A 56,706-nucleotide genomic window follows, 5' to 3' on the forward strand; every position below is an offset into this window, starting at 1 on the left:
GCAGAAACTTGCGCGTGTCCTCGTTGACGATCTTGCCTTCGTCGTCGATGCGCGTCGGATCGTGCTTGATAAACATCTCGGGCTGCCCGAGCAGCTTCACGTCGAGATACGAGAGCACGTTGCGCAGATGCTGCTGCGCCAGCGCGGTGCCGGTCGCGCCCGGCGACGTGCCGAGCACGGCGCCCGGCTTGCCGGCCCACGAATTCGAACCCCACGGGCGCGAGCCCCAGTCGAGCGCGTTTTTCAGCACGCCGGGAATCGAGCGGTTGTATTCGGGCGTGACGATCAACAGCGCATCGGCGGCTTCGATCGACTGCTTGAACCGCTTCGCGACCTCTGGAAAATCCGCGTCGTAATCCTGGCTGTACAGCGGCAGTTCGCCGATCTCGACGAATTCGAACGACAGGTCCGACGGGGCGAGCGAGATCACGGCATGCGCGAGCGCGCGGTTCCACGAACCGCGACGCAGACTGCCGACGACGACCGCAACACGATAGGCCATGGTGTTCTCCTTCCGGTAAGTGAGGAATCGAATCAATTGATTCCGGGCAGGCGGCAAAGGTCTGTTTATAGGCAGGCCAGCCCGCGAGCCGCCCGGCCGGGCCATCCGGCCGACTTTCCACAAGGTTTTCCACAGAAATTGTGGATAACTCTGGGTGGAGCGTTGGGCGAATGGCGGCTCGGTGCGTCGCGGGAAGCTGTGTGCGACGCAAGGCTTGGGGAAGCATAGCGCAGCGCGGGGGTTCGGGGCGGGAAAGCGAGACGGGGTGGGACGGGACGGTGCTGGGGTGCTGGGGTGCTGGGGTGCTGGCGCTGGTGCTGTGCCGGCGGTCGGACGCCGCAGAGCGTCGGACGAGAGACGTGGAAATCGCTGCGCCCCGCAAGTCGTCGGCCGGGGCGCGGTGACGGGTGCGGGCTTGGCGTCAGACGCGACGCCCGCTTGGCTCTGTGATGCTCGCCGCGAAGGCGCCGCACCCGTTCACGAACGGCGCTCGCCGCTTCGCGTTTTCCTCGTGGCACTTTTTCGCTCGCACCGATATCGAGGTTGACGTCGGGATTCGTCGACGTATCGCGCTTGTGCTTCAGCCCGAGCGCCGGGCACCCGAGCGACGCAGCGCGATCGCGGCGGCCGCGCCGATCTGCACGTGCGGCGGGAAGCGTGCGAGCCGCAGCAGTCCGCCGCCGGCGACAGAGCCGAGCGCACCGGGTCGTTATCGTGGACCGGCACGGCGTTCCTGCGCTGTGCCGCTGCCTGCGATTCTGGTGAAGGCAAACCGGCGCCGGCCAAAAAAGAAAAATAAATCGACGAAGAATTATTCGAAAAGCGCGCGCACGGCTTCCGGCGGACGGCCGATGGCGGCCTTGCCGCGGTAGACGACGATCGGACGCTGCAGCAGGATCGGATGCGCCGCAATGGCCGCATACGCTTCCGCGTCGGTCAGTTCGGCGCGGCCGAGATCCATTGTCTTGTACGGCTCCTCACCGTCGCGAAGCATGTCGCGCACCGGGCGGCCAAGTTGACGATGCAGCATCTCCAGTTCCTCAACCGTCGGCGGCGTCTTCAGATACTCGACGACGTTCACCGGCGCACCGGTCGTGTTCAACGTCTCGATCAACGCGAGCGTCTCGCGGGACTTCGAGCATCGGGGGTTGTGATAGATCGTGATCATCGTTTCAGCGTGGATGGTGGAGGCCAGTATTGTAGCGAGTCCGACGGTACGGGTTTTGATGGCAGAGGAAAGGGGCGATGTGGCGATGTTCGCTTTTGATGCGCGGCGGACCCGAAGCAGGGAGCGGCCAGTGGTGAAATCGGGAGGGCTTTATGCGCATAAAGGCATCGCAGAAAGATGAGAGCGCGGTGGACCGCCGTGCAGACGCGGCCGGCCTTGGGCAGATCCGTGGACTCATCCTTCACATAGCGGCTCGCCGGATTTATGCGCATATAAGCCACCGCAGGACCGAGGCGAAGGCAACTGGATGAGCCCACGCTCAAGACTTCGGAGGCACGCATCGTTTGAATAGCAGGGCAGGGACTTTATGCGCATAAAGAGCCCGCCGATGAGAGCGCGGTCACAACAACGGTCCCCGCCAGATCGACACTGGGTACCACGCGTTTCCACTGCGTACAGATTCGCGACAGTCGCAACCGGGACCGGCCGGCCGGCGGCGCAGTAGCTCTATCCGCCGGCAGACGATGCAACGGCCCGGCCCGCATTGGCTCCAGGAGCGACTCCGTCATCAATCGATGGCCTTTCCCTGGGGCATCCCGTCGACTTTATGCGCACAAACCGCCTCACGCCGACATGTCGACGGCTGCCCTGTAATGCTCCGGCCGCCGGGGCGAAGCAATCAGGACGGGGAACATGCGAGCGCGCGCAAAGCAACGGCCGCCCGCCTACAAGCGCAGGGACTTACCGACGCAGCGACCTACCGGAGCAGCGACCTACCGGAGCAGCGACCTACCGGAGCAGCGACCTACCGGAGCAGTGACCTACCGGAGCAGTGACCTACCAGAGCGCTGACCTACCAGAGCAGTCGCTTAGCAACACCGCGGCCTGCCGATGCAGTGCCCTACCATCGCGAGTCTGAGCAGCCGAGCTCACCGGTTTATGCGCACAAAGTCCGGCCCAGTTCGCTCAAGGAGCCTCTGATATGCAAGATCGAACCCTGCGCAACTGCGCTTGCATGCCTATCACTTGAGCCACGTGATCGACGCTCGAGCGACGCGCGTGAGCGACCTCGATCAGGCCATGCGGCTATCACGCTCGGCCGCAGCCTTTATGCGCATAAATCGCTTGTCCGAATGGCCAACGCGTCGTGCTTCGGCGACAAGTTCATTGAAATATAAATATCGTCCTGTAGAATTCCAACGATCAAAAACAGGAGTGAAAATTGGCCGCAGAAATCATTGCAGTCACTCAACAAAAAGGCGGTGTCGGCAAAAGCACGATCGCCATGCATCTCGGTGCCGCATTCCATGAAAAGGGAAAACGCGTCCTCGTCATCGATGCAGACGGCCAAAACACACTGGTTCATTGGTCCAGCGCATCGGGCGACGGCGACAACGGCATTCCTTTCCCCGTCGTCAATCTCGCGGAAGCGGGCGGCCAGATCCACCGCGAGATCAAGAAGTTCATCAACGACTACGACATCATCGTCGTCGACTGTCCGCCGTCGATCACCGAGAAGGTGTCCGGTGTCGTCCTGCTGGCGGCATCGATTGCCGTGATTCCGACGTCGTCGTCGCCGGCCGATTACTGGTCGAGCGTCGGCCTCGTGAAGCTGATCCAGCAGGCGCAGGTGATGAACGAAGACCTGCGTGCGGTATTCCTGCTGAACAAGACCGAGGAAAAGCGAATGCTGACGCGCGAACTGAAGCGCGCGCTCGAAGAACTCGGCTTCCCGCTGTTGAAGACGCAAATCCCGACCCGCGAAGCGTACAAGCAGGCCATGGCGCTCGGCCAGACCGTCCTGCAGATGAACGATCGCGGCGCCAAGCTCGCGGCCGCGGAAATTCGCGCATGTGCCGACGAAATCGTCGCGATGCTGCCCTGACTTTATGCGCATAAAGGAGTCGCATGAAACCCTCCCAGTTTGCAAAAGGATTCCAGGCGCGCCCGGATATCACGACGAGCGAGAAGCGCACGGCACTTGACCGGCTGAACGCGATCGACGGCATCGTCAAGTCCGACGCCCCCGCGCCGGCAACCGCGAAGTCGGCGAAGAAAGACAGCGCCGCGCCGCATGTGCCGGACCTCGCGATCGATCTGTCGACCGACGAATCGCCGCAGTATCGTGCGTGGCGTCTCGAGAACCGCTACGCGCCCGGCCAGGTGATCGAACTGCCGCTGAAGGCGATCAAGCATAGCCCGTTCAATCCTCGCCATTTCTATCTGAAGTCGTCGATTGCCGAGCTCGCGGTGAACCTCGCGAAGCAAGGGCAACAGCAGGCGATCCACGTGATTCCGGACTACGACAACCCGGGCACGTACTTCGTGAGCGACGGCGGCCGACGCGTGCGCGCGCTGAAGGAAGCGAACAAGGACTCGGTGAAGGCGATCGTGATCGACGTCCCGATCGGCATTCAGAGCTACAAGCTCGGCTACGATCTCAACGTTCAACGCGATTCGCAAACGGTCTTCGACAATGCAGTCGTGTGGCGTCGCTTCCTCGACGACAAGCACTTCCAGAGTCAGAAGGAGCTCGCCGAGCACCTCGGTCTCGACGAATCGACGGTCGCCGTTGCACTGTCGATCGGCAAGCTGCCGGAAGCAGTGATGCAGGAGATGGTTGCGCGGCCCGATCGCTTCGGTTCGAACATGGCATATCAGGTCGGCCGCTATCACGCTGCGCGCGGCACGGAAGCGACGCTGCGGCTGATCAACAAGATCGTGTCGGACGATCTCAGCACGCGTCAGGTATCGGACATCGTGAAGGGCCGCGTCGCGGCGCAGGACGCGCCGAAGCCGGCGAGCCGCCAGCGCTACGCTCAGCGGCTGGAAATCAAGCTCGGCGGGAAGTCGGTCGGCGATTTGAAGTCGTACGGCGACGATCGCATCGAACTGCGTCTGCGCGGCCTGCCGAAGGACAAGCGCGATGCGATCCTCGAGCAACTCGAGCGCATGCTGTTGGCGGACTGATCGAGAAAAACAGACGGCCCGGCGATGAAGCCGGGCCGCTTGCCCTTTCACGCAGCGCGCTCACGCGCTGCAAACGCATTACGCAGCCCTGGACTGGTTCAGCGTAAATGCGAGCAGATCGCCGTCGGTCGGCTCGCCCCAGGTCTTCTGGGCCAGCCAGTCGAAGAAGGCCGTCTCGGCCAGCTTGGATTCGAGCCCGCGCTTGCGCCAGTCGTCCCGCAGATGCGTGCCCAGCGTCGGCAGCGCTTCGGCCTCGAACGACTCGCGCGCCACTTCGCGTTCCAGCTCGCCCTGTTCCTCGTACAGCACCTTCGCTTCCTTCCGGCGGAACGCCGCGAATTCGCTGAGCAGTCGCGCCTTCAGATCGTCCGGCTGAGCCGCAGCACCCTTCGCCGACGGCGCCGCGGCCGGCAGTGCGTCGACCGCATCGACCGGCGGCGCATAGCCTTTCTTCAACGCATCCTTGAACAACGCGGCGGCGCTGCGCACCGGCGGCAGCGTCGTGCTGCGCATGCGCTGCTCGGTCATCTGCAACGCTGCGCGGATACGATTCTCTTCGCTGTCCGCATAGAGCGTCTGCGCCTCCTTCAGCGGGATGCCGAGCTTCACCATCCGGTCCACCAGCGTGCTGTCGAAGACGTTCGGATGCTCGTCGAGCGCCAGCATCGGTTGCTTGCGCTCGGTCACGCGGAACTGGATCTCGGCCACTCGCCGCCCTTCGCGATGCTCGATCAGCTCGACGAAGATATTGGTAACCGCGTTGACCTCCGCGATCGCCGGGCGCAGATAGTCGCGCTTGAAGTACTTGTACTCGCGCTTCGCTTCGTCGCCGGCTTCGGTGTCGGGCGTGCCCGACAGAATCGGCCGCCACCATTCCCACGGCTCGCGCATCGTCAGGTGGCTCGGGTTCGTCAGATAGCGCACGCAGATCTCGTAGAGCGCGAGGCCGGCGCTGCTGCGCAGCTGGCTCTGGAACTGCAGGCTCAGGCGCGCATACTGCACCGGATCGAGCAGTTTCTTCTTGATCTTCGGCGCGAACGAAAATTCGACCCACACGCGCCGTGTAGCCGGATCTTCGAGAATTTCGGCGTCGGCGATCAGCGTGGAGATCCCCCATTTGCGGCCGGGCTTCTGGCTCGACGTGCCCGTGCTCCATTCCACCTGCACCGACACCATCCGGCGCAGATGCTCCTTCACCAGCGCGGTGTCGTTCGAATCGAATGCGGAGTTGGCGACGATGTCCGACAACAGCGCGCGATACGTATCGCCCGAGTCGTCGGCCTGCTGCGCGACGGCGAGCAGGACATTGAACAGCTTGCGAGTCAGGAGCGTGATCTTGCCGCTCTTCGGCTGAATTGCGATTGCCTCGACGGCCTTCCGCAATTCGGCTGAACTGGCACTCACCACATCCACATCGGTTTTCTTGGCGCGCTTCGTGGCCATGCGTCGGGTCGGAGGAGAAGTTTCCCGGAAGGATAGCGCCTGTGGTGATGTGCGTCCAGAACGACATGCTCACCATAGCCGGTGAAGCACGCAGATGAAACGGCACTCACCCCAATCGCTCCCGTAAACCCTCACCGGTCCGCGGCAACTGCGTTTCAGCCGATTCCAGACATGTCGCGGGATGCACGGATTCACAGAATTTTGCCTGTGCAGAATACGTGCGCAATCGGCTCCCGTATCAGCTCACCTTTCGAATTGTCGTAATTTTGCGACTGTTCGACGGGGTGACCGCGGCGTCTTATCCGCGGTGCTCGCACTGCAGGTGCCAAGCCGCCAATACAAGGCTGTATGTCCATACAGCAGCGGTCCAACAGCGTGATTGCGCGAGTGCGCGACGTCGACGAACGGCCGTGCACGCCGCATCCCGGTGCCCAACCCGGCAGCGTTTCGACGGGCGGACGCGCATTGTACAGCGCTCACTGCGGCACGGGTCCCGAAAACGCTCACCTTAGCGACGCCGGATCACAGCGATCGAAGTCGGGTCGACGCCCGACATATGGGCGCTCGACTGTATGCCGTTCCCGAAAAGCCTCACCTTTGCGTCCGAAAGCGATGTCGCGCAGGCCATCCACACAGCTCCCGAAAAACCTCACCGTAACCTCGGCGGTTTCAAAAATCCCAATGGCGTCCAATACTTATGCGCTGCAGCGAATTCCACTGTGTCGCACGGTCGCTCCCCGAAAAACCTCACCTTTTCACGCGAACACAGAGCCGTCAAAGTCGAAATTCACTCCCGAAAAGGCTCACCTATGCGGGAAAAGGTCACAGTAAAACGGAGATTTTTCCCGCGCCAGGCGGGCTTTCCGGCGATATCGACCGGCCATCGCTCCCGAAAAGCCTCACCTGTGCGCAATATGTGTGCAGATTCTGCTCCCGAAAAAGCTCACCTCTAGCGCGCTTGCCCCACTGTGAAACCTATCCCGAAGACGCTCACCTTATGCCGATCGAGGTAGACAACCCGCCGCTTCGCTCCCGAAAACCCTCACCTTTGCGGCGCCACAGGCATCGAATAGCGCTTTTGGTCGACAAAACCGCCTTCGTTTCCCGGAAATCCTCACATCAAAACGCCGCGAAGTCCCGTGAAACCTCACCTTTCGGGAAAATTGCCTAAAAGTTGGGCAAAAACGGGGCGCAAAGGATCTCCTGCAAATTCTCACCTATGTCTGCACAGGCAGAAAACTGTGCACGCTGCTGCTGTGCGGGTCGCGCGGCTGTGCGCCCCCGAAAAGCCTCACCTTTGCGTATTTCCGGTTTTCACTGTGATCCCGAATCCGCTCACGACCTTTCCTGCAACGGCTCACGCTGCTCCCCGAACCCCATCACGTCGGCTCCCGCAGAAGGTCACCTTGTCTCCCGTAAAACTTCACCTTGCCGGCCGGAGAGCCTTGCTACGTAAGGCTGTGCCGTGGCGTTAACGTTTTTAACTAAGGGTTCAAGGGTGTTTACTTCTAATACTCTCAACACCCCTGCCTGCGGAGTTTTCCACAGAGACGTCGATCCCTGAACACCGCCCGTCCGGACATTCACGCGATGTGAAACAATGGCACTTTTTCCGTGTGAGGGGAAAAACCTTTTTACAACAAACCCTTACCGCACTTTCTTCGCTTTGTTTCACGAAATCGGAGGCCGGGCTTACGCAGCAAGCGCCACTGAAGGCACTTCGGGCACGAACGACGCGAATTCGCAACGCATCGCGAAAATTGGTATCAGGAGATACGTATTTCGTTATGATCGCAACATCTCAACGTCTGTGAGCTGATTCATGACCGTCGACGAAATGCGTCAGAGCATTCGGGAAGAACTGGAATCGATGCGCGCGGCAGGCGCGCGTCGCCAGGAATTGTCGCTGCACGCCTGCAAGCGGTTGTTTTTCGATCTCGGGATCCGGCCCTCGGCGGCCAATGTGCGGGACCTTACGCAAACCGGCAGCGCCAGCGATATTCCGAAAGACATCGACCATTTCTGGGAGCGTATCCGCTCCGCGTCGAAAGTGCGGCTCGAGGGGGCCGCGATTCCCAAAAGCGTCGAGGAAAAGGCCGGCGCGCTGATCGGCGCGCTCTATGAAGAAGCGCTGAAAGCCGCGCGCGACGGTCTCGACGTCGATCGGCAACAGGTGCGCGCCGAGATGGCCGCGGCCGAACAGCGGTTGCGCGATGCGACCGTTCGTCAGGAAACGCTCGAAGCCGCGCTCGCGCGTAGCGAAGCCCGCAATGAACAGTTGCAGGCGCGCGTGACCGAGCTCGAAGTTCAGCTCGCATCGCAAACGACGCACGGTTCGGCGAACGAGGCCACGTTGCGCGCGACGGTCGCGCGGCTGGAAACGGAACTGGCCGCCGCCCACGGCCGCGTCGATACCGAGCAGACGCTGAACGCGACGCTGCGCGATCGGATCGACGAACTGCAGGCCGAACTTCAGCATCGCACCGAACACTACGCGCAGCAGATCAAGGATGCGGTGGCCGAGGCCGAACGGCGCGTGAAGCCGATGCTCGTCGAACTGGACTCGTTGCGCAGCATGGCGTCGACCTACCAGAGCGGTTTGCGCGACGTGCAGCGCAAGGAATTCGATTTCCTTCAGCAGCTCAGTGCAGCAAAGGCGCGCGCCGACCGGCTCGAAGAGCAGTTGCGCACGCAGAGCGACGAACTCGAACGCGCGACGCGCGACGTGAACGCACTGCGCGCGAATCGCACGATGAGCCCCGAGATTGCGACGCTGATTCGACGGCTTGCGGATGCGGGACACCTGGACGCCGATGCGTTCGCCGCGATCGGCACGGCGCTCGATCACGATGTGCCGGTGCCGAGCCAGTGTCCGCACTGCGACGGCGAACCCGAGCTGTCGCACACCGACGACGGTTTCGAAGTGTCATGCCCGGAATGCGAGCACGCGTCGGGATCCTGGCCGTCGCGCCTCGAGGCCGTCACGCGTTTTGCGCGTCGGTAACGTCGGCTGCGGCGCGACTGCGCCGCACAGGTGAGAATTTTCGGGAAGCGTGAGGTGAGGATTTTCGGGACCCAAAAACAGGTGAGGCCGCGCCAGGCAACGCGCTCACGGTTCGCTTCCCCGTGAGCGGCCACCTGCGAATCAGTGAGTTTCGCCGCTGTCGACAGCGTCACCTTCGACCAACTCCGCTCGCCAGGTTTTCCACGCGCGGTGCAGACGGTTCGCCGAAATCGGCTGCACGAACCCCAGCCACTTGCCGACCCGCTCCGGCGGCACGTCATGCTCGAACAGCTCGGCAGCATAGGTGTTGCGCAAGGTCTGCGGGCTTGTGCGCGCCGTGCGCGACGACGTCAGCCCGGCCGATTCGACGATCGCATCGATCGCGCGCAGCATCGTCGCCTTGTGCATGGGTCGCCCGGTGTGCGACGCCGGGAACACGAGATCGCCCGGAATCTGCTGCCGGCTGCGCTCCGCGAGCCAGGCATCGAATAACGCGATCGCGAACGAGGCGAGATGCGCGTCGCGTGCGAAGTCCGGATGCGTGGATGGAATCCGCAGCGACGTGCCGCTCGTATCGACGCAACTAATCGTGAGCACGCGTGCTTCGCCCGTCTTGATGCCGGCGCCGAGAAAGGCGGCGACTAGCGCACGGTCGCGGCGCTCTTTCCAATAGGCTGCACCCGACACACCGATCGGCGAAAACAGATAGGCGAGCAGCGCCGCGCGCTCGGCCGGCGTCAGAAAGCTGGTCGGCTCGTTGTCGCGTGCCTTGCGCCAGTCCGCTTCGCCATCCTGAGCGATGAAGCGCGCCGGATTCGTCGACGCGAATTCGGTGCGGCGAATATGGTCGAGTACACGCTCGATGAGCCGCAGATAACGCAGCCGCTGCGTTTTGCGAATCGGCAGGTCGCCGACGAACTCGGCGATCGACGCGGTATCGACGGTCGCGAGATTTTTCTGACGTGCGCGCAGCCACGCGAGAAATGCGCCCCATTGCGCGCGATAGACGTCGGCCGACGAGCGGCGGTAGTCCTGCATTGCCAGCCATGCGTCGAACGCGGCTTCGGGCGAAACGATCCAGTCGGATGCGCCGCGGTCGAACAGATCCTTTTCTTCTGCGCGCGCCGGTGGCGCGGCCGGGGTGGGAAGGGACATATGATTTATTCCGTTAGTTGCGTATATGGTAGGGCGTTCGCAACATTTCGGGTAGCGGCGCGTCAGAGCGCGTCGCGCGCGCCGTCAATCGCCCCATGCCTGCTGACGCGCGCTCGGGGTGCGTTCGTGCCGCGTGCCGGCCTCCGACTCGGCGCGCGCGGCGGCCTCGTAGGCGAGCACCGCGAACGAGAAGACGGCGGGCAGCGCGTTCGACCGACCGAAATCGATCGGATCGTCGGTTTGGGGAAACGTCATGTCGGCCGGCCGTTCGAACAGCTGCCGCATGCCGGCGTCGTGGCGGCTCGCAAAGCCGAGATCGGCGAGCGCTTCGGCTTCGATGGCGTGCAGCAGGCGCCACGTGAGCGGCACGCGCTGGCGGATATAGCGCGCCGCGATATGGCGGACGATGTGCTCGAGATCGTGCGCGGCAGCCTTGAAGCTGAGCGCGGCCAGGTCTTGTTCTTCTGTCATCGCAGGCTCCTGTCGGGCCGGCGCGGCGTGCGGCGCCGCTCGGCCAGTGCATGGCGGAATGTCCGTATACTGTACAAATATACAGTTATTTCCGCAACTGGCCGCTCGGCCGACTATCGGCGCCGTCAGCGATGGATCACGATCAGCAGTGCGCGGGCTTCGGCCTTGCCCGGATTGCGAATCGCGTGGGGCGTGTCGGCGGCATAGCGGCCGGTGTCGCCGGCCTTCAGGCGCCGGCTCGCGGCGCCGGCCTCGATCTCCATCGTCCCTTGCAGCACGGTGAGGTGTTCGCGCGTGCCGGGTTCGTGCGCATTCGACACGAGCGCGCCGCCGCCCGGCAGCGTGAGTTCGTACCACTCGAATTTGCCGGCAAGATCGATCGGCCCCCACACGCGCAGCTGGTATTGACCGTCATGGCCGGCGAGCGTCGGGATGTCGTGCGGTCCGTCCACGCGAATCGTTTCGGGCACTTTCGGCTGCGAGAACAGCTCGTCGAGCGTGATGCCGAGCGCGTTCGTCAGCCGCCATGCGACCGCAATCGTCGGGTTCGCCTTGTCGCGCTCGATCTCGGAGAGCATCGATTTCGAGACACCGGCCGCCCGGGACAGATCGTCGAGCGTGAGCTTGCGTTCGTTGCGCAGCCGCTGGATCTGTTCGCCGACGCGCGGCGGCGTCGCGGCCGGCGGCTGCGGGGCGGCGCCGGCAGCCGTGCGCCGCGATCCGGATGAACTTGCCATTTGGATTCCGTTCGCTTAGAGTTGTTCGGTATTTCGAATTCGAGTTCGAAATATCGGATAAATGCGGTCAACCGAACGACCGACTATAACAGTAGCAGGCTGTTGCGCGGCGGCCACGAGCCGTTTCGCGCGCGCTGCATGCTGCGAACCCTGTCAGGAGCTTTGTGATGCGTGATGCCTTTCTCGCCCAGGTGCGCGGGACACTCGACCAGATCCGCGCGGACGGCTTTTACAAGACCGAGCGCGAGATCGCGAGTCCTCAAGCCGCTGCCGTGCGGCTCGCCGGCGGCGCCGGCGTGCTGAATTTCTGCGCCAACAACTATCTCGGTCTCGCGAACGATCCGCGGCTGATCGCGGCGGCGAAGGCGGGGCTCGACCAGGACGGGTTCGGCATGGCGTCGGTGCGCTTCATCTGCGGTACGCAAACCGTGCACAAGCAGCTCGAAAGTGCGCTCGCCGCGTTTCTCGGCACCGAGGACAGCATTCTCTATTCGAGCTGCTTCGACGCGAACGGCGGGCTGTTCGAGACGCTGCTCGACGAGAACGACGCGGTGATCAGCGACGAGCTCAACCACGCGAGCATCATCGACGGCATCCGTTTGTGCAAGGCGAAGCGCTACCGCTACCGGAACAACGATCTGGCCGATCTCGAGGCGAAGCTGAAGGAAGCCGATGCGGCCGGCGCGCGCCACAAGCTGATCGCGACCGACGGCGTATTCTCGATGGACGGCATCATCGCCGATCTGAAAGGCATCTGCGATCTCGCCGATCGCTACGGCGCACTCGTGATGGTCGACGATTCGCATGCGGTCGGCTTCATCGGCGCGCACGGCCGCGGCACGCCCGAGCATTGCGGCGTCGAAGGGCGCGTCGACATCATCACCGGTACGCTCGGCAAGGCGCTCGGCGGTGCATCGGGCGGCTACGTCGCGGCACGCCGCGAGATCGTCGATCTGCTGCGCCAGCGCTCGCGTCCGTACTTGTTCTCGAATACGCTGACGCCGAGCATTGCCGCTGCATCGCTGAAAGTGCTCGAACTGCTCGGCAGCGACGAAGGCGCGCAACTGCGCGAACGCGTCCGCGAGAACGGTGTGCGCTTCCGCGAGCAAATGACCGAGGCCGGCTTCACGCTCGTGCCGGGTGCGCATCCGATCATCCCGGTCATGCTCGGCGATGCGCAGCTTGCGTCGAACATGGCCGACAAGCTGCTCGGCGAAGGCGTCTACGTGATCGGCTTTTCGTTCCCCGTGGTGCCGCGCGGCCGCGCGCGCATCCGCACGCAGATGAGCGCCGCACACACGCCGGACCAGATCGACCAGGCCGTCGCCGCGTTCGTGCGCGTCGGCAAGTCGCTCGGCATCGTCTGACGGAGGCGCGGCGATGAAAGCACTGGCAAAGCTCGAACGTGCGCCCGGCCTCACGCTTACGCGCGTGAAGCGCCCGGAAGTCGGTCACAACGACGTGCTGATCAGGATCCGGCGCACCGCGATCTGCGGCACCGATATCCATATCTGGAAGTGGGACGACTGGGCGCAGAAGACGATTCCGGTGCCGATGCATGTCGGCCACGAATATGTCGGCGAGATCGTCGAAATGGGTCAGGAGGTGCGCGGCTTCGCGATCGGCGATCGCGTGTCCGGCGAAGGCCACATCACCTGCGGTTTCTGTCGCAACTGCCGCGCCGGGCGCCGTCACCTGTGCCGCAATACGGTCGGCGTCGGCGTGAACCGTGAAGGCGCGTTCGCCGAGTATCTGGCGATTCCGGCGTTCAATGCGTTCAAGATTCCGCCCGAGATCTCCGACGATCTCGCATCGATCTTCGATCCGTTCGGCAACGCGACGCATACCGCGCTGTCGTTCAATCTCGTCGGCGAGGATGTGCTGATTACCGGGGCGGGGCCGATCGGAATCATGGCCGTCGCGATCGCCAAGCATGTGGGCGCGCGCAACGTCGTGATCACCGATATCAACGACTATCGCCTCGAACTCGCGCGCAAGATGGGCGCGACGCGCGCCGTCAACGTCGCACGCGAGTCGCTGCGCGACGTGATGGCCGATCTGCGGATGACCGAAGGCTTCGACGTCGGCCTCGAGATGTCGGGCGTGCCGAGTGCCTTCACGAGTCTGCTCGAGGCGATGAACCACGGCGGGAAGGTCGCGCTGCTCGGCATTCCGCCCGCGCAGACGGCGATCGACTGGAACCAGGTGATCTTCAAGGGGCTCGAGATCAAGGGCATCTATGGCCGCGAGATGTTCGAGACCTGGTACAAGATGGTCGCAATGCTGCAAAGCGGCCTCGATTTGTCGCCGATCATCACGCATCGCTTCGCCGCCGACGATTACGAGAAAGGCTTCGCCGCGATGCTGTCCGGTGAAAGCGGCAAGGTGATTCTGGACTGGACCGCGTGATCGTCCGACGACACGGAGCGATATGCGCATCGCTCCGTGTCGCTCGCATCCATCGCCGTTCGGATAGGTGGGCCCGCGCTCGATTTCGCGCTTAAGGTGAGAAGATTCGGGAGTCCGGTGTGCGCGTTGGATCTTCGGCCGGTTGGTAGCTTCGACACGTTGAAGCCGCTACCTCGCGCCGTAGATTGCGGGCATCGACGTACTGTCACTCGCCGTCGTATTCGCCACGGAGAAACGCCGAAGCTCGCGATTCCGATCGTGCGACATCGTCGGTGATCGACCATCGCCATGCGGTTTCACCTTCAGCTCTTCCAGTGCGCACCGTGACGGTGATTCGTATGACGCGAATCGCCGCCGATGCCGCGTCGCACTTTTCCCTTTGGTTCTCCGGCTGCCGCGTACAGTTGCACACTGGACGGGCACACAGCAGCGTGAATCGATCGACGCTGCTCCGGCTCACCGAGCGTCATCCGCACCGCGTTTCCCTTTCGCTCACCGACTGCGGCGTACACATGCACACTTGCTGCCCACGCAACAGCGTGAACGAATCGACGTCACCCCAGCTCACCGAACGTCATCCACACGTATCCCTTACCCGCGCGCTCGCGTCCCACCCCGCCCGACTTTCCCCTCTCGCCGCCAAGGTCTCATCGCAAACCGCTTGACGACGGAGAACGATCGTTCTACCTTGGCGCAATGAACATACAGATCGATCCGTCCGCCGGACCCGCCGACTCCGGCGTGCGCGAGCGTCTGCTCGACGCAGCCGAGGCGCTGATCTATTCAGGCGGCATCCATGCAACCGGTGTCGATGCGATCGTGAAGCGCTCCGGCGCCGCACGAAAGAGCTTTTATTCGCATTTCGAATCGAAGGAAGCGCTGGTCGTGGCGGCGCTCGAACGCCGCGACGCGCGCTGGATGCGCTGGTTCGTCGACGCGACGCTCGCGCGCGGCAAGTCGCCACGTGCGCAGCTGCTCGGCATGTTCGACGTTCTGCGCGACTGGTTTGCGCAGCCCGGTTTCCACGGCTGCGCGTTTCTGAACACGTCCGGCGAGATCGCCGATGCCGACGATCCGGTGCGCGTCGTCGCACGCGAGCACAAGGCGCGCTTGCTCGCATTCGTGCGCGAGCGGCTCGACGCCTATGCGGACGTCGCCGGCATCGAGCGGCGCACGCTGGCGCGGCTCGCGCGTCAGTGGCTCGTGCTGATCGACGGCGCGATCGGCGTCGCGCTCGTAAGCGGCGACGCCGGCGCTGCCCGCGATGCGCGCGCCGCGGCGGAATTGTTGCTCGATGCCGCGCTGCGGTCGTCGACATCGTAAAGGCAAAACCCGGCCGCGCGCGACGCGGCCATCACGTTGAACAGGAGCGTCCGATGTCCGATTCCGTCGAAGTCCGTCCCCCCGTCCCGCCGTTTACGCTCGAAACCGCGCGTCAAAAGGTCCGTGCCGCCGAAGATGCGTGGAACACGCGCGATCCGCAGCGCGTCTCGCTCGCCTATACGCCGCAAAGCCGCTGGCGCAATCGTGCCGAGTTCGTGACCGGTCGCGAAGCGATCGTCGGCCTGCTGCAACGCAAGTGGACGCGCGAACTCGACTATCGGCTCATCAAGGAGCTGTGGGCATTCGGCGGCAACCGGATCGCGGTGCGCTTCGCGTACGAATGGCACGACGATGCCGGCAACTGGTTCCGCTCGTACGGAAACGAGAACTGGGAGTTCGACGAGAACGGTCTGATGGCGCACCGTCACGCGAGCATCAACGACTTGCCGATTCGCGAAGCGGATCGCCTGTTCCGCTGGCCGCTCGGCCGACGCCCGGACGATCATCCGGGGCTGTCGGACCTCGGGCTGTAACGCGGGCCGCATGTGCATCGGCTCCTCGGGCTGCAGGAATTCACGTACGCGTGCCTGACGGTGAGGAAATACGGGAGCCGATGCGTCGACGGTGAGATTTTTCGGGAGCAGGTGGAGCGACGCACGACGCGCATGCTTCGAACGGTACGATGCACGGTCGCATGATGCGCGAAGCGTCGATACCACTGCGAGCAACGATATCGACGTGGTATCGACCGGTGCGCACACGCAGCCTCTTCTTCTCACCGCGCGCATTCGTCATCGCGATTCGACGGAGAACCGTGCCTGCAAAGCGAAGGTGCGCCGCGATGTGAATCGCATCTCACCGATCGCATGGGACTTCGTATGCGATTACTCGGCGCGAATGGCCCCGCGTGCCGTAAGCGGTGCGATACATCACCGCACCGCACCGCACCGCACCGCACCGAAGCGTTCGCGCTTTCACCACGGCAACCATCGACGCCCACCTTCGCATGACCGCGCTCGCCCGCTCGCCGATCGAACCGACAAGCGCCGCAAAACCAGAACCCCGCGTTACGCACCGCCGCCGCATCACCGCGCGATTCGCGCCGCGATCGCGGCGCCTACTTCCTGCGTGGCAGCCTGGCCGCCAAGATCGCGCGTACGCGGCCCGTTGCGCAGCACGTCCTCGATCGCCGCGACGATCGCATCGTGCGCGTCGCGTTCGCGGCCTGCTCCGTTGCCGAGGAAGTCGAGCATCATCGCGGCCGACCAGATCATCGCGATCGGGTTTGCGATGAACTGCCCCGCGATGTCGGGCGCCGATCCGTGCACGGGCTCGAACAGCGACGGGAACGTGCGATCGGGGTTCAGGTTGCCCGACGGTGCGATGCCGATCGTGCCCGTGCACGCAGGGCCGAGATCGGACAGGATGTCGCCGAACAGGTTCGACGCGACGACGACGTCGAAGCGATCCGGCTGCAGCACAAAGCGCGCGCACAGAATGTCGATGTGCTGCTTGTCCCACGCGACGTCCGGATAGCGTTCGGCCATCTCGGCCGCGCGCGCGTCCCACCACGGCATGCTGATCGCGATGCCGTTGCTCTTGGTCGCGACGGTGAGCTGCTTCGCGCGCCGCTGCGCGAGTTCGAACGCGAACTTCAAAACGCGCTCGGTGCCGTGCCGCGTGAAAATCGCCTGCTGCATCACGACTTCGCGCTCGGTGCCTTCGAACATCGTGCCGCCGACCGACGAATATTCGCCTTCGGTGTTTTCGCGCACGATCATGAAGTCGATGTCGCCCGCGCGACGGCCGGCGAGCGGCGACGGCACGCCGTCGAACAGGCGCGCGGGCCGCAGATTGATGTACTGGTCGAATTCGCGACGGAATTTCAGCAGCGAGCCCCACAGCGATACGTGGTCGGGCACCGTGGCCGGCCAGCCGACCGCGCCGAACAGGATCGCGTCCATGCCGGACAACTGCGCCTTCCAGTCGTCCGGCATCATCTTGCCGTGCTGCGCGTAGTAGTCGCAGCTGGCCCAGTCGATATGCGTGAATTGAAAGCGGATGTCGAACCGCGCGCTGACCGCGTCGAGCGCGCGCAACCCTTCGGGCATCACTTCACGGCCGATGCCGTCGCCGGGAATGACGGCAATGTTGTAGATCCTGTCGCTCATCCAACGCTCCTTCGCCGATCGGACGACCGCCCGCACCATGCGTGGCGGCAACGTCTCGTCATTCTATTTATTTCCATCCGGATTAGAATCGTGCGAAACGTTAATCGACTTTCCACAGATCGTGAACAAATCGCCGAACCTCGAAGACCTGCGCGTGTTCAGCCTCGTCGTCCGACTGGCCAGCTTCAGCGCGGCCGCCGAGCAGCTCGCGGTGTCGGCTGCGTACGTGAGCAAGCGCATCGCGATGCTCGAGACGCAGCTCGGCACGCGCCTGCTGCATCGTTCGACGCGTCGCGTGACGGTGACCGAAGCGGGCGAGCGCGTGTTCGCGCATGCCGAGAAGATTCTCGACGACGTCGATCATCTCGTCGAAGACGTCTCGACGACGCGTACGGTACCGCGCGGCACGCTGCGCATTTCGAGCAGTTTCGGTTTCGGCCGGCACGTCGTCGCGCCCGCGCTGCTCGACTTCAGCGCACGCTATCCGCAGCTGAACGTGCGGCTCGATCTGTTCGACCGGCTCGTCGACGTGGCGGCCGAGGGATACGACCTCGACGTGCGGATCGGCGACGAGATCGCCGATCGTCTGATCGCGCGCCGCCTCGCCGCGAACTACCGCGTGTTATGCGCGTCGCCCGACTATCTCGCGCGGCGCGGCATGCCGCGCACGCTCGCGGATCTCGCGTCGCACGACTGCCTCGCGATCAAGGAGCGCGATCATCCGTTTGGCGTATGGCGATTGAACGTGCGCGGCGATACGGTGACCGTGAAGGTCGGCGGCGCGTTGTCGACGAATCACGGCGAAGTGGCCGTGCAATGGGCGCTGGCCGGACGCGGCATCGTGCTGCGCTCGATCTGGGAAGCCGGGCCGCTGATCGACAGCGGCGCGCTGTGCCGCGTGCTGCCCGATGCTGTGCAGCCGGCGAACATCTGGGCGGTCTATACGGAACGCGTGGCCGCGTCGGCGAAGGTGCGCGTGTGCGTCGATTTTCTCGCGCAGGCGCTGGCCGGACTCAACGCCGACTCGGTTGCCGGCGCGGCCTGACGCCGCGCGAGGCGGCCAAAGGTGAGCGTTTACGGGAGGCCGAATCGCGCGCCGCAAACCGGCCGAACATCGCGGCAACGTGGGCGGCATGGGGGCGTGCCGCTCACGCCGGTCATACAAGAGATCAATGTCGACAGCCCGGTTTGACCGATCACGAGCGAGCGGCGGCCCGCTCGTGCGAGCTTCGGTGAGGCCGCGGTATCCGGCATGGAGTCCACGCCGCGCATTGAGCCGGCGCTTTACAGCGGCCGCCGCCATTGCGACTCTCGATTCCCTGCCTCTTCACGTGACGCACCCGCGGCCGCCTCGCCGAATCATTTCGCGCGGTCGTGCTCCGCGAGACCGATCGCCTTGTAGTCGTAGGTCGGGTAGAACTCGGTGCGATATGCGCCCCACGCCGTATCCTCGAGCACGCGATTCACTTCGCGCAGCCGCGACGCCGGCAGCCGCAACACGATGATCTGCCCGATGCCCATCGTCACGGTCCAGCTGACCACGTCGATGCCGGGAGGCGGAAACGCTTTGTAGAAGCCCTGTTTCGCGAGCTGCGCGTTCAGCTCGGCGAGCGGGCGCGACTGGTCGTGCTTCAGAAAGACGGTCAGCAGTATCGCGTTGTCAGGCGTCGCGGCGACCGTGCTCGTCGGCACGTTCGACGTCTGGGCAAACGCGGGCGCACTGCACGCCACGGCGGCCGCGAACGACGCGGCAGTCGTGAGCGCGCGAATGGGGAAATGCGGAAACGTCGGCATGACATGACTCCGTGGCTGCGTGGACACGATCGCCATCATGCATGATGGCGCCGATTGCTGCCGGGAGCGGGCTGCCGTAATGCTGCATGCGGCGGGTCGGGCGTAACGTATCAGGTCTCGATCGAGCGAGGTCGGCTGGCCGAAGGCCGTTCATCGGTCGGCGGCCGCAGCGCTCCGCGCGCGACGGACGCCGGCATCGGCAACGGCTGGCGGCCGAGCCTGCCGATGTGCTGACGAATCGCGACAGCGGTAATTCGCGATCCTGTCGTCTCGCATCGCGCGACTGTCTCGCACCAAAGGAGCGTGAGAATCGATTCGACGGCATACGGCGATTCAAGCTGAGCATCGAAACGGTGATCGTGAAAGTTGCGCGGCGCCGCGTGCTGCTCGATACAGTGCCGCTGGGCACCATTGGGAACGACTGTTCAGAACACGTCGGCCGTACAGGCGAAGCCACGCGTGCGCGTCGATTCTCTTTCGCAGACGCAGGCGCGGCTGATTATCGACTCGGCGCACCGCGCGCCGTGCTGCCACACCACGCACTAAAGGTGAGCTTTTACGGGAAGTCCGAACCGCGCGTCGAGAAGCGGCCGACCCTCGCCCGTACGTGAGCTGCACGGCCACGTGCCGCTCACCATCGATTCAGCGCAGCGCAGCCGCGATGTCACGCGCATACCCCGCGCATCAAAGCCGGTTGTCTTTCGCGAGCGTCAGCACGCGCGCCCAGCGCTGCGCGTCGCGCTTGTCCATCATCGGCAGCTTCCACTCGCTGCGTGCGCCGTCGTGCACGCGCACGACCAGATGCCAGCGGCCGTCGACCGGCTCCGCTTCGCAGCCGTCGAGTTGCGACAGCGTATAGCGGCCGTCCGCGCCGTCGTGCGACAGCCACAGCAGGCCCTGCGTCGCGGACACGCGCAGTTCGCCCCACGCGCGATGCATCGTGTGCGTCCAGCCTTGCTCCTTCGTATTCGGCGCGACGTCGCGGCGCCGTTTGATCCACCACGCGACCAGCGCGAACAGCAACGCGGCGGCAAGCACGGCCGCCGCGATCGCGATCGGCCGGCCGAACTGCGCGGCGATCACGTGAAATGTATGAACCGCACCCCAGCCGACGGCAATGAGCGCGAACAGTGCAATGAAAATCGGCATGACAAAAACGGAAAGGAAAACGGGCCGGCACACCGATCGTGCCGGCCCGCATGCACGCATTACCGTCGACGGTGAATGTCGTGCGTGACGAAGCCCGCATCGTTGTTGGGAAGCGCGAGGCCGTCCTTCACCGCGAGCGTCTTGCGGATGTCGTCGAGCCCTGCGGACCAGTGGTCGCGCATCGTCGACAGACCGAACTGATAGTCCTTGTAATGATGCTCGTACGCCTTCTGCTGATAGATCAGATGCTGGATGTTGTACTTCTTGCCGTTCGACATCGCCTCGGCCTCGATGCACCACGGATCGGTCTTGCGCCGTTCCTCGGGCACCTGATCGAGCACGTGGCGCAGCACGTTGCGATAGCGCTGTTCGCGCTGCAACGTATCGGTCACGAAACGCGTGCGGCTCGAGTACTGCACGTCCTTCGTGCGCTCGGCGACGTCGGCCATCGTGCGCGGCAGCGGCCCGCGCGCGCTCCAGAGGTCGACCTGGAACGCGAGCGTGTCGCGTCGCGGGCGCGCGCGCAGCACTTCCATCAGCGGCGTATTCGAGACGACGCCGCCGTCCCAGTAGTACTCGCCGTCGATCTCGACCGGCGGGAACGCGGGCGGCAGTGCGCCGGACGCCATGAAGTGCTCGGGCAGGAGACGGATGCGCGAGTTGTCGAAGTAGACGAAGTTGCCGGTGCCGACATTGACCGCACCGACCGACACGCGCGTCTCGCCCGAATTGATCCGGTCGAAGTCGCAGAGCTTCAGCAGCGTCGCGCGCAGCGCCGAGGTGTCGTACCAGCTGATCTTCTGCGGATGATCGGACACGCCCGGCAGCGGCGGCGGAAAGCGCGGAACGAAGAAGCCCTGCTGTCCCTGCATCATCGCGCTCGCGGCCTGCGTCGCGGTGAAGAACGTGCGGATCTGGTCGATGCTGTTGAACAGCGCGAACTCGAATGCGGCGGGAATCGCCGGAAAGAACGCGGGCTGGCAGATCGTTTCCCAGAATTCGCGCAGCCGCTCCACGCGATGCTCGGGCGCGTTGCCGGCGATCAGCGCGGTGTTCAGCGCACCGATCGAGATGCCCGCGATCCAGTCGAGCGGAATGCCGGCCTCGTGCAGGCCTTCGAATACGCCGGCCTGATACGCGCCGAGCGCGCCGCCGCCTTGCAGCACGAGCGCGATCGTCTCGTACGGCAGCGAGCGCGCGGCAGCCGGCGCGCCGGCTTCGTGCTGCAGTTCGGCCGCGTCGACCGCCTGCTTTTCGGTGCGGGCGTGCGGCTTCATTGCATGAACCAGCCGTGGCTGACGACGAACGATTGACCGGTCAGCGCCGCGCTCGGGAACGCCGACAGGAACAGCACCGTCTGCGCGACGTCCTGCACGGTCGTGAACACGCCGTCGACCGTATTGCCGAGCATCACCTTCTTCACGACTTCCTCTTCGCTGATGCCGAGCTCCTTGGCCTGCTCGGGGATCTGCTTGTCGACGAGCGGCGTGCGCACGAAACCCGGACACACGACATGCGAACGCACGTTGTGCTTCGCACCTTCCTTCGCGAGCACGCGTGCGAGACCCAGCAGCCCGTGCTTGGCCGTCACGTACGCCGACTTCAGCGGCGACGCCTCGTGCGAGTGCACCGAGCCCATGTAGATCACGACGCCGCCGCGATCGTCCTTGTACATGTGCTTGAGCGCGGCCTTGGTCGTCAGGAACGCGCCGTCTACGTGGATCGCCTGCATCTTCTTCCAGTCGGCGAACGAATAGTTTTCGATCGGGTTCACGATCTGGATGCCGGCATTCGACACGAGAATGTCGACCGAGCCGAACGTCTCCGCGACCTTGTCGATGCCGGTGTTGACCGCTTCCTCGTTGGTCACGTCCATCGCGACGCCGATCGCCTTGCCGCCGGCTTTGTTGATCTCGTCGGCGACGGCCGTCGCGCCGTCCAGGTTCAGATCGGCGATCGCGACGGCCGCACCCGCCTTCGCCAGCTCCAGCGCGATTTCCTTGCCGATGCCGCTCGCGGCGCCCGTGACGACTGCGGTCTTGCCATTCAGGTTGCTCATGTTCGAATTCCGGTAGTGAAAGGATTGACAGGAAGTAACGACTGCGGAGGTTACTGAGCCAGGTAATCGTAGACGACTTCGCCGAGACCGAGCGTCAAATCGGCGACGAGGTGGCGCGCCTCGACGATCTCGAGCACCGGCAGATCGGCGACCGGCGCGAGCGCATGCGGCGACAGTTCGAGCGATGCGGGGCCGGTCCATGCGCCCTTCATCACGATGTCCTGCATGTAGTAGCGCACGAGTTCGCAGACGCGCGCGGTGCCGTCGACGTGCGGAATGATCTTCAGCAGGAAATTCGGCCCGGCGAGACGCTTCGCCTGTTCGACGATGTCGAGTTCCTTGTGCTTGTAGCCCATCGTGCCGGTCGCGACGCGCACCTTGCCGTAGTCGAGCGTGCCGAGGATGTGATCGGTGTTCACGTGCAGCGTCGGCGACGCGAGCTTCTTCGGAAAGCCCCACAGCTCGCGGCCGCCGGCGATCGGCGGGTGATCGTCCAGATACATCGCCAGCGTGTAGCCGCCCGGCTGGCCGTTGTATTCGACCGGAATCACCTGGCCGCTTTCGGTGTAGTCGCCGAAGCCGGTGGAGTCCGCCATGCGGATGAATTCGTAATGGACGAGCGGCTCGGTGACCTTCAGCGGCTCCGGCACGATTTCACGCAGACGGTCCGGATCCGTGCGGTAGGTGATGATGAGGAATTCGCGATCGACGAAACGATAGGGGCCCATCGGGAACGCGGGGCTCGTCAATGGCATCGCAAACGCTTTCGATCGGACATCGCTGATTTTCATGCGGACTCCTTGTTGTTGATCGCTTCGTCGAAGACTGCTCGTAATCCTATGCCTGTGTGCCGCCGTTGTGCGATGCCGCAATCGGAAATAATTGTTGCGCATTCTGAAGAATTGACTGCGCAAATGTTGAGGCGAATGGTCGAGACGGCGCGAATCGCCGCGCGGCCGGCCGATGATCGCACCATCGGCCGCGTGCAAATGTGAAACAAGGTGAGGTTTTTCGGGATACGAGGGGAGGATTTTCGGGAGCCGACCGCGCGGAATGTGACAATTGCGTGAACTTGTGTTGCAGTGCGGGTTCTAAGTGCGTTCGCCGCAGCGGACGCACGCGTCCTGTACGGCGCCCGCATTAAGCATCGCTTAAGCCGGCCCGTCGCAACATCGCGGACGGCCGGGCGATCCGGCCGAGTCTTTCCGTCCCAGAACCGATTCATGCATAACATCAATCTGACGCTGTTTTCCGCTCTCAACGCCGGCCTGACGCCGCACGCGGGTGTCGCCCGCCTGGCGATCTTCGCCGCAGACTGGGTCGTCTATGCATTGCCCGCGATGCTGCTGCTGACCTGGCTCTTCGGCGAGCGTACGACGCGCCGGCAGGCGATCGAGGCCGGCGTCGGCGCGTGCGTCGCGCTCGTGCTCGCGCAGGCGATCGGCCATCTGTGGTTCTCGCCGCGGCCGTTCATGGCCGGCGTCGGCACGCAGCTCATTCCGCACGCGCCCGACAGCTCGTTTCCGAGCGATCACATGACGTTCGCATGGAGCGTCGCGGTCGGCATGCTGCTCGGCGGCACGACGCGCGTGACGGGCTGGGTGATGGCGGCGCTGGCGCTCGCGATTGCGTGGGGGCGCATCTACGCCGGCGTGCACTGGCCGTTCGACATGGCCGGCGGCGTGCTGGTCGGCACGGCGGGCGCGCTGGCCGCGCATCTGTATGCGAGGCGGGCGGTCGATACGCTGGACCGCATCGGCGACGCCGTGCATGCCGTGATCATGGGTCGACAGCCTGCGCCGTAATCGAATGCGGTAGCACGGAGGTACGCAGGCGCCGCACACGCGGCGACGCGACGCAATCAGCCGGGCGTCTTCGCCGCTTCGGCCGTCGCGGACGGCCCGGTCGTGCCGTGCAGTTCGGTGGTGTCCGTGGACTGCTGCGCGACCGCATCGCGTTCGAGCGCGCTTTCCTTCAGGATCGCGCACATCGCGACGAACAGCGCGAGGACGACCGCGGCAAGGCCGCAATAACCGACGATCTTCAGGTGACGAACGAAAGGCGCAGCGTGATTTTCTTTTGTCATGATCGGGCGCTCCTGGGCACGCGGCGGCCGCTGTCTCCCGACAGCGCCGCCGCTCACACAGATATATACCAGTCGCGATGCCGCTGCCAAGCCCGTGCCGGTCGCGGCGTCCGGATGCGCGCGGTTGCCGCGCGCCCTGCATGAAGCGAAAACCCGATGCCGCGCGGGCGCGTCAGTCGTCGAGCGTCTCGTGTACGGCCGCCGCGCCGCGCTTCCAGTACGCGGACGCGCGAATGCGCGATTTGTCGACGCCGCGTTCGCCGGCCAGATGCGCGCGCACCGCGCGGATCGCGAGCGCTTCGCCGGCTGCCCATACATAGCCGTCGCCCTCCGGTAGCGGCAGGTCGCGCACGGCGTCCAGCAGGGCGTCGCCGTTGCCTTCGTCGCGGAAGCGCCAGATCTCGTGCACGTCGGCGCGCGCGTCGAACGTGATCTTCGCGCTGCGATCCGCGACTTCGAGCACGACGGCGACGCGTGCGCCGGCCGGCAGTTCCTCGATGCGTCGCGCGACGGCCGGCAGCGCCGTGTCATCGCCGATCAGGAGATGCCAGTCGAAGCCGGTCGGCACGACGAACGAGCCGCGCGGCCCGCCGATCCCGAGCCACTGGCCGGGCCGCGCCTGTGCCGCCCACTGCGACGCGGGCCCCGGATGATTCATCACGAATTCGAGATCCAGCTCGAATGCGGCGCGATCGAAGCGGCGCGGCGTGAAGTCGCGCGCGACCGGCTTCGGCTCGCCTTCGGGAAACACGGGGCCGTTCGCGCCGAGCGTCGGCAACGCGGGCCGTTCGGTGCCCGGCGCCGGGAAAAACACTTTGACGTGATCGTCGAACGACGACGATTCGAAATCGGCGAGATCCGGGCCGCCGAGCGTGACGCGCAGCAGATGCGGCGTGACCGCGTGCACGCGCAGCACCTGCAGCAGGCGGAATTTCAGTGTGTGACGCACGCGCGTCACGGTGCGATCGGCAAGGGTGGTGTTCAATCCGTTCTCCAGGAAATGTGACGGGCGGCGCGCGTTACACGTCGGACCGGCCTTCGATTTCGGCGATCGCGCGGCGCAGAATGGCCGCGATGCGCCGCTGCTCGTCGGGCGATGCGGCGCTCTTGTGCAGCAGCGCATGCTTCAGCGCGACGCGTGCGTCGACGAACTCGGGCAGCCAGCCGGCCTGTGCTTCGTCCTGCGCTGCGGCGCCCGACGCATCGGCGCCCGACGCTCCGGCGCCCGACGCTTCGCCGGCGAATGCGCGGCGCATGAATTCCATCTTTCGCGCGAGATGCGTGAGGCGAGCGAACAGCGTGTCGACGCGCTCGCGTTGTGCATCGAGATGTGTGCGGCCGGCGTCGGTCAGCGCGTAGCGCTTGCGATTGCCTTCGGCTTGCGACGCGACGTAGCCGACTTCTTCGAGATACGTGAGCGCCGGATACACCATGCCCGGACTCGGGCTGTAGAAGCCGCTCGAGCGCGTGTCGAGCGCCTTGATCAGTTCGTAGCCGTGGCTCGGCTGCTCGGCGAGCAAGGCGAGCAGCAGAAGCTGCAGATCGTCGGACGTGAACTGGCGGCCGCGCGGCATGCCGTCGTCACCGAAGTCGCCGAAACCGCCGCGCCCGCCACGGCCACCGAACGGGCCGCCGCCGCCAAATGGATCGTGGCCGCGCCGGTGGCGGCCGATTGCGTGCCAGAGGCCGGCGATCCAGTCAGGGCGCGCATGCGCACCATGACCGTCACATCGGGCATGGCCGCGGAAGTGGTTGTGTCGCATGATCGTGTCCTATATATCGGAAAACATATCTAAAGATATATATCGAAAGATAGAGCGTCAAGGGGATTATTGGGGGCTGGATGGGACCGTTCGCGACTACGGCTGGGGCAGGTCGTTGGTCGGGACTTCTCAACGTAGCGCTTCTCGCTTGCGTCTACTGGGCGTCGGAAGCTTCGCGGGCGCCCTGCGCGGCATGCCAGCGATGTGCTCGAGCCCGACAGCAACAGTCGAACGGGCAACTGTTATCGCCGTCGGACTCGGGTGCCGGCGATGCGTGCCAGATGGGGTCCAACAAGCGACGTCAACCACGGTCGCGACCAAGCGTGTTGAAGACCCGTCAGGCTATGAGTTGGCGTCTTGGTGGCGGCGCCACGTGAACGAGCAACTCCATGCCCGTGTCCGGCATCTTCTATTCGACTTCAGGCGATACTGCGTCGAAATCGTGACGGCGTACCAAGCCGCCATCTTCGGTGCCGAGCTGGACGTGGGCCAGTTGGTGCGAAGTCGGCACGAGGACGAGTGGGTCGTCACTCGATCGTTATGTTCATCGGCTATTGTTCGCACGCTTTATTGACGATCGCATCGCTCGGCAACCCTGCTAGCAGTCGTTCTGAACCGCATCGGCTGTCGAGCCTGATCGACATGGCGGGGCGCTCCGCATGCGGCAGATGGTCGGCACGATGCAGACCGACAACGATGCGATGAAGGGCCGGCGCGTTCCGTCCGTTTCAGGTTGTCGCGCCGGCCGGAGCGCACATTGGTCACGGATCTGCGGTTCGGCCCGGATACCCGTTTGAGTGCGTGAACAAGGACGGTTGCGGGCATCTGCGTCGCCTCGATACGCGGCAAATCATGCGGATCCACTCGCTCGCGCCGCAGGCGGATCGCGCCGGCTCAGCGAGCGGCCTGACGCCCTTCGTCCATCTTCGCGACAGCGTCTTTCAGCAGCCCACGCAACCACGCGAGCCCGGGATCGGAGGTTCGGTGCTTGTGCCATTGCATCGCCTGCTCCACCGTCGGGACCGGCACCGGCACCTCGCGCAGCACGATCGGCAGGCTGCGTGCGGCCTCTTCGGCGAGCCGCCGGTGCATCGTAGCGATCCGGTTCGTGCCGGCGAGCAGGTGGGCCGGCGACACGAAGCTGTAGGTGCTCGCCTCGACGCGTCTCATCACGCCGAGCCGCTGCATGAACCAGTCCTCGAGCGCCGTCTGTGCGTCGCCGACCTGCACGACGACGTGCCCGGCCGCCATGTAGCGCTCGCTCGTCATCTCGCCTTGCGAGAGCGGGCTGTGGCTCCACATCACGCAGCAGTAGGTTTCTTCGAGCAATACCTCGGCCGGATGCTCGGTCGAGCAATACTCCTTGGGGATGATCAGCAGATCCGCTTCGCCGCGTTCAAGCACGCGGTGGGGATAGGCGATCTGCGGGCGCAGCTCGAATCGGATGCCGGGCGCCGCCTTGTAAGCGAGCTCGAACAGGTGCGGCATGAGCGTCGTCATCGTGTAGTCCGAAACGAATAGACGGAACAGCCGATTCGCGTGCGCCGGCACGAATTCGGGCTGAGCCGACACCGTCGCGTCGACGCGTACGAGGATGTCGCGCACGGCATCTTTGAGCGCCTCGGCGCGCGGCGTCGGCTCCATCTTGCGGCCGACCTGTACGAGCAGTTCGTCGTTGAAGTATTCGCGCAACCGCGAAAGCGCGTTGCTCATCGCCGACTGGCTCAGATGAATCTTTTCGGCCGCCCGGCTGATGTTCTGTTCGCTCAGGAGCGCGTCGAGCGCCACGAGCAAGTTGAGGTCGAGCTTGTTGAACCGCATGCGTGCTGTCTCCGTTCTCCTCTCTGATGCCGCGTGGCCCGCCGGATGCACTATCAGGGTTTAACCTGAAAGTATTGACGCCGTCGATATCGGCAATGGATCGAATCCATTTTTAGGATACGTCGGCCTATCTTAACCTTGCCACATCTCGACGCGACGGTAGCCGGCGCATCGCATCGGGAGGCCAGCGTCAGGGCATTTCAGGCTCGACCGTACCGCTGTACCTCGGCCGTGTGCACCGCGCTTTCCACTATTAAAAGAGACGACGGGCGGCGCAAACGCGCCCCCGAGCAGGAGGAGACAGCATGTCCACGAAACTGATCGCAGCCGTTGTCGGTTGCGCCGTGTTGGCGACCGGGTCGATGAACGAGGCGCAGGCATTCGAAGGCGGCGTCTCACCGTATCCGGCCGGAGCGGTGGGGACGAACATCGCCAACCTGCCGCCGATCCCCGGCCTGTTCGCCCTCGAACAGTTCAACTACAGCTTTGCGAACGGCCTCTATGGCAACGACGGCAAGAAACTGCCGATTCCGTTCCATACGTCGGTGTTTTCGGAAACCACGCGTCTGCTGGTGGCGTATCCGTTCCAGCTGCTCGGCGCCCACGTCTATACGCAGCTGGTCATCCCCGTCGTGTCGTTGCATAGCACCGTGTTCGGGCAGTCGAGCACGCAAAACGGCCTGTCCAACATCACGCTGACGCCTGTGTTGCTGCAATGGAATCTCGCGCCGAACCTGGCGATTGCGTCGGGAATCGACGTTGCATTCGAGACGGGTTCCTATAGCCCGGTCAAATCGAGCGTCGCGGTGGGCTACACGTCGGTGCAGCCGGTGATCTCGATTCGCTACAACGTTCCCAACGGAATCGACGTCGGGCTCGCGAACCGCTTCCTGCTCAATCTGAAGAACGGCACGACGAACTACAGCTCGGGAGACGGTTACGTCGCCGAGTTCAACGCCGGCTGGAACTTCGGCCCGTGGAAGCTTGGCGTGGTCGGCGCGTACCTGAACCAGTTCAGCGACGACAAGGCCGGCGGCGTGCGCGTGGGCAATCGCATGCGGACCTTCGGCATCGGCCCGTCGATCGTGTACGACGCGAGAAGCTGGAACGTCAACGTCAATTATCAGCAAGGAGTCTATGCCGCCAACACGGCCAGGAGCAGCAGCATCTGGGTGAACGTCGCCATCCCGCTGTGGCCGGGCTTCGGGCGCAAGGGCTGAGTACCGTGTCGCGCGCCGGACCGCGCGCGCGAACGCGGTCGTCGGCGCGGTCATCGAGCAAGACGCAATTTCAATCGAGGCAATCAGCATGTTCCGATACTTTCCTACCAACTACGTCTGGAATCTGTCCGTCAATCTCGCCATCGAAATGGGCGCGCGCATCGGCGAAATCGAGGACATGTGCGGGCCCCTCCAGGAAGCGGCCAGGCAGCCGGACGCGGACGGCACGCGTGCGTTTCGTGAAGCGTGGGTCGAGAAGGCCGATCGCCTTTGCGATCTCGCGCAGGACGACGAGGCGCTGGGGCGGCTGCTGTCGGCAGGCGAGAAATACAAGCGCGCCGCGATCTATCTGATCACGGCCGAGCGCATGCTCGGGCACGATGCCCCGGGGCGTGTCGAACTCTACCGACGCTCGCTGGAGACGTTCGACAGGAGCATCGCGCTCGCCGGCGAGAACTGCGAACGCGTCGCCATTCCGTACGGCGACCAGCATCTGTCCGCACTCCTTGTGAAAGCGAAGCGCGCCGACGTGCGCGCGCCGCTGCTCGTGCAGGTCAACGGGCTCGATTCGACCAAGGAAATGAAGTACTTCGTGGGCTTGCCGGCATGGCTGGCCGCGCGCGGCGTATCGTCGTTGATTGTCGACCAGCCCGGCACCGGCGAAGCGTTGCGGCTGCACGGCCTGAATGCGGTATACAACTCGGAGGTCTGGGCGAGCAAGATCGTCGACTGGCTCGAAAGCCGGGACGACGTCGATCCGAAGCGGATCGGCATGGAAGGCGTGTCGCTCGGCGGCTACTACTGCCCGCGCGCAGTCGCGTTCGAGCCGCGCTTTGCTTGCGGTGTGGTGTGGGGCGCCAACCACGACTGGCGCGACGTCCAGAAAAAACGCCTGCAGCGCGAAGGCAACTTCCCGGTGCCGCACTACTGGAAGCATGTCTGCTGGGTCTGGGGTGCGAAGGATATCGACGACTTCATGCGCATCGCCGAAAACGTGCATCTCGACGGCGTGCTCGATCGTATCAAGGTGCCGTTCCTCGTCACGCACGGCTCGCAGGATTCGCAGATCCCGGTCGCATGGGCTCACCGCACGTACGAGCAGCTCGTGAACAGCCCCAAGCGCGAGCTCAAGATCTTCACCGAGCGCGAAGGCGGCGTCCAGCATTCGAGCTTCGACAACTCGATCAACGCAGGGCACTTCATCGCCGACTGGGTCGCCGAAACGCTCGGCGGACGCACGTCGCTCTGACGCTTTCATCCCTCTCGAGCACGCACATCTCATGAACATCATCGGACCCGATACGCTGGTCTTCGGCGTGGACGACGTCTCCGCCTGCCGCCAATATCTGCTTGACTACGGACTGCTACCGGTGCGCAGCGACGAAACCGGCGGCCGTTTCGAGGCACTCGACGGAACGGGCATTGATATCGCGCGCCGCGACGATCCGGCGCTGCCGCCTGCGCTCGGCACGGCAAGCATGCTGCGCAAGACGATCTACGGCGTCGCCGATTCCGCGACGATAGACGCCATCGCGGCGGAACTGCGTCGCGACCGCGAAGTGACCACACTCGCCGACGGATCGATCGAATCGTTCGACGACATGGGCTTCGCGATCGGCTTCCAGGTCACCGCGCGCCGTTCGCTCGCGTTGCCCGCCGAGCCCGTGAATTCGCCCGGCGCGCCCGCGCAGCGCGCACCGAACGTCGTGGCGGTGCGCGACGATGCCGTGCTGACGCCGCGCACGCTGTCGCACGTCGTCTACTTCGTGCCGGATGCCGCGAAGGCCGAAGCGTTCTATGTGGAGCGTCTCGGCTTTCGCTGTACCGACCGTTTCACGGGCGTCGGCCCGTTCCTGCAGCCGGCCGGCACGCTCGACCATCACACGCTGTTCATGATTCAGACGCCGCCGTTCATGAAGGGCTGCGAGCATTTCACGTTCCATATGGGCGGACCGACCGAGGTTCTGCTAGCGGGCACGCGTTTCGTCGAGAAGGGTTACCAGTCGTTCTGGGGGCCGGGGCGTCATCGGTTCGGCTCGAACTGGTTCTGGTATTTCAACAGTCCGCTCGGCTGTCACGTCGAATACGACGCCGACATGGATCTGCACGACGACACATGGAACGCGCGCGAGGCGCCAATGGGCGCCGACGCATCGCAACTGTTCCTGTTCCAGCATCGCGAGAAGTGGGCGCCGGGCGGTCCTCCGCCGGGCGCGGCAGCGGCGACGTCGGATTGATCGCGAGAATCGTTCTGCCATGTCCAACACTGATCCCGGTCGCAGGCGTCTCGCGAGCATCGACGATCTGCCCGATCCCGGTGCGCGGGGCTTCGATCCGGACGGGCGCGGACACGACACGCTGTTCGTCGTGCGGTACGGCACGCAGGTGCGTGCCTATCGCGACGCGTGCCCGCACTTTTTCGGCGAAACGCCGATGGCCTGGCGCAAGGACGCCTACCTGAGCGGCGACGGCACCCGCATCGTCTGCCACGCGCACGGTGCGCAGTTCGACATCGCCAGCGGCGAGTGCGTACTCGGCCCGTGCCTCGGTCAGCGGCTGACGCCGGTCGAGATCGACGTGACGGACGACGGCGCCATCGTGCTGATTGCGACATGACATCCCAATACCAGACACAACATGGAGACACCCAGATGGCAGCCCCTCTTGAACACGTCCTCGTCATAGGCGGCGGTTTTTCCGGTATGGCGACGGCGATCCAGTGCGCGAAGCTCGGCCTCGCGGTCGACCTCGTCGAGATCGACCCGGGCTGGCGCTCGTACGGTGCCGGCATCAGCATCGGCGGGCCCACGTTGCGCGCCCTGCGCACGGTCGGCGTGCTCGATGCGTTCTTCGAACGTGGCCACGGCGGCGACGGCGTGAATCTGTACACGGCCGGCGGCCGGCCGATCGGCACGCTGCCGACGCCGCGCGTGGCCGGCGAGGACGTTCCCGGCGGCGGCGCGATCATGCGTCCGGTGCTGGCCGATATTCTCGCCAACGCGACACGCGCCGCAGGCGTGCGCGTGAAGCTCGGCTGTACGTTCTCGCGGCTCGAGCCGCGCGGCGATCGGGTGGACGTGGCGTTCACGGACGGCTCGCACGGCACCTACGACCTCGTGGTCGGCGCGGACGGCCTCTACTCGAAAGTGCGCGCCGCCGCGTTTCCCGATGCGCCGAAGCCGCGCTATACGGGCCAGGGCGTGTGGCGCGCGGTGGTGCCGCGCGCGGCGGAGATCGCTTGCGCGACGATGTGGCTGGGACACCGGATCAAGGCGGGCGTCAATCCGGTCTCGCGGGACGAAATGTACGTCTTCGTCACCGAGGACAGGCCGACCAACGACCACATCGATCCCGCCGAATGGCCGCGCATGCTGTCCGAGTTGCTGGCGGCGTTCGACGTGCCGCTGATCCGGTCCATCCGCGCGCAGATCGGCGCCGAATCGCGCGTCAACTACCGGCCGCTCGAAAGCCTGCTGCTGCCGGCGCCCTGGTTCAGCGTACGGGTGGTGCTGGTCGGCGACGCGGTACATGCGACCACGCCGCATATGGCGGCGGGGGCGGGCATCGGCATCGAGGACGCCATCGTGCTTGCCGAAGAGCTGGGGCGCGGTGCGACGGTGGAAGCCGCGTTGCAGGCATTCCAGGCGCGCCGCTGGGAGCGCTGCCGCATGGTCGTGGAAAACTCCGGGCGCCTTGGCGAGATCGAGATCGCCGGCGGCGACCAGGAGGAACACCGGCGCATCATGCACGAGACGCACATGAGTCTCGCGCGGCCGATCTGACATCTGACGCAAGCGGAGGCACGATGGAGCCGAACCTTTCCCCCACGACGGCGGCAGCTGCCGACCCGTCGATATCGGCCGACACGACGCGGCTTGGCGCGCTCGGCACCGTCGCGCTGATGCTCGCGCATTGCGCCGGCATGGTCGATCTGGTGGCCTTGCCGGTCTGGGTCGGCACGTTGATCGGTGCGTATCGGCTGGATCCGCAGAAGGCGGGCCTGCTCGCCACGCTATTCCTGGCCGGCGCCGTTCTGAGCAGCGTGTTTTTCTCCCCGCGCTTGAATCGCCTGCCGGCGCGCGCGATGTCGACCGTCGGCTTCGGCATGGCCGCGTGCGCGTTTCTCGGCATCGCCTCCGTATCGGCCGATCGCTATCCGACGATGGCGGCCCTGCATGCCGCCGCGGGCGTCGCCGTCGGATGCGGCCTGAGCTTCACGCACGGCACCGTCGGACGAAGCCGCAATCCGCATCGTCTGTTCGCGGTCGCCGGCCTCGCGCTCGGCATCTTTGCGATCGCGTTTCTCGGTATCGTGCCGGGACTCATCGCAGCACATGGCGGCCCGATGCTGTTTCGCGTTTTTGCGAGCGTGATGGGCGTCGCCACGATTGCGTGCGCGCTCGCGTTTCCGTCGATTCAGGCGCGCCGCAGCACGGCAGCCGGCGTCGAGCGTCGCTTCGAGCACGCCGTCTGGTTCGGCATGGCAGGCGTCGGCTGCATGGCGCTGACGCAGTCGATGCTGTTCAGTTTCGTGCAGCGCATCGGCCTCGATCGCGGCTTCGGGTTGAGTGCCGTGATCGCGACGCTGATCGCGCTCGGCTTCGTCAACCTGTTTCCCGCTCCCGTCGCCGGACTGCTCGAAACGCGCGTGCCGGGCCGCAAGGTCGTGCAGGCCGGCGCCGTCGTACAGGCCGCGCTCGCGCTGGTCATCACGCAAAGCGCGGCGTTCGCGCCGTACGCGGCGGCCACCTCGGTCTTTGCCGCCGTGATGATCTTCACCCACACCTTCGCGTTCGGCATGCTGGCGCGCATCGACCGCACCGGTCGCGCCGTTGCCGCGACGCCGGCGATGCTGATGACGGGCGCCGCCATCGGTCCGCTGCTCGGCGGCACGCTCGTCAAGCAGTTCGGCTACGGCAGCCTCGGTTTCGCCGCAGTGCTGATCGCTGCCGCTGCGGCGATCTGCTTTTCGCGGCTCGATCGCCCCTCCCCATCCCAAGGAGTCTGAACATGAAGCCCGTTCGACGGTTCGTCGATCTCTCCATCTATCTCGAGAACGACGTGCTCTCCGATCCGCCGCCGCTCGCGCCGAAGATCCGCTATCAGAAGCACGGCGACACGCTGCCCGAATTCATGGCGATGCTGCCGGGTACGAAACCCGAGGACTATCCCGACGGCGAAGCGGCCGCCGCGGAGTGGGTCACGCTGACGACCCACAGTGGCACGCATCTCGACGCGCCGTGGCATTTCCACTCGACGATGGATGCGAGCCTGGGCGAAGCGCAGCCGTCCATCACGATCGATCAGGTGCCGCTGGAATGGTGCTTCCAGCCGGGCGTGAAGCTCGATTTCCGGCACTTTCCGGACGGCTACGTCGCGACGGCGGCCGACGTCGAGGCCGAACTCGCGCGCATCGGCCATGAACTGCAACCGCTCGATATCGTCGTCGTGAACACGCGGGCCGGGTCGCGCTACGGGCACGACGACTACGTCAATGCGGGCTGCGGGATGGGCTACGAAGCGACCATGTACCTGCTCGAGCGTGGCGTGCGCCTGACCGGCACCGATGCATGGAGCTGGGATGCGCCGTTCTGCTATACCGCGCAGAAGATCGCGGAAACGGGCGATACGTCGCTGATCTGGGAAGGGCACAAGGCGGGGCGCGATATCGGCTATTGCCATCTGGAGAAGCTGCACAACCTCACGGCGTTGCCGCCGACCGGCTTCACGATCAGTTGCTTCCCGCACAAGATTCGCGGCGCGTCGGCAGGGTGGACGCGCGCCGTCGCGATTTTCGACGACACCGACGGGGAGGCGGCAGCATGAGCTTTCCAGCGATTCGTCGCGTGGTGACCGGACACGACACCGACGGCCGCGCAGTCGTCGCATCCGACGGTCCACTGCCTACCGTGGTGGAAATCGCCGCGATTCCCGGCACCGTGTTCCACGAAGTCTGGAGCACGTCGTCGAGCCCCGCCACGGTCGACAATGGCGCGGATCCCACGGTGGGCGCGCTCATGCTGCCGCCGCCCAGGGAGGGCACCCGTATGCGCTTCGTCGACATTCCCCCCGATACGCCGGAGTTTCTCGCACACGGCGCGACGAAAATGCACGACGCGTTCAGCGAGATCGGCGACGCCGCAGCGTCGACGGTGCAGGCCGGCTCGCCGCATCCGCTGATGCATCGCACCGAGTCGGTCGACTACGGCGTGGTGATCGAAGGCGAAATGACGCTGATTCTCGACGATGCCGAAGTCGCACTCGCGCCGGGCAGCGTGGTGATTCAGCGGGGGACCAACCATGCCTGGGCGAACCGCTCGGGCCGTCCATGCCGGATGCTGTTCGTGCTGATCGACGGCGTCTACGATCCGGCGCTTGCCGCCGTGCTCGACGCGCCCGCACATGGAGGCGCACGATGAAATTCGCGACCTTGCCCGACGGTGGCGCCGATGGGCGCTTGCTGCTCGTGTCGCGCGACCTGCGCCATGCTGTCGACGCTGCGCCGATCGCAACGACGCTGGCCGACGTGCTCGATCGCTGGGACGCGCTTGCGCCCGGCTTGCAGGCGCGTTACGACGCATTGAACGCCGGCAGCGTGCGCGATGCGCGTCCGTTCCATCCGGCCGCATGCGCCGCGCCCTTGCCGCGCAGTCCGCAGTGGTGCGACGGCTCGGCGTTTCTGAATCACGGCCGCCTGATGGAGCAGGCGTTCAATACGCCGCCGATTCCGATGTTCGATACGGTGCCGGTCATGTATCAGGGCGCGAGCGACGACTTCCTCGGCCCGGCGAGCGACGTGCCCTTGCCCGACGAGGCCGACTGCATCGACTTCGAAGGTGAATTCGGCGTGGTGGTGGGACACGTGCCGATGGGCGTATCGGCCGCCGCTGCGCTGCGCTGCATCCGCCTGATCGTACAGCTCAACGACTGGAGCCTGCGGGCGTTCGGGCCGCACGAAATGAAGACGGGCTTCGGCTTCCTGCAGGCCAAGCCTTCCACGAGCTTTGCACCGGTTGCCGTCACCCCCGACGAACTCGGCGAGCACTGGCGCGACGGCCGCGTGCATCTGAGCCTGCACGTCGAATGGAACGACCGCTGGTTCGGTCATCCGCACGGCCGCGAGATGAACTTCGGCTTCGGTGAACTGATCGCGCATGCGGCCCGCACGCGTCGCCTGTCGGCGGGGACGATCGTCGGGTCCGGGACGGTGTCGAATGCCGACCGCAACGCGGGCTCGGCGTGCATCGCCGAGCGACGCGTGATCGAAATGATCGACGAAGGCGCCGCGCGCACGCGGTTTATGCGTTTTGGCGACCGGGTCAGGATGACGGCGCGCGACGACGCCGGCAACGCACCGTTCGGCACCATCGATCAGCGGGTGGTGCGCGCGCCGCGCGCCGACGATGAGGAGGCTCGGCTATGAGAGTGCTGGTGACCGGGGCGGGCGGATTTGTCGGAACGGCGTTGGTCGAACGGCTGCTGCGCGACGGTATCGCGGAGCCGGGCGATGTGTCGGAACTGTTGTGGGTCGACCGGCAAGCGGAATGGCCGTGCGACGATGCGCGAATCACGGCGCTGGTCGGCGATTTCAGCCGTCCGGAGATGCTCGAGCCGCCGCTGTCGACACCTGTCGACGTCGTGTTTCATCTGGCGAGCCTGCCCGGTTCGCAGGCGGAAGCCGAACCGGCCGAGGGCGACCGCGTGAATCTGTCGGGAATGCTCGCGCTATTCGAACGCCTGGCCATGCAGGCGACGGAGCACGGGCGTGCGGCGCGCGTCGTCTATGCCAGCAGCGTGGCGGTGTTGGGCGAGTCGTTGCCCGCGTCCGTGGACGAGCACACCGTACCGCGCCCGACGATGAGCTACGGCGTGCACAAGCTGGTTGGCGAGCTGATCCTTGCCGACTGGACGCGACGCGGCAAGCTCGATGGTCGTGCGTTACGCCTGCCGGGCATCGTGGCTCGTCCGGCGCTTTCCGCGGGACATGGATCCGCGTTCATGAGCCAGATTTTTCGCGCGGCACAGAGCGGCCAGCCTTATACGTGTCCCGTTTCGCCTTCGGCCACCGCGTGGTGGATGTCGCGCAGCTGCTGTGTCGACAACCTGCTGCACGCGGCACGCATGTCCGCGGACGGCCTGCACGCGGGCCGAGTGTGGACGCCGCCGGTGCTGCATCTGTCGGTTCGGGAGATCGTCGATGCGTTGGTCCGGCGCTTCGGCGCGTTCGACATCGATTACGCGCCGGTGGAACGGATCGAACGGCTTTTCGGACGGCAACCGCCGCTGACCGATCGCCGTGCGATCGAAGCGGGATTTCGGCACGACGGTACGATCGACGCGCTTGTCACGCATGCGCTCGAGCCGCAGAGCTGATCCATTCTGTCGCGCGGGTCGATGAATCGCACGGTTCATTGTGGTTTGAGCGCATGCGATTCGCCACACCGGTGCCGGCCGATAGCCGGATCGGCCGGCCAGCATTTAGCTTCGCCGCTTTGGGCCAATAGCGAGTTGCTCGCAAATTTCGATGGCGATGGGCACCATGCGCTGCATGTGCTTGCGCGCGAAATGCTCGGCAGCGTAGCCGTCTCCGTGCAGGATCGCTCGGCCGATATCCATGTGGTCGACCAGATTCAACCGCCAGTGGTCATGCCGGAGATCCCGAAAATAGATCGCGTGAAGGATCGGAAAGTTGAACTGGTCCATCAATTGGCCAACCGCATCAATGCCCGACATGGTGTTGATGGTTCGATGAAACACGCCGTTTTCGGTTCGGTGATTGTCGACACGATTCGCGTGCTCCTGCGCGGTTACCTGCTCCAACAGCGCAGCGATTTTTTCGCGATTGCCCGGTAGATCGATGCGTTCGGCCGCGGCTCGTGCGCCGAGCCCCGCGATCACTTCGCGAACCCGGAACATTGCCTCTATTTCGGCGCGGTTCGGCGCAGCAACGGTCGCGCCGCGATTCGGCTCGAGGCGGATAAACGAGTTGTGTTCGAGACGACGCAACGCTTCACGCACGGAACTGCGGCTCACGCCAAGGTCACGTGTGAGATCGGCTTCGACGAGCCGCTGGCCCGGTCGGTACTCGCCGGCAACAACACGGCGCGAAATCTCTTCGAACACGAAGTCGGCGACGCTGCGTTCTTGATCCACTCGCGCGGCAGATTGCTCGTGCGATTGCCCGGTTTCGGGGGCCGTTGACATTCTGACTGACTCCATAGGGTCCGTTTGCATGGGGCACGCGCATGCGTTGCCACGAGACCGGCGGCGCGCGACGCGGCGAGCCGCCGCTCTTGTGGCAACCCTTGACCTGAATTTCATTCTACGGGAATGCCCGAAATCGCCCGTATCGCGCGTCGCTCGTCGCTTGTCCGGCGCGGCCAAACGGCGCTCCGTGGCAAGAACGATTCGACGATCTCAAGACCAGTACCGCCGCTCATCGTGTCAGGCCAGCTTTGCGCGCATGAGGCGTCGGCTGGCGAGATTCCGAGCGATTGTCCGACATTTCCTGCCCGTTGGCGAATGCCGCCGCCGTCACGGATCCAAAGCTGCGCAATCGATCTGGCTAGGGTAAACCTCGACGGAATCTCGATTGACGCTCCAACATTGTCCGACAATAATTCGGGAAATTTCGCTGTTTCTCAGAGAATTGCGAGTTCAGCGTAAATTATGTCGGACAAAACGTGCCGCTGCACAAGCGATCCATAGCCTGGTTCCGTGGCTGCGTACTGGCGTCGCCGCACGACTCATGTTGCCCCTGATACGGCGGTGATTGACCGGCAATGTCATGCCATATCGTTGCCCATGCTGTCGGCGATTGCCGCTACCGCGTGGTGTCCGATCCTGCAAGCGCCTCTTCTCTGGAACTCGCATGTCTACAGCAACAGAAGCGCGCACCGCGCTTGAACACCGCCTTGCCGATATCTGTGCTGCCCTCGACGGGCAGGTTGCGTTTCTGAATGCGGCAGACGCCGGCCCGAAATATCACACCGACTGGAGCGGTGCGTATGGCGTCCCGGCGCCGGTACTGCGTCCACGCACGCCCGAGGCGGTGGCCGCACTGATGCAGCGTCTGCACGCCGCTGGAATTCGTTCGGTCGTCCAGGGAGGCATGACCGGGCTGGTCGGCAGCGCCGCGCCGCAGAACGACGAAGTCGTTGTGTCACTGGAGCTGCTGAACCGGATTATCGAAGTCGACGAGATCGGTGCAACGATGACCGTCGAGGCCGGTGTTCCGCTCGAAACGGTTCAGCAAGCTGCGCAAGCGCACGGGCTGTTCTTTCCCGTGGATCTTGGCAGTCGTGGCGCCTGCCAGCTCGGCGGCATGATTGCGTCGAACGCCGGTGGCAACCGCGTATTGCAATACGGGATGACACGACAGTCGGTGCTCGGGATTGAGGTGGTATTGCCGGACGGCTCGCTGCTCTCGCACCTCAGCAGTGTGTTGAAGGATAACGCCGGCTACGATCTCAAGCAGTTGTTCGTCGGCTCCGAGGGTACGCTTGGCATCGTCACTCGCGCCGTGTTGCGTTTGCAGCCGCTGCCGGTCAGCCGGCATACCGCACTGATCGCGGTCGATGGATTGCAGCAGGTGTTTTCGACGCTGCGCGCGTGTCGCGCCAGCCTGGGACCGATGCTGACGTCATTCGAGGTGATGTGGCGCGACTACTTCGACTTCGTCACGCAATGCCTGAAGGTGGGGCGCGATCCATTCGATGGCGCGGGCAGCCATCTCGTCCTGCTTGAAATGTCGGGCTTCGACCGCGATACCCGTCGCGACGAAAGCCGCCTGCTCGAAGCACTCGAAACGATCGCGGAAACCGTGGGGACCCCGTTCATCGTGCTCGCGCAGTCGCTTAGCGAGGCGGAGGCATTCTGGCGCATTCGGGAGTCGACGGGCGAGGCCGCGCATGCGCTCGGGCCTTCCATTTCGTTCGATATCAGTATCCCCGCACGGCATCTGGTCGACTGCATGGCCCGCCTGCGCGCAGACCTGCTTCGGCTATCCCCCGATTGCCGCACGCTCACGTTCGGTCATCTGGGAGACGGCAATGTCCATTGGGTGATTGGCATTGACGATGCGTCCGTCACCGACAACATCAAGGCCGCGGTCTATCGCCATGTGGTGGAGGCCGGCGGCTCGATTTCAGCCGAGCACGGTATCGGATTCGAGAAGAGGCCTTACTTCGAGAGCACGTGCAGTCGCGTCGAGATTGACGCAATGCGTCGAATCAAGCGTCTGTTCGATCCGGGCCTCCTGCTCAACCGCGACCGGATCTTCACGATGCCCGTCACCGATCGAACCGCCTGAACAGCGAGCCGCGCAAATCAGGCGAAACAGCCTGTGGCACGCCAACGCATTCGCATATTGCAGCGGCCGCCGCTCGCGGTTCGCGCAACGGGCTGTGCACGTACCCATTCACACAAGGACCATCGGAGACCGGCATGACATATGACTCATCGGCAGTGACGCGAACGCCTGCGTCGCCCTTGCCGGCTTTGACCGACGTCGGCCTGGACAAGCTGTATGCAAAGGTCACGCGACGCTTGATCCCATTCTTGTTGCTCTGTTTTGTCGGGGCCTTCCTCGATCGCGTCAACATCAGCTTTGCAAAGCTTCAGATGTCGAGCGATCTGGGGTTCAGCGAAACCACCTACGGCATTGGGGCAGGGATCTTCTTCCTTGGCTACTTCCTGTTCGAGGTGCCGAGCAACATCCTGCTGCACCGGATCGGCGCGCGCATCTGGATCGCCCGCATCATGATTACGTGGGCGATTCTGTCGGCAGCCGTGATGTTCGTTCGCACGCCAGCCAGTTTCTATGTCTTGCGCTTTTTGCTGGGCGCGGCGGAAGCCGGGTTCTTTCCCGGTGTGATTCTGTACCTTTCGCGGTGGTACCCCTCGGCACGCCGGGGCAAGGTCATCGCGCTGTTCATGATCGGTTTTCCGCTTGCAAGCATCATTGGCGGCCCTTTGTCTGGATGGATCATGCAGGGGTTGCACGGAGCCTTCGGGCTGGCCGGATGGAAGTGGTTGTTTTTGATCGAGGCGGTGCCGTCGTTGATACTGGGCGTCGCAACGATGTTCTATTTGACCGAGCGCATCGCAGACGCGAAATGGCTGGATGAGCAGGAACGACGTCTTCTGGCCGAGGCGCTTTCGCAAGAGCGCGTGGAAGCTCAACGCACGTCGATCGCGGGCGCGCTGACGGATTGGCGCATGTGGTATCTGGGCGCGATTCTGTTTCTGATAGGCCTGGGCATGTACGGCCTGGTTTTCTGGCTGCCGACGCTGATCAAATTGTCCGGAATCTCCCACCCGCTTCAGATCGGATTGTTGAGCGCCGGCCCCAATATTGCTGGCGCCATTGCGATGGTGACATTGGGCCGAAGCGCCGATCGCCGGCGCGAGAGGCGGTGGCATATCGCGCTGTCCGGATTTGTCGGTGCACTGGGACTGGCCGGTGCCGCGCTATGGCCGGACCAGACTTTCGTCGCCATGATCGCGATTTGCGTGGCCGCCATTGGAATCTTCCCGGCAGCACCCGTTTTCTGGGGAATTCCGGCCAGGTTGCTTGGCGGCGCGGGTGCGGCGGCCGGCATTGCGATGATCAACTCCATTGGCAATCTGGCCGGCTTTTTCGCGCCGGCCTTCTTCGGCTGGATCAAGGATGCGACGCATAGCACGATGGCAGGGTTGCTGGCCTTCGCCTTCGCATTGTGCGTCAGCGCAATCCTCGTACTTCTGCTTCCGCGTCACATCGCAAACCGGTGACGGCTCAACCCATTGCTGGATCAGACATCGAAATGAAAGAAGTGATCGATATCGGCTTGCCCAAGCCAGCACAACCCTTTTCATGGGCAACCAAGGCTGCGGGCTTGCTGTTCACTGCGCACGGTCCAGTGCGTAGCGATGGCTCCGTGCATACGGGGGGCATTGCGATGCAAGCGCGCCTGACATTCCAGAATCTGAAAATGGCCATCGAGGCCGCCGGCTCGGATCTGTCGTGTGTCGCCCAGGTACTGGTGACGCTTGTGGACGTGGACGATGTTCCCACGGTAGATCGGGTTTACCGCGAATTCTTCGCCGATTCCTATCCGAACCGGTCGACGGTTATCGCGAAGGGGCTCGTCGTGCCGGGGATGCGCATCGAGATCGTCGCATATGTCGCGCTGCCGGTTGACCGATCCTGCGCTCGTTGAATTCGTCTTCATGCATGCAGCGCAGAAGCGAAGTGCCGTAATGCCGTGCGTAGTCCATCGCGGTGTCGCTTGGGCGGGGGCGTAACGGTCGGAATCTGCAATCGTCGCGTGCAGGTTGGCCGGTTTCTGTGGCCGCCGTCGCGATGTGATGGACAATAGGCTCACTTCCGCGCACGCTGGCGATCATGACGTTGAACGCCGTTCACGGTGAACCGATCTACGCCGACGACGAGGATTGCATCATCTCGACCCGGTGCCAGTCGTCGGCGCTGCGCCTCGAGCCACGCGTCCCATCGCGACGACGAAGATTGCCGACGCGGTTTAGCCCGCCCGACTGTTTCCTGACAGAATACGGTCACACATTCGCGAGAAATCGCATTCGGTGAAACCCGCCCGGGTTTCCATGCCGATACGCGGCGGGCTTCCGCCCGGCCCCGCTTCGCGATGAAGATCGAACGAAAGAGGAAATTCGCAATGAGTAGAACGGACAAGTCGGCAAAGGCGCGCGCGGCGCTCGACCAGTTGTTTTCGGATGTGCCGACCGCCGGCGGTAGCGACGGCGCGCGTCCCGGCGACCCGTTCGCACCCGCGTCCACCGATGCCGGCGTTCGCGCGGGACTCGATGTCACCGTGTCGACGCGGATTCAGCTGCGCGGCTATCCGAACGCCGACGCGTTCATGAAGCGGATGGCCGAAGCATGGGGATTGACGTGGGGCGCCTATGACAACGTGCAGGCCGTTGCGACGCTGCCTGCCGGCTGGCGCGTGCGCCGGTTGCCGGGCGTCACGCAGATCGTCGACGCGCGCGACGTGCTGCGCGCGGAGAGCAGCCTGCAAGGCGGCGACATGTCTTATCTGAAAGTGCAGCCACGGTACTACATCGATGCGCGCAGGGGTTTCGGCTGGGGCAAGTCGTCGCGGGCGTCCGACGATCCGGACCTCGACGGCCCGGACTGGCGCTGTCTCGTGATCGACCGGGAGACTTCCACGGAAGTGCACGAAATGACCAGTTCGCCATCCCGCGCCGATCTGGACAATGCGCGTGCAGCATTGCTGAAGTGGCTCGATGCGCACTACCCGCGTCATCGCGATCCGTTTGCGTACTGGACGGATTGCGAACGGGGCGTGTGATTCGGATGTTCGCGAGCTAGTTGTCGAGTCTGCGCAACGGCCGGCGCAACGCATGGCCGCCGCCGGTTCGCAGTGGCGGGCAGCTGCGGGTTCGCGCCGTTCTGCGGACGAGGATCGCTTGGAAGCCGTGTGCGTCAGCTCCGGGGCCTGCGCGCCTTGTCCTGTGCCGGCGCGGCTGGCTTCGCGCTTTTTGCCGCGCGCTTGCGTGCCGGCGCGGCGCTTGCGTCGCGGAGCGCATCGGCGTACGCCTGACCCATCGAGCCGAGCGCGTCGGCCAGTTGCGACATGTACGTCGCCATCGAGCAATCGTCGCGGGACTGCAGCGACACGAACGCGCCGTCGAACCCGACCATCCCGAAGTGTGCGAACCGGTCGGCGACCGCCGCCGCGATCGCTTCGCCTTCCGTGCTGAACGCCGCACGAATCATTTGCCGCATGTAGTCGCGGCCCTCGTTACGCACGGTCGCGACGATTTCCATCGCCTCGGGCGCATCGGTCGCCTCGCTGGTCATGACCATCACCATCAACAGGCGCAGGAAGTTCTCGTGATGCACGGAGACGGCGCCCGTGCGCTGCAGATACCAGCCGAGCCGTTCGCGAGGCGTCCCGCCTTGCGGCGGATCGCGGTGCGCGTCGCGCATCGCCTCGAAGAAGCCCTGCGCACCTCGCGCCATCACTTCTGCCAATAGTCCCGCCTTCGATCCGAAGTGGTGATAGATCGCGCTTTTCGGAATGCCGGTCGCTTCGACCAGCGCCGACATCGACGTGCCGGCATACCCGTACGCGGACATTACGCGCGACGCCGCGTCGAGGATTTCCTGGCGCGACTGTTGGCCGCGCCGGTTGCCGGTGGGTTGGGAATTTTTCATGGGCAAAGTATACCGTCCTGCATTTATGTACCGATCGGTCCAATACTCGTATTCCCTAGTTTTTAGTTTTGGACCTATCGGTACAATTCCGTCGCGTCGATGGCGGTTTCGCGGCAACGCGGCACACGCTGGGAGACCGGCCCGCCGGACGACGGATGAGAGACAGGAGACAACGAATGACCCAGCACTACGATGCGGACGTCGCGATCGTCGGCTATGGCCCGACCGGCGTGATCGCCGCGCTTGCATTGGCGAAGCACGGCATTTCCACTATTGCGTTCGAGCGTCACCGCGACATCTACCCGCGCGCGCGGGCGGTGACCGTCAACGACTGGACGATGCGTATCTTCCAGAACCTCGGTGTCGACGAGCCGGTGCTCAAGCAGATCGATCCGCAGCGCGCACTGCGCTGGATGCGCTACGACGGCACCGAGATCCTGCGTATCGAGCACCCGCCATCGACGCTCGGCATCAAGCCGCGCTTCTTCAACATCTACCAGCCGACGATGGAAGCGACGCTGCGCGAGTGCGCGGCCGCGCACAGCGAGCGCATCGACGTGCGCTACGGCAGCGACGTGGTGGCGCTCGAACAGGATGAAGACGGCGTCACGGTGACTGCGAAGGACGCGGCGACCGGCGAGCTGAACAGCGTGCGCGTGCGTTACGTGATCGGGTGCGACGGCGGCAGCAGCGCGACGCGCGGAATGATCGGCGTGAAGCTGCTGGGCGACACGCTCGACGTGCAGTGGATCGTGATCGACTGCCGCGTGAAGCGCTGGTGGCCCGACCGCAACCTGCTGACCTTCTGGTCCGACAAGGAGCGGCCGGTCGTCGACATCGCGCTGTCCGGCGGCAATCACCGCTGGGAGCTGCCGCTCAAACCGGGCGAGACCGAGGCCGATTTCAGCACGAGTGAACAGGTCTGGCCGCTGCTCGAGGCGCTTGGCGTTAGCGAGGACGACGTCGAGATTCATCAGCACGCGTTCTACCGGCACCACACGCGGATGGCGGATCGGTGGCGCGTCGGGCGCGTATTCCTCGCGGGCGACGCCGCGCACCTGATGCCGCCGTGGGCGGGCGCAGGAATGCAGACCGGCATGCGCGACGCGTTCGATCTCGGCTGGAAGCTCGCGGGCGTGCTCAACGGCAGGTTGCCTGTGCACTTCCTCGATACGTACGAGACGGAGCGCCGCCCGAACGCCAGCTTCTACACCGAACTCGCGGTGCAACTGGGCCGCATCATTAAGCAGGAACTGACCGACGAAGAGCAAGCCGCGCTCAACGCGCCACCGTCGCCGAATGCACCGGAAGCGCCGCTGATCGCACCGCCGGTGCTGGCCGCCGGCTGGCTGCGTGGCCCGCTCGGCGAAGGCAGCATCGTCGGGCGCATGGTGCCGCAGCCGGTCGTTGGCGACAACCGTGGCGTGATGGCGCGTCTCGACGATCTGCTCGGCGACGGCTTCGCGCTGCTCGGCGACGACGTCGATCCGGCATCGCTGTTGACGCCGCAGGAAAAAGCCGAATGGGACAGGCTCGGTGCGCGCTATATCGCGCTGCGTCAGCAGGATCAGCGCACGCAGGGCCACGACGAACTGATCGATCTGGATGGCGTGCTACGACCGTGGCTGCGCAAGTACGGCGTGCGCGCAGTCGCGCTGCGGCCCGACCGCTTTGTCGCCGCTGCGGACGTCAGCGGCCTCGCGGTGCCCGCATGAGTGCATGCACGTCGCCGGACGAAACAACGAGGGAGATTTCACGAATGAGCACTGTGACCGAACTTGGTTACGTCGGCATCGAGGCGAGCGATCTTGCCGGGTGGGAACGATTCGGCGTCGAACTGCTGGGCATGCAGCGTGCGAGCCGGACCGATACGTCGCTAAGCCTGCGCATGGATGGCAAGGCGCACCGTTGGATCGTCGAGGCTGGCAGCGCCGACGATCTCGCGTTCACCGGCTACGGGTGCGAGACCGATGCCGATCTTGACGCGATCGTCGCGCGGTTGCGGGCGGCTGGCAGCAAAGTTGACAAAGGCGATGCGGCGTTGGCCGCCGCGCGCAAAGTGCGGCGCATCGCCGTTACCGCGGACCCGCTGGGCAACCGCATCGAGCTGTACGTCGGGCTGGCCGAAGCGGACACGGCGTTCGCATCGGACCGGCTGGTGTCGGGCTTCGTCACCGGGGCGGGCGGCGCCGGGCATCAGGTGCTGATGGAACGCGGGATGGACCGGCAGGTGCTGGTCGACTGGTACGGGCTGCTCGGCTTCCGGATTACCGACGTGATCGATCAGCAGTTGGCGCCCGGCATCGTCGCGAGCGTCACGTTCATGCGTTGCAATGGGCGTCACCACACGGTCGCGCTTGCCAACATGCCGTTTCCGAAGCGAATGCATCACTTCATGGTCGAGGTCGCCGACATGAACGACGTGGGTCTCGCGTACGACCGCTGCATGGATGCGAAGCAGCGCTTCGAGATGACCCTCGGCCTGCACCCGAACGACCGCATGTTCAGCTTCTACGTTCGCACGCCGTCGGATTTCAACGTCGAGGTCGGCTGGGGTGGCCTGACGGTCGACGACGCAACCTGGCAGGTCCAGCATTTGGATCGGCTCAGTACTTGGGGGCACCGTCCGCCGCACGTCGTGGCCGATCTGCTGAGGTCGTGACGGCAGCAATCACCGGAGACCGCTTTCTTGCGCGATGCGAGAGCGCATTCACTACTTTCGAACGAGGACCGAAATCATGGCACTTACTCAGGCTGGAACGAGCCGTTCCGTCAGGACGCGCGACTGGCAGTTGCATTATCAGGAGGCCGGCGCAGGGCATCCGCTGATCCTACTGCACGGCAGCGGCCCGGGTGCCACGGGCTGGAGCAACTTCTCCGGCAACATCGAAGCGTTGTCGAACCAGTTCCACGTGTATGCCGTCGACATGCCGGGCTGGGGGCGGTCGGATGCGGCGATGGTCGAGCAGCTCGATCACGTCGACGCCGCGATTCAGTTCATGGACGCACTCGGCATCGACAAGGCCGCGTTCGTCGGTAACTCGATGGGCGGGCAGACGTCGCTGCGCCTCGCGACCGAGCACCCCGACCGCATCACGCACCTCGTGACGATGGGGCCGCCGGTCGGACGCATGCCGACGCTGTTCGGCGCGGGCGATGGGCCGTCCGAAGGGCTCAAAGTACTGATCGAGGCGTATCGGGACCCGAGTGCGGAGAACATGCGCCGGCTGGTGGAAATCATGGTGTACGACAAGGCGCGATTCGCGACGCCCGAGCTGTGCGAAGCGCGTTCGAATGCGGCACAGGCACGCCCCGAGCATCTGCGCAATTACGTTGCCGGGCTGCCGAAGGGCGCGCCGCTGCCGAAGTGGGTGAAGCCCGAACTGTTGCCCGCGATCAAGGTGCCGACGCTGCTGATCCATGGTCGCGACGACCGCGTGGTGTCGTACGAGACGTCGCTGTTCCTGCTCGCGAATATCCCAAATTCGCGTTTGGTGTTGCTCAATCGCTGCGGGCACTGGGCGATGATCGAGCACCCGGAAGAGTTCAACCGGCTGGTCGCCGATTTCGTCGCGAACAACTGACGAAGCGATTACACGTGGCGGCGCGGGTTTCCGTTCCGGTGCGCGCCGCTCGCCCGGATGGTCGGGCGAAAGGCGGGCCGCCGGCGCGACCATGTCGTTTTGCATCACGAATTGAAGCGTTAATAGAAACGGAGGCCGCAATGACGGACCCGAATACCGTGCGTGAACTGGCCGTGCGACTGTGCGAAGCCGAGGCGTCGCGCAGCACGATCGCGCCCGTGCGCGGCGAACCCGCCGCGGGCGGCATCGCGCCCGACGACGTCAAGACGGCCTACGCGGTACAGCAGGCAAACGTCGAGCGCCGCGTCGCCGCCGGCGAGCGCATCGTCGGCCGCAAGATCGGCCTGACGTCGCTCGCGGTGCAGCAGCAACTGGGCGTCGACCAGCCCGACTTCGGTGCGCTGTTCGCGTCGATGGCCTACGGCGACAGCGAGCCGATCCCGCTGTCGACGCTGATACAGCCGAAAGTCGAGGCCGAGATCGCGCTGGTACTCGAACGCGACCTCACGCACCACAGGCACACGTTCGCCGACATCCTGCGCGCGAGCGCCTATGCGCTGGCCGCGATCGAGGTCGTCGACAGCCGCATCGAGAACTGGAACATCCGCTTCGTCGACACGGTGGCCGACAACGCATCGAGCGCCCGCTTCGTGCTCGGCAGCCGTCCGGTGCCGCTATCGGAGCTCGACCTGACGGGCTGCGCGATGACGCTCGCGCGCGAAGGCGACGTGCTGTCCCAGGGCAGCGGCGCCGCGTGCCTCGGCAATCCGCTGAACGCGGCCGTCTGGCTGGCCGACCGGATGGCGCAACTGGGCACGCCGCTGCGCGCGGGCGACGTGGTGCTGACCGGCGCGCTCGGCCCGATGGTCGCCGTGCGCGAGGCCGGCACCTATGTTGCGCAGATCGACGGGCTCGGCAGCGTCCGGGCAACTTTCACGGCTTAACCGAGGCATTCGCATGACTTCCGAAAAACTCAAGGTGGCGATCATCGGCTCCGGCAACATCGGCACGGACCTGATGATCAAGATCCTCCGTCATGGCAAGCATCTGGAGATGGCGGCAATGGTCGGCATCGATGCGAACTCCGACGGCCTCGCGCGCGCTGCCCGACTGGGCGTCGCGACTACGCACGAAGGCGTCGAAGGGCTCACGCGCCTGCCGGTGTTCGACCAGATCGACTTCGTGTTCGATGCGACGTCCGCCGGCGCGCACGTGCGCAACGACGCGCTGCTGCGCATGCTGCGGCCGTCGATCCGGATGATCGACCTGACGCCGGCCGCGATCGGCCCGTACTGCGTGCCGGTCGTGAATCTCGACGCGCACATCGACGCGCCGAACGTGAACATGGTCACCTGCGGCGGCCAGGCGACGATTCCGGTCGTCGCAGCCGTATCGCGCGTGGCGAAGGTGCACTACGCGGAAATCGTCGCGTCGATCAGCAGCAAGTCGGCCGGGCCCGGCACGCGCGCGAACATCGACGAATTCACCGAGACGACGTCAAAGGCGATCGAGGTGGTCGGCGGCGCCGCGAAGGGCAAGGCGATCATCGTGCTGAACCCGGCCGAGCCGCCGCTGATGATGCGCGACACCGTTTATACGCTGTCCGATCTCGCGTCGCGCGCGGCGATCGAGGCATCGATCGAGGACACCGTCGCGAAGGTGCACGCATACGTGCCGGGCTATCGACTGAAGCAGAAGGTGCAGTTCGACGAGATTCCGGCGCACGCGCCGCTCCATATCCCGGGCCTGGGCCGCTGCAGCGGGCTGAAGACGTCGGTGTTCGTCGAAGTCGAAGGCGCCGCGCACTACCTGCCTGCCTACGCTGGCAATCTCGACATCATGACTTCCGCCGCGCTCGCGACCGCCGAGCGCATGGCACAGGCGCGCGTGAGCGCGTAAGGAGCACACGGTGATGAGCAAGAAAATCTATATCTCCGACGTCACGCTGCGCGATGGCAGCCATGCGATTCGCCACCAGTACTCGATCGCGAACGTACAGGACATCGCACGTGCGCTGGATCGCGCGAAGGTGGACAGCATCGAGGTCGCGCACGGCGACGGCCTGCAAGGGTCGAGCTTCAACTACGGCTTCGGCGCACACAGCGATCTCGAGTGGATCGAGGCGGTGGCCGACGTGGTCACGCACGCGAAGATCGCGACGCTGCTGCTGCCGGGCATCGGCACGATCCACGACCTGAAGTCAGCATACGACGCCGGCGCGCGCATCGTGCGCGTCGCGACGCACTGCACCGAAGCCGACATCTCGAAGCAGCACATCGAATATGCGCGCGAACTCGGGATGGACACGGTCGGCTTCCTGATGATGAGCCACATGACGACGCCGCAGCACCTGGCCGTCGAGGCGAAGAAGATGGAAAGCTACGGCGCGACCTGCATCTACGTCGTCGATTCCGGCGGCGCGCTAACGATGCGCGACGTGCGCGACCGGTTCCGCGCGGTGAAGGCCGTGCTGAAGCCCGAGACGGAGACGGGCATGCACGCGCACCACAACCTGTCGCTCGGTGTCGCGAATTCGATCGTCGCGGTCGAGGAGGGCTGCGACAGGATCGACGCATCGCTCGCGGGCATGGGCGCGGGCGCCGGCAACGCGCCGCTCGAGGTATTCGTCGCGGCGGCGGAGCGGATGGGCTGGAACCACGGCACCGATCTCTACACGCTGATGGACGCGGCAGACGAGATCGTGCGCCCGTTGCAGGACCGTCCGGTGCGAGTCGATCGCGAGACGCTCGCGCTCGGCTATGCGGGCGTGTATTCGAGCTTCCTACGGCACTCGGAAGCGGCGGCGAAGAAATACGGCATCAAGACCGTGGACATTCTCGTCGAGCTCGGCAGGCGCCGGATGGTCGGCGGACAGGAGGACATGATCGTCGATGTTGCGCTTGACCTCGCCGGACAGTATCCGTCGGTAGACGAAATTCGAGTCGCGCCATAAAAGAACGCCCGACGTCGCGGCCGATTCCAAAAAATAAAACAATGTTTGGAGACACAAATGAAAAAGAGATTTGCCGCCGTATGTTTTGCAGTCCTCCCAATAAGCTCGGCTATCGCGGAAAGCAACATCGCGATCTATGGCTTGATCGATGCCGGTGTGACGTTTGTTTCGAATGAAGGAGGACAGGCGGTTGCGAAGTTCGACGACGGGATCCTCGTGCCCAACCTGTTTGTGATTCAGGGCAACGAGGATCTCGGCGGCGGTACGAAAGCCATCTTCAAGCTGGAAGGCCAGTTTCAGCTCGGCTCGGGCGTGACCATGCAACCGGGGATTTTCGGCCGCAATGCGTATGTCGGCCTTGACGATGCCCGCTTCGGGAAGCTCACGCTGGGGAATGTCTACGAGTTCATGTTTACGTCGCTCACCGAGGCGAAAAACACGCCGGGTCTGCTCTCGGGCGGTCTTTACAGTATCCCGGCGGGTCCGTTCCAGAATCTCGGCATCCCGCAAGACCCGACGGGCTGGTTCTCGTGGGCCAGAACGAACGGCATGCCGATCAGCAATGCGGTCAAGTACCAGTCGCCGCAGATCGCCGGTTTTTCAATCGGCGCGTTGTATTCGTTCGGCGGCGTTGCCGGGTCGTTCGGATCGAACTCCGGCATGAGTTTCGGCGTGAACTACGATCGCGGCCCGTTCGGGTTCGGCGCCGCCTATACCGAACAGAAATATCCCGGGGCAGTGAATAGCTCATCGCAGGTGCCGATTCGGAACTGGGGTGTCGGCGCTCACTACGCGCTCGGTCCGACGCTGAACTCGGCCAGCTTTGTCACCGTTCGAAACGCGCAGACGGGTGCCTATGCGTACGCCGGGCAATTCGCCAGCAACTGGCAGATCACGGCCGCGCTTTCACTCGGCATCAGTTACATGTACATGAAAGGGAACGACGTTTTGTACGGTAACCATGCCAACCAGGTCGACGCGATCCTGGGCTACTCGCTTTCGAAGCGGACGATGGTCTACGCGGAAAGCACCTATCAACGAGCCAACTCGGGCGCTCAGGCCGCCATCAACGGAATCCTGAATCCTTCCGGATCGTCGAGCGGCGCTTCGCAGGCGATTGCTCGGGTTGGAGTACGAACCATGTTCTAAGCGATGGAACGACGAAAAGTAGTCGCTTACCGGCTACCGTGGCGGCGCGCGTGACGAGGGTGTGGGGCGAACCTCATGCCGACTTTCGCCCGCGCGTTGCGAGCCGCTTGCGCTCAACGCGAACCAAGCACGTCCCGCGTACGATCTCCATGCTCACGCGCATTGCCCAATGCACCGCGTGCCAACCGTCCGGCGTGCGCTTCCAGGCCGCCATGTATTCGTCGAGCGCCTCGTACAGCAGATGCTGCTTCGCACCGACGCAGCGATGCGGCCCGCACGTAGATGCGGCTGCGCGCACCGACCTCGCCGTCGCCGACCTCGACGTGCGGCGTGCCGAGCAGATGCTGGGTCGGACCGCAGCCGTCCAGATGCGAGCGAATCAGCGCGACGAGTCCGGCGCGCCCGTCGACGCGAAACTCACCGCTGTCGTAATCGACCTGCACGTCCGGCGCGAATACCGTTTCCGGCATCGACCAGTTCCGCCCGTCGAGTGCGCGTGCATACCGGCTGTGGGCCTGAGCGATCTCCAGGTCGGCTGCGACGTGGTTCGAAGCCGTCCCGGTTCTTCCTATCCATGACCCCCCGATGCGCGCGCTTGCGCAACAATGCGCGCGGTCCGTCACAGGCCCGAGCCGCGTGCGGCGTCCGGCGCGAAGCACGCTTCGTTGAAGGACCGATTGGGTTGAGAACGGTCATCGGGCCGGCGTTCGTGAGCCAGTCGGCCACACATTGCCGTCGCCGATCATCGCCCGGCCGCACACGCCGCGCGCCGGTTGTCGGCGGCGCCGGTTGCCGGCCCGCCGATGCGGCGGGCGATGCGCGGAGGCGCGTGCTGAGTCCGATCCGCGCGATCGCCTGCCGCGTGCACCCCGCTCAGACTGCACTCGCTTCGTCGATTTGTCGGACGTCGTCCTGATCCAGCTGCACGCGCAGCGCTTCGCCGAGCAGGGCAAGTTGCGCGAGCGATGTCGCGCTCGCGATCGGCGCCGTGATCGTCGGCCGCGCGATCTGCCACGCGAGCGCGATCGCGGCCGGCTGCGTGCCGTGCTTTGCCGATACCGCGTCGAGCGCCGCGAGAATGCGCAGCCCGCGCGCATCGAGATAGCCGGCGACGCGGCTGCCGCGCACACTCTTCTTCAAATCGGCTTCGCTACGGTACTTGCCCGACAGGAAACCGCTCGCCAGCGCGTAGTAGTTGACGACGCCGAGCTTCAGGTCGCGCACGACCGCCTCGAGATCGCGCTCGTATTCGGCGCGGTCGTACAGGTTGTATTCGGGCTGGATCACCTGGTACGCGGGCAGGCCGTCGCGCCGGCTGATCTCGGCCGCTTCGCGCAGACGCGCACCGCTGTAGTTCGATGCGCCGATGATCCGCACTTTTCCTGCGTCGATCAGCGTCTGATACGCGGCGAGCGTTTCTTCGAGCGGCGCCGTGTCGCGCAGATCGCGGTGCGAGAAATAGAGGTCGATGTAGTCGGTCTGCAGGCGGCGCAGCGAATCGTCGGCGGCTTTCAGAATGTTGTCTTTCGAGAGGCCCGCGCGCGCTTCGAGCATGCCGACCTTGGTCGCGATCACGACCTGTTCGCGCTTGCCGGAGCGCTTCAGCCATTTGCCGATGATGGTTTCCGATTCGCCGCCGCGATTGCCGGGCGCCCAGGCCGAGTAGACGTCGGCGGTGTCGATGAAATTGATGCCGGTGTCGGCGAGCGCGTCGAGCAGCGAAAACGACGCGTTCTCGTCGACGGTCCATCCGAACACATTGCCGCCGAATGCGAGCGGCGAAACCTGAATGCTGGACGTGCCGAGGGTACGTAGGGCCATCTTTCTCTCCGTGTATGCGATTGACGGAACGAAGCCGCGCGAACGACGCGCCGGCGTGGGCGTCGCCGTCGCGCGGCAGCGGCGTGCGCGGCATCGTGTCGACGGTACCGCGGGACTCGTCCATTGTCACCGATCGATTCGATTCGTGCAGGAACGTGCGGCGACGCGCGATAACGGACGGATTGCGGAAGATGGCGGATAGCGCGCGCCGATCGCCGATCGGCGCGCCGGCGGCGCCCTGCGGCCGCCGAGATCGACGCGTGATCGCAGCGCGAGCGAGTGCGCGCTATCGCAGCTGCACGGCCGCGAGAAACAGCACCATGCTGCCGATGGCACCGTCGAGCACGCGCCATGCGACGGCCTTGCGGAACCACGGCGCGAGCAGTCGCGCGCCGTATCCGAGCCCGATGAACCAGACGATGCTGACCGACATCGCGCCGATCGCGAACGCGAGCCGCGCGCCTTCCGGCTCGCGTGCGCCGGCCGTGCCGATCAGCAGGAACGTGTCGAGATATACGTGCGGGTTGAGCCACGTGAACGCGAGCGTCATCAGCACGATCGCGAGCGCGCTTTGCGGCGGCGGCGCGACCGCGTCGCCGCGCACGTCGAGCGTTTCGTGCCCGGGCTTGAACGCGCGGCGCAGCGCATTGATCCCGAACCACGCGAGATACGCAAGGCCGACGTACAGCACCGCATGGACGAACGTCGGGTAGCGTTCGACGAGCGCCGACGCGCCGCCCACGCCCGCGGCGATCAGGATCATGTCGGACAGCGCGCATAGCAGCACGATCTTGCCGACATGCGAACGCATGATCCCTTGCCGGAGCACGAACGCGTTCTGCGCGCCGATGGTGACGATCAGCGACGCGCACAGCGCGGCGCCATGGGAGAAAGCGAGCCAGTTCATGGTGGGTGAGCAGTAGACGGATGGATCGGATAGCGCTAGTCTGCGGGCATCCTCTGAATAAGAGAAGCTAAATCAGCTAATGTCGATTAAGGAACGCTAATGCTCGACTATGCATTGCTCGACGCGCTGGCGGCGGTGATCCGGCACGGGTCGTTCGAACGCGCAGCCAAGGAACTGAACGTGACGCCATCGGCCGTGTCGCAGCGCGTGAAACTGCTGGAGGAGCGCGTCGGCAGCGTGCTCGTGAAGCGCGGTCAGCCGTGCGTCGCGACGACGTCGGGGGCGCTGCTGTGCCGGCATACCGAACGCGTGCAGCTGCTCGAGGCCGAGCTGTCGGGGCGGATGCCCGCGCTGCCGGGGCCGCTGGCGTCGACGTGGCCGACGCTGCGCGTGGCCGTCAACGACGACAGCGTCGCAACCTGGTTCGTCGACGCCGTCGCGCCGTTCTGCGCCGAGCGCGAGACCTTGCTCGATCTGGTGATCGACGACCAGGACTATACGGCCGAGCGCATCCGCGACGGCAGCGTGCAGGGCGCGGTCACCGCGCAGGCCGAGCCGATCCAGGGCTGCCGGTCGACGCGGCTTGGGCGCATTCGCTACCGCGCGGTCTGCTCGCCGGCGTTTCATGCGCGCTATTTCGGCGCGGGTATCACGCGCGACGCACTGCGCCGTGCACCATGCGTGATGTTCAATCCGAAGGACGGGCTGCAGGCGCGCTTCATCCGGCGCGTGACGCGGGCCGATCTCGATCCGCCGCAGCACTGGATACCGCACGTCGCGGGCTATCTGCGCGCGTGCGAAACCGGGCTGGGATGGGGGATGTGCCCGGACCGGATGGTCGACCGTCAACTGGCGGCCGGCGAACTGGTCGACATGTCGGCCGGGCGTACCGTCGACATCGAGCTTTACTGGCAGAGCTGGCGTCTGTCGATCGGCTGGCTCGACGATTTCAGCGCCGCGCTGAAGGCGCGCGCCGCGCTGTTTCTCGATTGACTGCGCGGCGGGGAGGGGCGGGAGAAGGGCGGGAACGCGGCGCGCAGCGCATGCGCCGCGCGTCGCACGATCACACGTGATGCAGGGCGTCGAAGTCGACGATCTGAACGAGGCGGCCGCGCATTTCGATGAGGCCGCGCTTCTGGAATTTCGACAGCGTGCGGCTGACCGTTTCGAGCGTCATGCCGAGATAGCTGCCGATGTCTTCGCGCGTCATCCGCAGATTGAATTCCGACGGCGAGTAACCGCGCTTCAGATAGCGCGACGACACGTCGAGCAGGAACGCGGCGACACGCTCTTCGGCATTCAGCGAACCGAGCAGCATCGCTTGCGACGTTTCGCGCACGATCTGCTCGCTCATCAGCTTGTGCATGCGCAGCTGCATGGAGCCGGCTTCCGAGCACAGCGCCTTCAGCGCGGCGTACGGAATCACGCAGACGGAGCTGTCTTCGAGCGCGATCGCGGTGCGCGGATGCGTGTCGTCGCAGATGCCGTCGAGGCCGAGCGCTTCGCCGGCGAGATGGAGGCCCGTGACCTGTTCGCGACCGTCGTGACGCGTCGCAACCGTTTTCAGCGAACCGGAACGGACCGCATACAGGTTGTCGAACGCATCGCCTTCGCGGAACAGCGCTTCACCGCGCTTGACGGGACGCGCGGCGCAGATCACCGCTTCGAGGCGGCTCAGCGCCTCGGGGGCGAGGCCTTGCGGCATGCACAGATGCCGCATCGCGCACGACGAGCAGTGCGCAGCCTGACGAGGCGCCCAGCCGATGGCATGGGGCGGGGCGGCGGGGCGTGTGGCGACGGGCGTCAGCATGATGTTTACTCCGGCGTTGAATCGACGGAATCATT

At 64.8% G+C, this 56,706-nt stretch carries 54 protein-coding genes and 1 pseudogene (1 of these 55 only partly in view); 32 read left to right on the forward strand and 23 right to left on the reverse strand.

Annotation, left to right across the window (positions count from 1 at the left end; genetic code table 11):
• From NP80_RS03275 to arsC, 3 genes and pseudogenes are all read right to left on the reverse strand, one after another.
• A protein-coding gene (locus tag NP80_RS03275) for an NADPH-dependent FMN reductase (protein WP_006404649.1) crosses the window boundary here: on the reverse strand, positions 1-502 show its 5' portion. It extends 50 nt beyond the left edge of the window; the window shows 502 of its 552 coding nt (coding positions 1-502); its start codon is at positions 500-502; its stop codon lies beyond the left edge, outside the window.
• 515 nt (positions 503-1,017) lie between these two features.
• Positions 1,018-1,202, reverse strand: a pseudogene (locus NP80_RS31650) (NfeD family protein); the annotation flags it as partial.
• 111 nt (positions 1,203-1,313) lie between these two features.
• Entirely contained in the window at positions 1,314-1,670 is a 357-nt protein-coding gene (gene arsC, locus NP80_RS03280) for an arsenate reductase (glutaredoxin) (protein ID WP_006404647.1), read from the reverse strand.
• A gap of 1,222 nt (positions 1,671-2,892) precedes the next feature.
• Between arsC and parA the strand changes: the two genes are divergently transcribed.
• Together parA and NP80_RS03290 are read left to right on the forward strand one after the other, a co-directional pair.
• Positions 2,893-3,555 (forward strand): ParA family partition ATPase, encoded by a 663-nt coding sequence (gene parA / locus NP80_RS03285; RefSeq protein ID WP_006397552.1) that lies wholly within the window; start codon positions 2,893-2,895, stop codon positions 3,553-3,555.
• A gap of 23 nt (positions 3,556-3,578) precedes the next feature.
• On the forward strand, positions 3,579-4,640 hold the full coding sequence (locus tag NP80_RS03290; RefSeq protein WP_006411925.1) for a ParB/RepB/Spo0J family partition protein: 1,062 nt from the start codon (positions 3,579-3,581) through the stop codon (positions 4,638-4,640).
• A gap of 78 nt (positions 4,641-4,718) precedes the next feature.
• Here NP80_RS03290 and NP80_RS03295 read toward each other — a convergent pair whose 3' ends face one another.
• Positions 4,719-6,083, reverse strand: a complete 1,365-nt coding sequence (locus NP80_RS03295) for a replication initiation protein (RefSeq protein WP_006397554.1) — start codon at positions 6,081-6,083, stop codon at positions 4,719-4,721.
• Positions 6,084-7,905: 1,822 nt separating this feature from the next.
• Here NP80_RS03295 and NP80_RS03300 point away from each other — a divergent pair.
• Positions 7,906-9,087: a DNA-binding protein gene (locus tag NP80_RS03300; protein WP_006411916.1), complete on the forward strand. Its 1,182-nt coding sequence runs from the start codon at positions 7,906-7,908 to the stop codon at positions 9,085-9,087.
• A gap of 141 nt (positions 9,088-9,228) precedes the next feature.
• Here NP80_RS03300 and NP80_RS03305 read toward each other — a convergent pair whose 3' ends face one another.
• From NP80_RS03305 to NP80_RS03315, 3 genes are all read right to left on the reverse strand, one after another.
• On the reverse strand, positions 9,229-10,242 hold the full coding sequence (locus tag NP80_RS03305) for a tyrosine-type recombinase/integrase (protein WP_006411920.1): 1,014 nt from the start codon (positions 10,240-10,242) through the stop codon (positions 9,229-9,231).
• Between the two features lie 84 nt (positions 10,243-10,326).
• Complete coding sequence (locus NP80_RS03310) at positions 10,327-10,713, reverse strand: DUF2471 family protein (RefSeq protein WP_006411918.1); 387 nt, start codon at positions 10,711-10,713, stop codon at positions 10,327-10,329.
• Positions 10,714-10,838: 125 nt separating this feature from the next.
• The gene (locus NP80_RS03315; protein ID WP_006411926.1) at positions 10,839-11,450 is read right to left on the reverse strand and encodes a helix-turn-helix domain-containing protein; all 612 of its coding nucleotides are present in this window, start codon (positions 11,448-11,450) and stop codon (positions 10,839-10,841) included.
• A gap of 167 nt (positions 11,451-11,617) precedes the next feature.
• Between NP80_RS03315 and NP80_RS03320 the strand changes: the two genes are divergently transcribed.
• The 4 genes from NP80_RS03320 (at position 11,618) to NP80_RS03335 (ending at position 15,715) form a co-directional block, all read left to right on the forward strand.
• Complete coding sequence (locus NP80_RS03320) at positions 11,618-12,817, forward strand: glycine C-acetyltransferase (RefSeq protein ID WP_006411924.1); 1,200 nt, start codon at positions 11,618-11,620, stop codon at positions 12,815-12,817.
• A 13-nt stretch (positions 12,818-12,830) separates the two neighbouring features.
• Entirely contained in the window at positions 12,831-13,859 is a 1,029-nt protein-coding gene (gene tdh, locus NP80_RS03325) for an L-threonine 3-dehydrogenase (RefSeq protein WP_006411929.1), read from the forward strand.
• Between the two features lie 696 nt (positions 13,860-14,555).
• A complete protein-coding gene (locus NP80_RS03330; protein ID WP_006404637.1) occupies positions 14,556-15,182 on the forward strand; it encodes a TetR/AcrR family transcriptional regulator in 627 nt (208 codons plus the stop codon).
• Positions 15,183-15,235: 53 nt separating this feature from the next.
• Positions 15,236-15,715, forward strand: coding sequence for a nuclear transport factor 2 family protein (locus NP80_RS03335; protein ID WP_006397563.1), 480 nt, complete (start codon positions 15,236-15,238; stop codon positions 15,713-15,715).
• 552 nt (positions 15,716-16,267) lie between these two features.
• On the opposite strand, the gene NP80_RS03340 is transcribed toward NP80_RS03335, so the two are convergent.
• Positions 16,268-17,353: a tartrate dehydrogenase gene (locus NP80_RS03340; RefSeq protein WP_006404635.1), complete on the reverse strand. Its 1,086-nt coding sequence runs from the start codon at positions 17,351-17,353 to the stop codon at positions 16,268-16,270.
• Positions 17,354-17,474: 121 nt separating this feature from the next.
• Between NP80_RS03340 and NP80_RS03345 the strand changes: the two genes are divergently transcribed.
• Positions 17,475-18,398, forward strand: coding sequence for a LysR substrate-binding domain-containing protein (locus NP80_RS03345; RefSeq protein WP_035488061.1), 924 nt, complete (start codon positions 17,475-17,477; stop codon positions 18,396-18,398).
• 314 nt (positions 18,399-18,712) lie between these two features.
• On the opposite strand, the gene NP80_RS03350 is transcribed toward NP80_RS03345, so the two are convergent.
• Positions 18,713-19,147 carry a hypothetical protein gene (locus tag NP80_RS03350; protein ID WP_006404633.1) on the reverse strand — a complete coding sequence of 145 codons (435 nt, stop codon included), beginning with the start codon at positions 19,145-19,147 and terminating at the stop codon, positions 18,713-18,715.
• Between the two features lie 227 nt (positions 19,148-19,374).
• Here NP80_RS03350 and NP80_RS28725 point away from each other — a divergent pair, with 227 nt between their 5' ends.
• Positions 19,375-19,758, forward strand: a complete 384-nt coding sequence (locus NP80_RS28725; RefSeq protein WP_006404631.1) for a hypothetical protein — start codon at positions 19,375-19,377, stop codon at positions 19,756-19,758.
• 73 nt (positions 19,759-19,831) lie between these two features.
• On the opposite strand, the gene NP80_RS03355 is transcribed toward NP80_RS28725, so the two are convergent.
• Genes NP80_RS03355 through NP80_RS03370 form a run of 4 tightly spaced genes read right to left on the reverse strand, consistent with a single transcriptional unit; the run spans position 19,832 to position 23,146 of the window.
• Positions 19,832-20,296 (reverse strand): hypothetical protein, encoded by a 465-nt coding sequence (locus NP80_RS03355; RefSeq protein WP_006404630.1) that lies wholly within the window; start codon positions 20,294-20,296, stop codon positions 19,832-19,834.
• Between the two features lie 59 nt (positions 20,297-20,355).
• Positions 20,356-21,573: a patatin-like phospholipase family protein gene (locus tag NP80_RS03360; RefSeq protein WP_006404629.1), complete on the reverse strand. Its 1,218-nt coding sequence runs from the start codon at positions 21,571-21,573 to the stop codon at positions 20,356-20,358.
• Positions 21,570-22,355, reverse strand: coding sequence for a 3-hydroxybutyrate dehydrogenase (locus tag NP80_RS03365; protein ID WP_006404628.1), 786 nt, complete (start codon positions 22,353-22,355; stop codon positions 21,570-21,572). The genes NP80_RS03360 and NP80_RS03365 overlap by 4 nt, the downstream gene beginning before the upstream one ends.
• A 50-nt stretch (positions 22,356-22,405) precedes the next feature.
• A complete protein-coding gene (locus NP80_RS03370) occupies positions 22,406-23,146 on the reverse strand; it encodes an acetoacetate decarboxylase (RefSeq protein WP_006404627.1) in 741 nt (246 codons plus the stop codon).
• Positions 23,147-23,578: 432 nt separating this feature from the next.
• On the opposite strand from NP80_RS03370, the gene NP80_RS03375 reads away from it, so the two are divergent.
• A complete protein-coding gene (locus NP80_RS03375; protein ID WP_006411912.1) occupies positions 23,579-24,160 on the forward strand; it encodes an undecaprenyl-diphosphatase in 582 nt (193 codons plus the stop codon).
• A 56-nt stretch (positions 24,161-24,216) separates the two neighbouring features.
• Here the strand turns inward: NP80_RS03375 and NP80_RS03380 are convergent, their stop codons facing one another.
• The 4 genes from NP80_RS03380 to NP80_RS03395 all read right to left on the reverse strand — a co-directional run bounded on the left by NP80_RS03380 (position 24,217) and on the right by NP80_RS03395 (position 28,025).
• Positions 24,217-24,441, reverse strand: a complete 225-nt coding sequence (locus NP80_RS03380; protein WP_006397574.1) for a hypothetical protein — start codon at positions 24,439-24,441, stop codon at positions 24,217-24,219.
• Positions 24,442-24,613: 172 nt separating this feature from the next.
• Positions 24,614-25,426, reverse strand: a complete 813-nt coding sequence (locus NP80_RS03385) for a siderophore-interacting protein (RefSeq protein WP_006404624.1) — start codon at positions 25,424-25,426, stop codon at positions 24,614-24,616.
• 34 nt (positions 25,427-25,460) lie between these two features.
• Positions 25,461-26,204: a PadR family transcriptional regulator gene (locus tag NP80_RS03390; RefSeq protein WP_006404623.1), complete on the reverse strand. Its 744-nt coding sequence runs from the start codon at positions 26,202-26,204 to the stop codon at positions 25,461-25,463.
• Positions 26,205-27,098: 894 nt separating this feature from the next.
• Positions 27,099-28,025 carry a LysR family transcriptional regulator gene (locus NP80_RS03395; RefSeq protein WP_006404620.1) on the reverse strand — a complete coding sequence of 309 codons (927 nt, stop codon included), beginning with the start codon at positions 28,023-28,025 and terminating at the stop codon, positions 27,099-27,101.
• A gap of 305 nt (positions 28,026-28,330) precedes the next feature.
• Here NP80_RS03395 and NP80_RS03400 point away from each other — a divergent pair, with 305 nt between their 5' ends.
• The 10 genes from NP80_RS03400 to NP80_RS03445 all read left to right on the forward strand — a co-directional run bounded on the left by NP80_RS03400 (position 28,331) and on the right by NP80_RS03445 (position 37,618).
• Complete coding sequence (locus tag NP80_RS03400) at positions 28,331-29,245, forward strand: SphA family protein (RefSeq protein ID WP_006411923.1); 915 nt, start codon at positions 28,331-28,333, stop codon at positions 29,243-29,245.
• Positions 29,246-29,333: 88 nt separating this feature from the next.
• The gene (locus NP80_RS03405) at positions 29,334-30,494 is read left to right on the forward strand and encodes an alpha/beta hydrolase family protein (RefSeq protein WP_006404615.1); all 1,161 of its coding nucleotides are present in this window, start codon (positions 29,334-29,336) and stop codon (positions 30,492-30,494) included.
• Positions 30,495-30,525: 31 nt separating this feature from the next.
• A complete protein-coding gene (locus NP80_RS03410) occupies positions 30,526-31,482 on the forward strand; it encodes a VOC family protein (protein ID WP_006404614.1) in 957 nt (318 codons plus the stop codon).
• Between the two features lie 19 nt (positions 31,483-31,501).
• Positions 31,502-31,861, forward strand: a complete 360-nt coding sequence (locus tag NP80_RS03415) for a Rieske (2Fe-2S) protein (protein ID WP_006404613.1) — start codon at positions 31,502-31,504, stop codon at positions 31,859-31,861.
• A 35-nt stretch (positions 31,862-31,896) separates the two neighbouring features.
• Complete coding sequence (locus NP80_RS03420; protein WP_035948291.1) at positions 31,897-33,027, forward strand: FAD-dependent oxidoreductase; 1,131 nt, start codon at positions 31,897-31,899, stop codon at positions 33,025-33,027.
• Positions 33,028-33,050: 23 nt separating this feature from the next.
• On the forward strand, positions 33,051-34,253 hold the full coding sequence (locus NP80_RS03425; RefSeq protein ID WP_006411914.1) for an MFS transporter: 1,203 nt from the start codon (positions 33,051-33,053) through the stop codon (positions 34,251-34,253).
• Positions 34,254-34,255: 2 nt separating this feature from the next.
• A complete protein-coding gene (locus NP80_RS03430) occupies positions 34,256-35,071 on the forward strand; it encodes a cyclase family protein (protein ID WP_006411927.1) in 816 nt (271 codons plus the stop codon).
• Positions 35,068-35,664, forward strand: a complete 597-nt coding sequence (locus NP80_RS03435; RefSeq protein ID WP_006411921.1) for a cupin domain-containing protein — start codon at positions 35,068-35,070, stop codon at positions 35,662-35,664. The genes NP80_RS03430 and NP80_RS03435 overlap by 4 nt, the downstream gene beginning before the upstream one ends.
• Positions 35,661-36,668 (forward strand): fumarylacetoacetate hydrolase family protein, encoded by a 1,008-nt coding sequence (locus NP80_RS03440; protein ID WP_006411932.1) that lies wholly within the window; start codon positions 35,661-35,663, stop codon positions 36,666-36,668. Before NP80_RS03435 ends, NP80_RS03440 begins: the two co-directional genes overlap by 4 nt.
• Entirely contained in the window at positions 36,665-37,618 is a 954-nt protein-coding gene (locus tag NP80_RS03445) for an NAD-dependent epimerase/dehydratase family protein (protein ID WP_006411922.1), read from the forward strand. Before NP80_RS03440 ends, NP80_RS03445 begins: the two co-directional genes overlap by 4 nt.
• Positions 37,619-37,723: 105 nt before the next feature.
• On the opposite strand, the gene NP80_RS03450 is transcribed toward NP80_RS03445, so the two are convergent.
• The gene (locus NP80_RS03450) at positions 37,724-38,449 is read right to left on the reverse strand and encodes a GntR family transcriptional regulator (RefSeq protein WP_226823185.1); all 726 of its coding nucleotides are present in this window, start codon (positions 38,447-38,449) and stop codon (positions 37,724-37,726) included.
• Between the two features lie 667 nt (positions 38,450-39,116).
• Here NP80_RS03450 and NP80_RS03455 point away from each other — a divergent pair.
• The 4 genes from NP80_RS03455 (at position 39,117) to NP80_RS03470 (ending at position 43,578) form a co-directional block, all read left to right on the forward strand.
• Positions 39,117-40,556, forward strand: coding sequence for an FAD-binding oxidoreductase (locus NP80_RS03455; protein ID WP_006404605.1), 1,440 nt, complete (start codon positions 39,117-39,119; stop codon positions 40,554-40,556).
• A 134-nt stretch (positions 40,557-40,690) separates the two neighbouring features.
• Complete coding sequence (locus NP80_RS03460; protein WP_080939073.1) at positions 40,691-42,019, forward strand: MFS transporter; 1,329 nt, start codon at positions 40,691-40,693, stop codon at positions 42,017-42,019.
• 32 nt (positions 42,020-42,051) lie between these two features.
• Positions 42,052-42,447: a RidA family protein gene (locus NP80_RS03465; protein WP_035488051.1), complete on the forward strand. Its 396-nt coding sequence runs from the start codon at positions 42,052-42,054 to the stop codon at positions 42,445-42,447.
• A 474-nt stretch (positions 42,448-42,921) separates the two neighbouring features.
• The gene (locus tag NP80_RS03470) at positions 42,922-43,578 is read left to right on the forward strand and encodes a hypothetical protein (protein WP_035488211.1); all 657 of its coding nucleotides are present in this window, start codon (positions 42,922-42,924) and stop codon (positions 43,576-43,578) included.
• 134 nt (positions 43,579-43,712) lie between these two features.
• On the opposite strand, the gene NP80_RS03475 is transcribed toward NP80_RS03470, so the two are convergent.
• Positions 43,713-44,564, reverse strand: a complete 852-nt coding sequence (locus tag NP80_RS03475; protein WP_226823183.1) for a TetR/AcrR family transcriptional regulator — start codon at positions 44,562-44,564, stop codon at positions 43,713-43,715.
• A gap of 59 nt (positions 44,565-44,623) precedes the next feature.
• On the opposite strand from NP80_RS03475, the gene NP80_RS03480 reads away from it, so the two are divergent.
• The 7 genes from NP80_RS03480 to NP80_RS03510 all read left to right on the forward strand — a co-directional run bounded on the left by NP80_RS03480 (position 44,624) and on the right by NP80_RS03510 (position 52,133).
• Positions 44,624-46,162 carry a bifunctional 3-(3-hydroxy-phenyl)propionate/3-hydroxycinnamic acid hydroxylase gene (locus NP80_RS03480; RefSeq protein ID WP_006404598.1) on the forward strand — a complete coding sequence of 513 codons (1,539 nt, stop codon included), beginning with the start codon at positions 44,624-44,626 and terminating at the stop codon, positions 46,160-46,162.
• 44 nt (positions 46,163-46,206) lie between these two features.
• A complete protein-coding gene (locus NP80_RS03485) occupies positions 46,207-47,109 on the forward strand; it encodes a VOC family protein (protein WP_035488049.1) in 903 nt (300 codons plus the stop codon).
• A gap of 76 nt (positions 47,110-47,185) precedes the next feature.
• Positions 47,186-48,031, forward strand: a complete 846-nt coding sequence (locus NP80_RS03490) for an alpha/beta fold hydrolase (protein ID WP_006404596.1) — start codon at positions 47,186-47,188, stop codon at positions 48,029-48,031.
• Between the two features lie 140 nt (positions 48,032-48,171).
• On the forward strand, positions 48,172-48,975 hold the full coding sequence (mhpD, locus tag NP80_RS03495) for a 2-keto-4-pentenoate hydratase (protein ID WP_006404595.1): 804 nt from the start codon (positions 48,172-48,174) through the stop codon (positions 48,973-48,975).
• Between the two features lie 13 nt (positions 48,976-48,988).
• Complete coding sequence (locus tag NP80_RS03500) at positions 48,989-49,930, forward strand: acetaldehyde dehydrogenase (acetylating) (RefSeq protein WP_006404594.1); 942 nt, start codon at positions 48,989-48,991, stop codon at positions 49,928-49,930.
• 13 nt (positions 49,931-49,943) lie between these two features.
• Positions 49,944-50,984, forward strand: coding sequence for a 4-hydroxy-2-oxovalerate aldolase (gene dmpG, locus NP80_RS03505; protein WP_035488047.1), 1,041 nt, complete (start codon positions 49,944-49,946; stop codon positions 50,982-50,984).
• Positions 50,985-51,041: 57 nt separating this feature from the next.
• A complete protein-coding gene (locus NP80_RS03510; RefSeq protein WP_035946150.1) occupies positions 51,042-52,133 on the forward strand; it encodes a porin in 1,092 nt (363 codons plus the stop codon).
• A gap of 113 nt (positions 52,134-52,246) precedes the next feature.
• Here NP80_RS03510 and NP80_RS28735 read toward each other — a convergent pair whose 3' ends face one another.
• The 3 genes from NP80_RS28735 to NP80_RS03525 form a co-directional block, all read right to left on the reverse strand.
• Positions 52,247-52,792 (reverse strand): nuclear transport factor 2 family protein, encoded by a 546-nt coding sequence (locus tag NP80_RS28735; protein ID WP_321969422.1) that lies wholly within the window; start codon positions 52,790-52,792, stop codon positions 52,247-52,249.
• A 214-nt stretch (positions 52,793-53,006) separates the two neighbouring features.
• Positions 53,007-53,954 carry an aldo/keto reductase gene (locus NP80_RS03520; RefSeq protein WP_006404589.1) on the reverse strand — a complete coding sequence of 316 codons (948 nt, stop codon included), beginning with the start codon at positions 53,952-53,954 and terminating at the stop codon, positions 53,007-53,009.
• A gap of 286 nt (positions 53,955-54,240) precedes the next feature.
• On the reverse strand, positions 54,241-54,861 hold the full coding sequence (locus tag NP80_RS03525; RefSeq protein WP_006404588.1) for a LysE/ArgO family amino acid transporter: 621 nt from the start codon (positions 54,859-54,861) through the stop codon (positions 54,241-54,243).
• 99 nt (positions 54,862-54,960) lie between these two features.
• Between NP80_RS03525 and NP80_RS03530 the strand changes: the two genes are divergently transcribed.
• The gene (locus NP80_RS03530) at positions 54,961-55,854 is read left to right on the forward strand and encodes a LysR family transcriptional regulator ArgP (RefSeq protein ID WP_006397585.1); all 894 of its coding nucleotides are present in this window, start codon (positions 54,961-54,963) and stop codon (positions 55,852-55,854) included.
• A 70-nt stretch (positions 55,855-55,924) separates the two neighbouring features.
• On the opposite strand, the gene fnr is transcribed toward NP80_RS03530, so the two are convergent.
• Positions 55,925-56,671: a fumarate/nitrate reduction transcriptional regulator Fnr gene (fnr, locus tag NP80_RS03535; protein WP_035946152.1), complete on the reverse strand. Its 747-nt coding sequence runs from the start codon at positions 56,669-56,671 to the stop codon at positions 55,925-55,927.
• Positions 56,672-56,706 lie beyond the last annotated feature (35 nt).

This window comes from Burkholderia multivorans ATCC BAA-247 (genome assembly GCF_000959525.1).
Classification (GTDB): Bacteria; Pseudomonadota; Gammaproteobacteria; order Burkholderiales; family Burkholderiaceae; genus Burkholderia; species Burkholderia multivorans.

Coding starts and splice junctions, on each gene's coding strand:
- arsC (WP_006404647.1), bottom strand. CDS start 1,670: ATGATCACGATCTATCACAACCCCCGATGCTCGAAGTCCCGCGAGACG.
- NP80_RS03290 (WP_006411925.1), top strand. CDS start 3,579: ATGAAACCCTCCCAGTTTGCAAAAGGATTCCAGGCGCGCCCGGATATC.
- NP80_RS03295 (WP_006397554.1), bottom strand. CDS start 6,083: ATGGCCACGAAGCGCGCCAAGAAAACCGATGTGGATGTGGTGAGTGCC.
- NP80_RS03300 (WP_006411916.1), top strand. CDS start 7,906: ATGACCGTCGACGAAATGCGTCAGAGCATTCGGGAAGAACTGGAATCG.
- NP80_RS03305 (WP_006411920.1), bottom strand. CDS start 10,242: ATGTCCCTTCCCACCCCGGCCGCGCCACCGGCGCGCGCAGAAGAAAAG.
- NP80_RS03310 (WP_006411918.1), bottom strand. CDS start 10,713: ATGACAGAAGAACAAGACCTGGCCGCGCTCAGCTTCAAGGCTGCCGCG.
- NP80_RS03315 (WP_006411926.1), bottom strand. CDS start 11,450: ATGGCAAGTTCATCCGGATCGCGGCGCACGGCTGCCGGCGCCGCCCCG.
- NP80_RS03320 (WP_006411924.1), top strand. CDS start 11,618: ATGCGTGATGCCTTTCTCGCCCAGGTGCGCGGGACACTCGACCAGATC.
- tdh (WP_006411929.1), top strand. CDS start 12,831: ATGAAAGCACTGGCAAAGCTCGAACGTGCGCCCGGCCTCACGCTTACG.
- NP80_RS03330 (WP_006404637.1), top strand. CDS start 14,556: ATGAACATACAGATCGATCCGTCCGCCGGACCCGCCGACTCCGGCGTG.
- NP80_RS03335 (WP_006397563.1), top strand. CDS start 15,236: ATGTCCGATTCCGTCGAAGTCCGTCCCCCCGTCCCGCCGTTTACGCTC.
- NP80_RS03340 (WP_006404635.1), bottom strand. CDS start 17,353: ATGAGCGACAGGATCTACAACATTGCCGTCATTCCCGGCGACGGCATC.
- NP80_RS03350 (WP_006404633.1), bottom strand. CDS start 19,147: ATGCCGACGTTTCCGCATTTCCCCATTCGCGCGCTCACGACTGCCGCG.
- NP80_RS03355 (WP_006404630.1), bottom strand. CDS start 20,296: ATGCCGATTTTCATTGCACTGTTCGCGCTCATTGCCGTCGGCTGGGGT.
- NP80_RS03360 (WP_006404629.1), bottom strand. CDS start 21,573: ATGAAGCCGCACGCCCGCACCGAAAAGCAGGCGGTCGACGCGGCCGAA.
- NP80_RS03365 (WP_006404628.1), bottom strand. CDS start 22,355: ATGAGCAACCTGAATGGCAAGACCGCAGTCGTCACGGGCGCCGCGAGC.
- NP80_RS03370 (WP_006404627.1), bottom strand. CDS start 23,146: ATGAAAATCAGCGATGTCCGATCGAAAGCGTTTGCGATGCCATTGACG.
- NP80_RS03375 (WP_006411912.1), top strand. CDS start 23,579: ATGCATAACATCAATCTGACGCTGTTTTCCGCTCTCAACGCCGGCCTG.
- NP80_RS03380 (WP_006397574.1), bottom strand. CDS start 24,441: ATGACAAAAGAAAATCACGCTGCGCCTTTCGTTCGTCACCTGAAGATC.
- NP80_RS03390 (WP_006404623.1), bottom strand. CDS start 26,204: ATGCGACACAACCACTTCCGCGGCCATGCCCGATGTGACGGTCATGGT.
- NP80_RS03395 (WP_006404620.1), bottom strand. CDS start 28,025: ATGCGGTTCAACAAGCTCGACCTCAACTTGCTCGTGGCGCTCGACGCG.
- NP80_RS03400 (WP_006411923.1), top strand. CDS start 28,331: ATGTCCACGAAACTGATCGCAGCCGTTGTCGGTTGCGCCGTGTTGGCG.
- NP80_RS03405 (WP_006404615.1), top strand. CDS start 29,334: ATGTTCCGATACTTTCCTACCAACTACGTCTGGAATCTGTCCGTCAAT.
- NP80_RS03410 (WP_006404614.1), top strand. CDS start 30,526: ATGAACATCATCGGACCCGATACGCTGGTCTTCGGCGTGGACGACGTC.
- NP80_RS03415 (WP_006404613.1), top strand. CDS start 31,502: ATGTCCAACACTGATCCCGGTCGCAGGCGTCTCGCGAGCATCGACGAT.
- NP80_RS03420 (WP_035948291.1), top strand. CDS start 31,897: ATGGCAGCCCCTCTTGAACACGTCCTCGTCATAGGCGGCGGTTTTTCC.
- NP80_RS03425 (WP_006411914.1), top strand. CDS start 33,051: ATGGAGCCGAACCTTTCCCCCACGACGGCGGCAGCTGCCGACCCGTCG.
- NP80_RS03430 (WP_006411927.1), top strand. CDS start 34,256: ATGAAGCCCGTTCGACGGTTCGTCGATCTCTCCATCTATCTCGAGAAC.
- NP80_RS03435 (WP_006411921.1), top strand. CDS start 35,068: ATGAGCTTTCCAGCGATTCGTCGCGTGGTGACCGGACACGACACCGAC.
- NP80_RS03440 (WP_006411932.1), top strand. CDS start 35,661: ATGAAATTCGCGACCTTGCCCGACGGTGGCGCCGATGGGCGCTTGCTG.
- NP80_RS03445 (WP_006411922.1), top strand. CDS start 36,665: ATGAGAGTGCTGGTGACCGGGGCGGGCGGATTTGTCGGAACGGCGTTG.
- NP80_RS03450 (WP_226823185.1), bottom strand. CDS start 38,449: ATGTCAACGGCCCCCGAAACCGGGCAATCGCACGAGCAATCTGCCGCG.
- NP80_RS03455 (WP_006404605.1), top strand. CDS start 39,117: ATGTCTACAGCAACAGAAGCGCGCACCGCGCTTGAACACCGCCTTGCC.
- NP80_RS03460 (WP_080939073.1), top strand. CDS start 40,691: ATGACATATGACTCATCGGCAGTGACGCGAACGCCTGCGTCGCCCTTG.
- NP80_RS03465 (WP_035488051.1), top strand. CDS start 42,052: ATGAAAGAAGTGATCGATATCGGCTTGCCCAAGCCAGCACAACCCTTT.
- NP80_RS03470 (WP_035488211.1), top strand. CDS start 42,922: ATGAGTAGAACGGACAAGTCGGCAAAGGCGCGCGCGGCGCTCGACCAG.
- NP80_RS03480 (WP_006404598.1), top strand. CDS start 44,624: ATGACCCAGCACTACGATGCGGACGTCGCGATCGTCGGCTATGGCCCG.
- NP80_RS03485 (WP_035488049.1), top strand. CDS start 46,207: ATGAGCACTGTGACCGAACTTGGTTACGTCGGCATCGAGGCGAGCGAT.
- NP80_RS03490 (WP_006404596.1), top strand. CDS start 47,186: ATGGCACTTACTCAGGCTGGAACGAGCCGTTCCGTCAGGACGCGCGAC.
- mhpD (WP_006404595.1), top strand. CDS start 48,172: ATGACGGACCCGAATACCGTGCGTGAACTGGCCGTGCGACTGTGCGAA.
- NP80_RS03500 (WP_006404594.1), top strand. CDS start 48,989: ATGACTTCCGAAAAACTCAAGGTGGCGATCATCGGCTCCGGCAACATC.
- dmpG (WP_035488047.1), top strand. CDS start 49,944: ATGAGCAAGAAAATCTATATCTCCGACGTCACGCTGCGCGATGGCAGC.
- NP80_RS03510 (WP_035946150.1), top strand. CDS start 51,042: ATGAAAAAGAGATTTGCCGCCGTATGTTTTGCAGTCCTCCCAATAAGC.
- NP80_RS03520 (WP_006404589.1), bottom strand. CDS start 53,954: ATGGCCCTACGTACCCTCGGCACGTCCAGCATTCAGGTTTCGCCGCTC.
- NP80_RS03525 (WP_006404588.1), bottom strand. CDS start 54,861: ATGAACTGGCTCGCTTTCTCCCATGGCGCCGCGCTGTGCGCGTCGCTG.
- NP80_RS03530 (WP_006397585.1), top strand. CDS start 54,961: ATGCTCGACTATGCATTGCTCGACGCGCTGGCGGCGGTGATCCGGCAC.
- fnr (WP_035946152.1), bottom strand. CDS start 56,671: ATGCTGACGCCCGTCGCCACACGCCCCGCCGCCCCGCCCCATGCCATC.